Raw genomic sequence first — 56,273 nt, forward strand, 5'->3', positions numbered from 1 at the left:
ACCGGCTGCCGCGCCCCAGCCCGCCGGGCGCCATGACCACCAGGTCGGAGGAGTGCCCGAAGATCTCCAGGATGTCCTTGCGCAGCCTGCGGGCGAAAGCGAGCCCGATCTCCCGCGGACCCCTCAACAGCACCTCGAATCAACCGCAGACGCGGGTTACGGCGGGCGCGCCCACCGCCGGGAGTAGGCGTGGAAGCGGCCATCTGCACCCGCGGACGGCAACGAGACCCACGCCACCGGAAACGCACCCCGCTCCGGCGCCTGAACCCCAACCACGCACCCACCCGCACACCGCAGCGAAGCTCCGAGCCGCCACCCTCCCCTCCGCAGCCCGCCATCGTTGCGACCAAAGGGAGCGAGACGAAGCGACAGCCAAACCACCCACCCCCGCCATAACCCCCACCACCCCGGGCGGCCACGCCCCCTCACACCTACCCGCTGCCCACGCCCGCCCGGGCGCCGGAGTGCGGGAACAGCGGGGCCGGGGGCGGGAGGTGGCCGTCGGCGCCGACCGTACAGCGGTGCGCGATCAGGGCGGCGGCGCCGGGGAGGAAGGGCTCGAGTTCCCCGGCGAGGGCGCGGCAGGCGTGGACGAGGGCGGCCAGGACCGCGTCGAGGCGGCGTCCGGCGGCGGCGTTGCGGTGCCGGCGTTCGGCGCGGGCCAGTTCCCAGGGCCGGGTCTCGTCGATGCAGCGGTTGGCCTCGTCGACGATCCGCCACACCGCGGCCGCGCCCCGCCGGAAGTCCACGTCGTGCAGCGCCGCCGCTACGGCGTCCGGCGCCTCCCGGCACGCCGCCAGCAGCGTTTCCGTACCGGGCTCATCGGCCCCGCCCGCCTCCGGGACCACCCCGTCGCGGAACCGGTGGACCATGGTCACCACCCGGTGCACGAGGTTGCCGAGGCCTCCCGCCAGGTCCGCGTCGGCGCGGGCGACCAGCCGCTCGCGCGTGAAGTCGGCGTCCCCGACCCGCGGCACCTCGCGCAGCAGCCACCACCGCACGGCGTCGGTGCCGTGCTCGGCGGCCAGCTCCTCCGGGTCGACGGTCGTGCCGGAGGACTTGCTGATCTTGCGGCCCTCCACCGTCAGGTAGTCGTGGACGAGGATGTCCGTCGGCAGCGGCAGCCCGGCCGACAGCAGCATCGCGGGCCAGTAGACGGCGTGGAAGCGCAGCACGCCCTTGCCCACCAGGTGCACGCGCCGCCCGTCGCCCGCCCACCACCGGTCGTACGCCGTGCCGGGCTCCCCCTCGCCGTCCCCGTAGCCGAGGCTGGTGACGTAGTTGCCGAGGGCGTCCCACCACACGTAGATCACCTGCCCGGGGTCGCCGGGCACCGGGATGCCCCAGCCGCGGGCGCGGGTCTGCGAGCGGGAGACGGAGAAGTCGCGCAGGCCGCGACCGAGCAGGGCGAGCACCTCGTTGCGGCGCGCGGCCGGCTCGATGCGCAGCCGCCCGTCCTCGATCAGCCCGCGCAGCCGCTCGGTGTACCGGGACAGCCGGAAGAACCAGTTCTCCTCCGCGACCGTCTGCGGCTCGGTGCCGTGCTCCGCGCAGCGGCCGCCCACCAGGTCGTCGGGGGTGTAGAACTGCTCGCAGCCCACGCAGTACAGGCCCTCGTAGTGCTCGCGGTAGAGGTCGCCCGCGGCGGCGCAGCGGCGCCAGAGGCGTTCCACGCCCGCGCGGTGGCGCGGGTCGCGGCTGGTGCGGATGAAGTCGTCGAGCGAGAGCGCGAGCGGGGCGTCGAGCGCGGCGAAGGCGGCCGCGTTGCGGTCCACGAGGTCCTGGACGGGGATGCCCTCGGCCTCCGCGGCGAGCACGTTCTTCAGCGAGTTGTCGTCGGTGCCGCTGAGGAAGCGCACCGGTTCGCCGCGCCTGCGGTGGTGCCGGGCCAGGACGTCCGCCTGCACCAGTTCGAGCGCGAAGCCGAGGTGGGGCCGGGCGTTGACGTACGGGATGGTGGTGGTGACGTAGAAACGGGAAGCGCGGGGCGCGGTCATCGGAACCTCCGGGAAGGACGGTGGCGGGGCTCCGACGCGCAAAAGGATCGAGGCCCCGGTGGGGGCCTCGGAAGACGCGGACGCGTCCGGTGTCAGCGGCCCCGGGCGGGGGCCGTCATCTGCCGGTGGTACGGGTTCGCGATCATGCCTCGATGCTAGCAGCGGGGGCGCTCAGTTCGCGGAACCATTTCGCCAGGAACGCGACGAGGAAGAGCGCGTGCACGACGAACAGCACGGCGTACGCGGCGAGGAAGAGGCGCGGCGCCCCGAGGGTGAGGAAGACCAGGCAGAAGACCCCGTAGTCGACGGGCAGCAGCGCCACCGCGCGCAGCCGCGAGGGCGCGGGCGCCGGTGCCGCCTGCGCGGCGGCGGGGGGCTTCGGCTTGAGCTTGTCCGCGAGCAGTCCGCCGCTGAAGATCAGTACGGCGACGAGCTGGAAGCCCAGCGGCAGCAGCAGCCAGGCCTCGCCGGGCAGATCGAAGAAGCGGTGGAAGGAGATCAGCACACCCGCGTGGATCGCGGTCATCTTGGCGGCGTCCACCACGTGGTCGAGCCACTCCCCCGCCGGGCTGCCCCGCCCCAGCAGCCGCGCCAGCTGGCCGTCGGCGGAGTCGAAGGCGAAGCCGACGACGAGCCCGAGGTACACCGCCAGGGCCAGCGGCCAGGAGGGCCGGGCCAGCGTCAGCGCCGCCACCGCGCCCAGGCTGAAGGCGGCGCTGACCAGCGTGACCTGGTTGGGCGTCAGCCCCACCCGGTAGGCCCCGGCGGCGAGCACCCGGCCGGCCGGGCGGTTGACGTACCGCGAGTACAGCGACACGCCCTTGGCGGACTTCTGGGCCGTGCGCAGCTCGCGCAGCGCGCCACCGATGGTCAGCGTCACGTAACCCCCCAGCAATGCGTCATTCGTGCGAATCACATCATGGCAGGACGCGGCCCCCGCGTGGGGCCGGACGGCTTGCTGAAAGGGCGTCACCCGGGAGCCGCGGGCGCCCGGCCCGTCCGGCGCGGGTCCGCCCCGCGCCCGGAGCGGCGGCCGCCGGGCCGGCCGCGGTCACCCCGTCACATGGGTGAGCAGGAGGGCGATGTCGTCATTGCGCGGACCCGACCGCTGGGCGTGCCCGAGGAGGCTGTCGGCCAGGGCGTCCATCGTGGCGTCCGTGCCGGCGCGCGCGAGGTGCTCCGCCAGTTCGGCGGCGGAGACGTCCAGGTCGACGCCCGGGGTCTCCACCAGCCCGTCGGTGTACAGCGCCAGCACCGTGCCGGGCGGCAGGGCGATCTCCGTCGTCGGATAGCGCGCGTCGCGGTCGACGCCCAGCAGCGGGCCGGGCGGCAGCGGCAGCACCTCGGTGGTGCCGTCGGGATGGCGCAGCACCGGCGGCGGGTGGCCCGCGGTGGCCACGCAGGCGGTGTGGCGCTCCAGGTCCAGCTGGGCGTAGAGGCAGCTGGCGAGCAGGCCCGGGTCGAGGTCGACGAGCAGCCGGTTGGAACGGGTCAGCACCTCGCTGGGTGGCGCGCCCGCGGTGGCGCGGACGGCGGTGCGGACCTCGCCCATGAGCGCGGCGGCGTTCACGTTGTGGCCCTGCACGTCGCCGATCGCCACACCGCACGTGGTGGTGCCGAGCCGGATCACGTCGTAGAAGTCGCCGCCGATGTCGATGCCGCGGGTGGCCGGCATATAGCGGACGGCCACCTCCAGCCCGGGGACGTCGGGCAGGGCGCGGGGCAGCAGCCGGGCCTGCAGGCTGATGGCGAGGCTGTGCTCGACGTCGTAGAGGCGCGCGCGGTCCAGGGCCTGCGCGACCAGTCCGGCGATCGAGATGAGGACGCTGCGCTCGCTCGACGAGAAGGGGTGCGGGCGGTCGTAGGCGAGGGCCATGGAACCGACCGGCCGGCCCGAGGTGATCAGGGGCAGGAACGCCCAGGCGGCCTTGCGGTCCCGGACGGTCGACCCGGGGTAGATCCGCAGCAGCTCCTCGACGTTGGCGAAGAAGCCGGGGACCCCGGTCTTGAGGGCGCGCACGGCGGGGTTGTCGCAGTCCATGGGCATGGTGTCGATGGACTCCATGAAGTCCTCGTGGTAGCCCCGGTGGCCGATGATCCGCAGCCGGCCCTCCTCGGCGGTCAGCAGCGCCACGGCCTGCACGCCGAACACGGACAGCATCTGCTCGACGACCAGGTCGATGACGTCCTGCGCGCCGACGGCCTCGGTGAGCGTGGCGGCCATGTGCAGCAGGTGGTAGAGGGCGATGGCCCGGTCCGGCGTGGGCCCCGCGGGGAGCGGTGCCACGGGCGTGTCCGCGGCCTCGGGCGTGGGGACGGGTGTGACGCGGACGCTGACGCCGGTGCCGTCCGGGTAGAACTCGAAGGAGAGCCAGCGGTCCGGCGGGCGCAGCGCGGTGGCCGAGCCGGGGCGGCGGCTGATCATCGCGCTGCGGAAGCGGTCCTCGAAGACCGGGTCGTCCAGCCATGGCAGCAGTTCCCAGGGCTCGGACCCCAGGAGGTCGGGCACCTCCGCCCCGAGCAGGGCGGCGGCCGTCTCCGTGACGAAGGTGATCCTGCCGTCGAGGTCCAGGGCGAAGGAGCCCTCGGGGAGGCGTTCGGCGAGGTCGGCTGCGGCGAGGGCCTCGTCCGGGCCGTGGGTGCGGGTACGGACGGCGGGCAGGACCCGGGGCGCGGCCGGTGGCAGCATCGGCCTGCCGTCCTCCGCGGCCCGGCGCAGGAGGCGGCCCATGCGGTCGCACGCGCCGCGGTAGGCGTCGCGGGTCCGCTGGGTGATCCGGCCCGGGTGCCCGCCGGGCCACACCAGGCACAGCGCGCCCCAGGTGGTGGTGCCGGTGGTGATCGGCGCCGCGGCGAGCGGGAAGTCGTACGGCAGCACCAGGGCGAGCCGGGGATACGTCCGGGCGATGTCCTCGTGGCCGCAGAGCCACACCATGCGCCGCTCCCGCACCGCGTCGGCCACCGGGCTGGCGGCCCCGGGCACCACCCGCCCCCAGATCGAGTCGATCTTGCGCGACACGCCGATCACCACTGTCAGCCGCAGCAGGTCCCGCTCGGGCGTCAAAAGGTAGACCAGGCCCATCGAGGCGCCCGTGTCGCGCACCACCTGGCTCAGCTGGCTGTCCAGCAGCGCCGGGCCGGGATCGGCGGCGACGAGATCGGCGACGTCCGGCGGCATGCCGTCACCGCCCCCCGGCCGGTGCCGGGGCCGGTCGCGTCCTGATCTCGGGGACCATGCCTCCTGCGCCTCCGTTCCACCGCGGGGCCGACCGGCCGTGCGAGCGCCGGGATCTTCACCCCACGTCAGCCAGCCAAAATACCCGATTACCGGGCAATATTCCCCTTCTGGGCCCCGCTCTCCACTCATGTCCGACACACCTGGCGGCCCCACGGGCCCCTCGGACTCAGACCACGCCGAGCGCCCTCGCGAACCGCGTGCCCGCGGCCGCCCGGGGCGCGCTCCCGTCGCGCCAGGTGCGGCACGGGTGCACGGAGTTGGCGAGCAGCACCAGGAAGGCGTCGGTGGCGGGGTCGATCACCAGGCTGGTGCCGGTGAACCCGGTGTGGCCGACCGCGCCGCGCCCGGCGAGGGCGCCCATGAACCAGGGCCGGTCCACCTCGAAGCCGGGGTAGGGGCCGCCGCGGTCCAGCAGCGCGCGGCAGAACAGGGCGAGGTCCCAGGCGGTGGAGAAGAGCCCGGCGTGCCCCGCGACCCCACCCATGACGTGCGCGTTCTCGTCGTGGACCGTGCCGCGCAGGGGGCCGCGGTCCAGCCGTCCCCAGGGCCGGCGCTGGTCCTCGGTGGCGGCGATGCGCGGCATCCACGAGGCGGGCGGGTTGTACCGGGTGTCGTACATCCCGAACGGATCGGTGACGTCCTCCCGGACGAGGGCGTCGAGGGCCTCGCCGGTGGTCCGCTCCAGGACGTGCTGGAGGGCGATGAGGTTGAGGTCGGAGTAGATCCGTTCGCTGCCCGGCGTGACGACGGGGGCCTCTTCCCAGAGCAGCCTGGCCCGGGACTCGGCGTCGGCGTGGTCGTGGAAGGGCAGCTCCGGACGGAGCCCGGAGGTGTGGTCGAGCAACTGCCCCACGGTGATGCGCCGCTTCCCGGCGGCCGCGAACTCGGGCAGGTACCCGGCCACCTCACGGCCGAGCTCCAGCCGCCCCACCGCGACCACGGCCGTGAAGAGCTTGGTCAGCGACGCGAGGTCGAAGACGGTGTCGGGCCGCATCGGCACCCGGTGCTCCCGCGGCAGCTCCACACCGCGGTCGGCTGCCCCGTCGTACGCGGCGTACCGCACGGCCCAGCCCACCGCCTCGTGGAGAGCGACGGTGCCGCCGCGGCCCGCCAGTACCACCGCCCCCGCGCACCAGGGGTGCGCGGAGGGGGACGCGGGCTCCAGATATGGGGTGATGTCCGTGACGAGCAGGCTCAGCTCGTCGCCGCGCAGCTCCGCCTCACGGGAGGTACCTCTCGACAGCTGCGGGGCCATGCTCCTCCAGCAACTTGCGGGCCTTCTCGATGAGGGCCGGCGTCGGCTCGCGGCCGGAGGCCATGACCAGGTCCTCCGGATCGATCATGTGTTCGGACCCGGTGTGCAGGCAGCTGTCTGCGGTCTTCCAGGCCCACTTGCTCTCGTCGATCGGCTCGGACATCGCTGCCTCCTGACTCGGCGCGGCAATGACGGCACGAATCACCGTGCATCCACAGTACGCCGCCATGGTCGGCACAGCCCGGCGAAGCAGACCCAGGCCGCGAGCACGCTGCCCAGCTGCACCACGGCCATCGGCACCGCCGTGTGCTCGCCCGCGATGCCCACCAGCGGCGAGGCGATCGCGCCCACCAGGAAGGACGTCGTGCCGAGCAGGGCGGAGGCGGATCCGGCGGCGTGCCGGGTCCGCATCAGCGCGAGCGCGTTCGTGTTGGGCAGCACCAGGCTCATCGCCGCCATCAGCACGAAGAGCCCCGCGGCGACCGGCAGCAGACCGACGGGCCCGAACCACCCGGCGGTCAGCGCCAGCAGCGCGGCCGCGGCCACTGTGATCACCGCCAGCCCCACCCCCGTCACCCTGTCCATGCTGACCCGCCCGACCAGGATCTTGCCGTTGACCTGGCCCAGCGCCACCAGGCCCACGGAGTTGAGGCCGAAGAGCAGGCTGTAGGTCTGCGGGGAGGCCCCGTAGATCTCCTGGACGACGAACGAGGACGCGGAGACGTACGCGAACAGCGCGGCGAAGGTGAAGCCGCCGGTGAGCATGTAGCCGGTGAAGGCGCGGTCCGCGAGGAGGCCGCGCATCGCCCCCAGCGTCTCACCGAACCCGCCGTCGTGCCGGTCCGCGGGGCGCAGCGTCTCCGGCAGGCAGCGCCACACCACCAGCGTGAGCAGCACGCCGACCACGGTCAGCACGGCGAAGACCCCGCGCCAGTCGGTGAGCCGCAGGACCTGGCCGCCGATGAGCGGCGCGACGATCGGCGCGACGCCGGAGATCAGCATCAGGGTGGAGAAGAAGCGGGCCATGGCCACGCCGTCGTACAGGTCGCGGACGATCGCGCGGGCGATCACGATGCCGGCCGCACCGGTGAGGCCCTGCAGCAGCCGGAAGCCGATCAGCAGGTCCGTGGTGGGCGCGAAGGCGCAGACGGCGGTGGCGAGGACGTAGAGCACCATTCCGGCCAGCAGCGGCCGGCGCCGGCCCCAGCGGTCGCTCATCGGGCCGACGATCATCTGGCCGATGGCGAGGCCGAACAGGCACGCGGTGAGCGTGAGCTGCACCGTGACCGCCGGGCTGTGCAGTTCCTCGGTGACCTGCGGCAGAGCCGGCAGATACATGTCCATGGAGAGCGCCGGGAGGGCGCTGAGAGCACCGAGGAGGAAGGTCACCATCAAGCCGGCGCGAGCTCCTGGGATCTCTCCGGCGCGTCGTACCGGGGCTGACGGCCCCGGTGTGGATATCTGGTCGGGCGGGGTCGCGCCGGCTTCCGGCATGGGTCTCTCTCCGTGGTGTGTGAATCGTTCTCTATGCTCTCAGCAATCACGAGGTGGTCGAGGCCAGGTGGGGGCAGATTCATGACGGAATCGGTCGGTTCCGGTAGGAAAGTGCGCTGGGGCATCCTGGCCACCGGCGGCATCGCCGCGTCCTTCGCCGAGGACCTGCGGGAGATGAAGGACGACGCGGAGATCGTCGCGGTCGGCTCGCGCAGCCTCGCCTCCGCGCGCGCCTTCGCGGACCGCTTCGGCATCCCGCGCGCCTACGGCAGCTGGACCGAACTCGCCGACGACGACGATGTGGACGTGGTCTACGTCGCCACCCCGCACTCGGCGCACCGCGTCGCGGCCGGGCTGTGCCTGCGGGCCGGGCGGGCCGTGCTGTGCGAGAAGCCCTTCACCGTCAACGCGGTCGAGGCACGCGAGCTGGCCGACCTCGCCCGCGCCCGCGGACGCTTCCTGATGGAGGCGATGTGGACCTACTGCAACCCCGTGGTGCGGCGGCTGACCGAGCTGGTCGCGGACGGGGCGATCGGCGAGGTCCGCAGCGTGCACGCGGACTTCGGCCTGGCCGGCCCCTTCGAGCCCGGCCACCGGCTGCTCGACCCGGCACTCGGCGGCGGCGCCCTGCTGGACCTGGGCGTCTACCCGGTCTCCTTCGCCCACCTGCTGCTCGGCGAGCCCGACGAGGTGCAGGCCTGGGCGCACCTCACACCGGAGGGCGTGGACGACAACACCGGCGTGCTGCTCGGCTACGACAGCGGCGCCATGGCGGTGCTCAGCTGCTCCCTCACCGCCGACACCGCGTGCACGGCGGTGGTCACCGGCTCCGCGGGGCGGATCGAGATCCCCCGCGGCTTCTTCCACCCCGACCGCTTCGTGCTGCACCGCGAGGGGCGCGAGCCGGAGGAGTTCGGCGCCCCCGACAGCGGCCTGCGCGGTCTGCAGTACGAAGCGGCCGAGGTCATGCGCTGCCTGCGGGCGGGCGAGCGGGAGTCGCCGCTCGTGCCGCTGGAGGGCAGCCTCGCCGTGATGCGGACGCTCGACACCATCCGGGACCGCATCGGCGTGCGCTACCCCGGCGAGGCCTGAGAGGCCGCTCGGCCGGGCGGGACCGCCTCCGACCCGCTCAGGTCTCCCGCAGACCGGGGTCGCCGGCCTCCGTGACGAAGGACGCCGCGGTGGTCAGGGCGGCGCCCGGGGCCGTCACCGAGTCGACCGTCTTGAAGTCGGCCCGGGCCTCCTCGGCGTCCAGCCGCACGGTCAGATAGCCGCGGCGCCCGTCGTAGAAGCGCAGGTGCGGATTGGCGGTCATGAGCGCGCTCCAGTTGTCGGGGCGCGGGGAGCCGTCGCGGCCGCTGGAGACCGAGCTGGTGACCAGCTCGGTGCCGAGGGTGCGCGAGGTGGGGTCGTCCCAGTCGGCCTTGATGTCCATCGCGTAGTGGACGTGCACGTCGCCGGTGAGCACCAGCAGGTTCTCGATGCCGGCGGCGCTCGCCCCGGCCAGCACCCGGTCGCGCGAGACCGGGTAGCCGTCCCAGGCGTCCATGCTGAGCGCGGAGGTCCCGGTGGCGTTGTTCCGCCGCCGGGAGAACACCACCTGCTGCGGGATCACGTTCCACGTGGCGCGCGACCGGCGGAAGCCGTCCAGCAGCCAGCGCTCCTGCGTCGCGCCGGTCAGCGTGCGCGCCGGGTCCTGCGACTCCGGTCCGGGGTGGTGCCAGCGGCCCCGGTACGCCTGGGCGGTGCGGTACTGGCGGGTGTCGAGGATGTCGAACTGCGCGAGCCGCCCGTAGTGGAAGCGCCGGTAGAGCGTCATGTCCGGGCCCTGGGGGAGCTGCGGGCGGCGCAGCGGCTGGTTCTCCCAGTAGGCGCGGTAGGCGGCGGCGCGGCGGATCAGCAACTCGTCGGCGGGTACGCCGCTCGCGTCGCCGCCGCCCGCGTAGTTGTTCTCGGTCTCGTGGTCGTCCCAGGTGACGAACCAGGGGAAGGCGGCGTGCGCGGCCTGGAGATCGGGGTCGGACTTGTAGAGGGCGTACCGCAGGCGGTAGTCCTCCAGCGTCACCGTCTCCTTGGCGAACCACTCCGGCAGGGTGCGGCCGGTGTGGGCGCGGGCGCCGCCGGTGGCGCTCACGGCGTACTCATAGAGGTAGTCGCCCAGATGGAAGACGGCGTCGACGTCCTCGTTCGCCAGGTGCCCCAGCGCGGTGAAGTACCCGTCGTGGTACGCCTGGCAGCTCACCGCGGCCAGCCGCATCTCGTACGGGAGCGAGTCCGGCGCGGGGGCGGTGCGGGTGCGGCCCGGCGGACTGATCCAGGGCCCCGCGCGGAAGCGGTAGTAGTACACCCGGTCCGGCTGGAGACCGAGGACGTCGACGTGCACGGTGTGGTTGAACTCCGGATACGCCGAGGCGATCCCCCGGCGGACGACGCGTGCGAAGCGCTCGTCCCGCGCGATCTCCCACTGGACCGGCACCCAGCCCTCGGGCAGCCCGTTGCCCGGCCACGGCTCGTACGGGCGCGGCGCGAGCCGGGTCCACAGCACGACGCCCCACGGCAGGGGGTCGCCGGAGGCGACGCCGAGTGTGAAGGGGTTCTCGGCGAGTGCCCGCGGCGGCGCCTGCGCCGACCGGGCGGCACCGGCGGCGGGCAGGTTCGTGCCGAACGCGAGGGCCGCGGCGGCCCCCGTGGCGGTCAGGAACCGGCGGCGGTCGAAGAACGCGGCGGCGGCGCGCAAGGTGCGGTCGTGGGGGCCGTGGACCTGCGGGTGCGTCACGTGTCCCTCCCTGACGGTGGGATGCGTGGCCCCGGTGCAGTGGCCAGGGGGACGGTACGTTGACGCGCACACGGCATCCCGGTGGCGCGCACGCCGGGTTCCGGAACCCCCGTTCGGCTCACGGCGCCACACCCCCCGTATGTGACGTACCGTCACTTCATCGGTCCGGAACGGCCACCGTAACCGGCACGCACCGGCCCCGCGACGCGACGACCGCCGTCCGGGGGGCACCGCATCGCCCATGGGGTACGGCCGCTCCCACCCGTGTGCGACCGCCGGAACATCACCCTGACCGGCGACCCCGCCGGTCGGCGTCCCCGGCCCGAGCGCGCCATGACGCCCCGTCACGAGGACTCCGGGAAGGGGCGGGTGGCGGCGGGCGGTGACCCGCCGGAAACGCCGCGGGCGGAGGGCGCGCCACCGCGTCCCCACGCCCCGGAAGGCGCGGCTACGCCGCCCCGTGGGCCGGGGCGATGGCCTCGATGCGCTGCGCGAGACCGAAGTCCCGCTCCGTGAGCCGGCCGCCGGCCGCGTGCGTGGTGATGGAGACGGCGATCGAGTGGTAACCCAGCGTCAGATCGCTGTGATGGTTGAGCTCGTCCTGGATCTGCGCGATGTGCACCACGAAGACGGCCGCGGGAATGTGCGGCAGCCGGTACGTGCGCACGAGGCTCGTACCGTCGTCGGACAGGGACCAGCCGGGCAGCTCGGCGAGGCGGTCCTCGATCTCCTTGTGCGACAGGGGGTCGGCGTAGGGCGGCATGGTTCCATCGTGGCACCGCATACCCTGCGGAGCCATGACTGAGATCGCGGGAAATCACAAGGCCGGGACCGCGGGCGTCGCCGTGGTCACCGGCGCCGGGTCCGGCATCGGGCGCGCGGTGGCGCGCGAACTGGCCGCCGCGGGCTGGAGGGTAGCACTGGCCGGCCGCCGGGAGGAACCGCTGCGCGCGACCGCCGCCGGGCCCGCCGCCGAGGCGGCCGTCATCCCGACGGACGTCACCCGGCCGGAGGCGGTGGACGCGCTGTTCTCCGCCGTGCTCGACCGCTTCGGCCGGGTGGACCTGCTCTTCAACAACGCGGGGGCCGGGGCGCCCGCCGTCGCGCTGGACGAACTGACCTACGACCAGTGGCGGTCCGTCGTGGACGTCAACCTGACCGGCGCGTTCCTGTGCGCGCAGGCCGCCTTCCGGGTGATGCGGGCGCAGGACCCGCAGGGCGGCCGCATCATCAACAACGGCTCGATCTCCGCGCACACGCCGCGCCCGCTGAGCATCGCGTACACCGCCACCAAACACGCCGTCACCGGCCTGACGAAGTCGCTGTCGCTGGACGGCCGCCCGTACCGGATCGCCTGCGGACAGATCGACATCGGAAACGCCGCGACGGAGATGACCGAGCGGATGGCGGCCGGGACCCTGCAGGCGAACGGCCGGTTGATGACCGAACCGCTGATGGACGTCGCCGATGTGGCCCGGACGGTCCTGCACATGGCCTCGCTGCCACTGGAGGCGAACGTGCAGTTCGCGACCGTGATGGCCACGTCGATGCCGTACATCGGCCGCGGCTGAGGCGGGGGCCGGGACGACGGGCAGGGCGGCGGCCGGGAAGTCGATCGGGACGGCGGCCGGGACGGCGGCCGGGCCGACGGCCGAGGCCGCGGCCGGGTGCACGGCTGCGGACCGCCACCCGGGCGCACAGCCACCCCCGGCCGGAATCGACCACTTCACCCCCGGAAACGGTCAAGTCCGAAATACGTACCATAGGCGCGCTTGCGTCGCGTTACGTTGCGGCATGCTCTCCAAGCACCACCGCGACGTATGGTCAGAAACGCCCGCAGACGATGCCGGGTCCGAGGCCGGGCCCCCCGAGCCGGACACCGAGTTGATCGCGCTGCCCGGCCCCGTCTTCGTCGATTCCAGCGGGAGACGGGCCCGCGCGGTACGCCGGGCCGGCTGGCTGGTCGGCGCGGCATGCTCCGTCTACACGGCGGCGCTTGCGCTCAGCCTCTCCGGCGCGACGCCGATCGCGCCGAAGACGCTGCTGCCGCTGCCGGGGGTGCCGAGCACAGCGCCGGACGACGCGGGCTCCTCGGGGACGGGAGAGGTCGACGTACCGGCCGACCAGGCCGCTCCCCCGGTGACGGCGGGCTTCATCCGGGCGGGGGCGGCGGCAGCGCCGTCCCCGTCCCGGACGGCCGCCATCCAGGCCTCCCCCAGTCCCAGCACCTCCCCGTCCAAGCGCCCCGCCAAGAGCGGCGGCGGAGCCGCCGCCACCCCGCGCGCGACCGCGGGCAGCCCGGCCGCCCCGACCCCGACCCCGTCCGCGACCGAACCAGCGTCGACCGGCTCCCCGTCGGCGCAGCCCAGCGGCTCCGCCTCCCCCGGTCCGGGCGTCTCCGACGGCCCCGTCGACCAGCAGCCGCAGGGCGGCCAGTGACCGCCCTGCGCCCCCGCCTCGTCATACCCGTGCTGGCCCTCGTGATGCTCGTGTGCGTCCTGCTGCTCGGCGGCTACGTGCGCGGCGACTTCGAGGCCGACCACCGGGTCCACCCGCCGGTCTCCGCGGACAAGGTGCCGGAGTCGGTGCTGGACGGCGGCCCGGTCGTCGACGCCACCGGCGACAAGCCCCGCTCGTACCGCACTCCGGACCGCACCATCGCCCTCACCTTCGACGACGGACCGGACCCGGTCTGGACGCCGAAGGTGCTGGACGTGCTCAAGCGGCAGCACGTGCCGGCCACCTTCTTCGTCACCGGCGGCATGGCCTCCCGGCACCCCGCGCTGATCCGGCGGATGGTCGCCGAGGGCCACGAGATCGGCGTGCACACCTTCTCCCACCCCGACCTGGTGTACCAGTCGCCGGGGCGGATCGACCGGGAGCTGTCCCAGACCCAGCTGGCGCTCGCGGGGGCCGCCGGCATCCACACCTCCCTGTTCCGCCCGCCGTACTCCTCGACCTCCGACGCGCTGGACGACCTGTCCTGGCCGGTCGTCCAGCGGGTGGGCCGGCAGGGCTACGTCACCGCCTTCATCGACCGCGACGCCGAGGACTGGCGGCGCCCCGGCGTCCAGGCGATCGTGGACGCCTCCGTCCCCGAGAAGCCGGGGCAGGGCGCGATCGTGCTCCTGCACGACGCCGGCGGCGACCGCTCGCAGACCGTGGCGGCGCTGGACCGGCTGATCCCGCTGCTGAAGGAGCGCGGCTACCGCTTCGACACGGTGGGCGGCGCCGTCGGCGCCACGTCCACCAACGACAAGGTCACCGGCTCCGAACTGTGGAAGGGGCGGATCTTCGTCGCCGCGGTCGAGCTCTCCGAGACCGCCGTGCCGACGCTCGCCGTCCTCCTCGCCGGAGTCGGCCTGCTGGTGCTGGCCCGGTTCGCCGCCATGCTGGTGCTGGCGCGCCGGCACGCGCGGCAACGCAGAGCACCCGGCTTCGGCTGGGGTCCGCCGGTGATCGAGCCGGTGAGCGTGATCGTGCCCGCCTACAACGAGAAGGAGTGCATCACCCACACGGTGAACTCCCTGGCCGCGAGCGACCATCCGGTGGAGATCGTGGTGGTCGACGACGGCTCGACCGACGGCACCGCCGACATCGTCGAGGCCCTGGACCTGCCCGGCGTCACCGTCGTGCGGCAGCCCAACAGCGGCAAGCCCGCCGCGCTCAACAACGGTGTGGCGCACGCCCGGCACGACCTGATCGTGATGATGGACGGCGACACGGTATTCGAGCCGGCCACCGTACGGGAGCTGGTCCAGCCCTTCGGCGACCCGCGGGTCGGCGCCGTCGCCGGCAACGCCAAGGTCGGCAACCGTACCCGGATGATCGGGCGCTGGCAGCACATCGAGTACGTGATGGGCTTCAACCTCGACCGCCGCATGTACGACCTGCTGCGCTGCATGCCCACCATCCCGGGCGCGTGCGGCGCCTTCCGGCGGGACGCGCTGCGCGACGTCGGCGGCATGAGCGACGAGACCCTCGCCGAGGACACCGACGTCACGATGGCGATGCACCGGGCCGGCTGGCACGTGGTCTACGCCGAGCGCGCCCGTGCCTGGACCGAGGCGCCTTCGTCGGTACGGCAGTTGTGGAAGCAGCGCTACCGCTGGAGCTACGGCACCATGCAGGCGATGTGGAAGCACCGCGGCGCCGTCCTGGACCGCGGCCACTCCGGCCGCTTCGGCCGGGTCGGACTGCCGCTCGTCGTCCTCTTCCAGGTGCTGGCTCCGCTGCTGGCCCCGCTCATCGACGTGTTCGCGATCTACGGGCTGGTCTTCATGGACCCGTTTCGCACCGCGCTCGCGTGGGCGGGCGTGCTCGCTGTGCAGGCCGCGTGCGCGGCGTACGCCTTCCGGCTGGACGGCGAGCCGCTGCGCGACCTGTGGCCGCTCCCCCTCCAGCAGGTGCTGTACCGGCAGTTGATGTACCTCGTGCTGCTGCAGTCCTGCGTGACGGCCGTCAACGGCGGCCGGCTGGGCTGGCACAAGCTGCGGCGCACCGGCGAGGTCGGCGCGCCGGCCGTCGGCACCGGAACCGGAACCGGAACCGGCACCGCGTCCCGGACCTGAACGTCTCCACCTTCCCGAGGAGTTGCCCCATGCCCGAAGCACGCGAGGCGGGACCCCCGACGGCCCCGCCCCGGTCCGCGGACGGCGCCGGGACGCACCTGCCGGGTCCGCGGAGCTCCTCCGCCGCCCCCGGGGGCGGCGGAGGCGGCGGGGGCGGCGGAGGCCGGGACCGCTACCTCGACCTGCTGCGCGCCCTCGCCCTGGTGCGGGTGGTCGTCTACCACACCTTCGGCTGGGCCTGGCTGACCCTGGTCTTCCCCTCCATCGGCATCATGTTCGCCCTGGCCGGTTCCCTGGCCGCGCACTCGCTCCAGCGGCCCGCGCTGTCCGTCGTGCGCGGCCGGCTGCGCCGGCTGCTCGTCCCCTTCTGGCTGTTCTCCGCGGTCGTGACCGTGATGATGCTGCTCCACGGCTGGCGGCCGCACTCCTGGCACCGGATGCTGCTGTGGATCCTGCCGCTGGCGGACCCGCCCGGCACCGCCTGGGCCGAGCAGATCGTCGCCCCGCTCTGGTACATCCGGACCTACCTCTGGCTCGTCCTGCTCTCCCCCTGGCTGCTCAAGGCGTTCCGCGCGGCGCCGCGCTCGTGCCTGGCCGCGTGCGGCGCGCTGGTCGTCCTCGCCCAGTACGACCGGCTGCCGCTCGCCGAACCCGCCCTGACCCCGGTGATCGACCTCGTCACCTTCGCGGCGTGCTGGCTGCTCGGCTTCGCGCACCGCGACGGCCTGCTGGACGCCCTGCGGGTCCGTACGGTGGTCGTCTCGGCCGCGCTCTGCCTCGCCGCGGGCGGCTGGTTCGCCTACACCCACCCCACCGACGAGGGCATCGACCTCGGTGAGATCCCGCTGGCCCAGGCGCTGTGGTCGGCCGGCTTCGTCCTCCTGCTGCTGCGCTTCCGGCCCCGCCGGATGAGTCGTGTGCCCTTCGCCGACGGCGCGGTGGGGCTCCTCAACGCCCGCGCCGTCACCGTCTACCTGTGGCACGAGGTCGCGCTCTTCGCCAGCGTCCCCCTGATCGACCTGATGTGGAACGTCCCCTTCTTCGAGGCCCATCTTCCCCTCGACGCCACCTGGTTCCAGTTCCTGGTCGTCTGGCCGCTCATCGGCGCCGCCGTCGTGCTGGTCGGCTGGGCGGAGGACCTGGCCGCCCGGCGCCGTCCGCGTCTGTGGCCGGCGGGCGGGCGGAAACGCGGCAGACGCGCCCGCGGGCGGGCCGCACCGGCACGCTGAAGACCGGGACGCATGGCCGCCCGTCGTCACGGCGGGGTCCGGACCTCACCACCGTGATCGGGACCGGGGGCGGGCGCGGGCAGCAGGACCATTCCCGCCGCCCCACCCAGCAGCCAGAGGGCCAGCATGGCGACCGGCCGGCCGAGCACCAGCGTGGCCTGGAAGCCGATGCCCGCCACCGTGACGACGACGGTCGCGGCGCGCCGGACCCCGCCTCCTCCGTCCCACTCCTGGCGGAGCCAACCGGAAGACCGCCAGAACATCCACAGATGCACGACGCCGATGACAGCGGCGACCACGGCGAGGGGGACGGGCACCCGAGGGAACCCCTCGGGCCGCACATGCCCCCGTCCCAGCTCGAGCAGACCGCTGACCAGGGCCACCGGACCGACGAGGGCGAACGCCCCGGCCACGACGCGGACGAACCCGACGCCCACCCGCGGTGTCCCGCCCTTGTCGGAGGATTCGGACCGCGAGGACAGCGCGTGGAAGCGGCGCGCCGCGCCCCGGAAGTCCGTGACGACGATCCAGCCGACGCCGGTCGCCCACAGCCCCCATGCCACCGAGAACAGCCCGCCGGCCGAGTTGCCGTTCGCCATCCGATCCCCCTGTGCGCACCGTGGTCCCGCTCCTCACCGAGCGCGGTGCCGCGCCGCGTGGGGCGGGGGCGGTCGCCGGTGGCACGGCGAGGATGGCAGAGGTCGCCGCCCGGGCGCATTGCCGCATTCCGGCAGTCTTCCCGCGTGGCCCGCGGCCCGGTACCGGCCCGGACCGGTGCGAGGCCGTCCCCTGTGCGGTCTCCCACCGGTCCGGGGCCGCCACCGCCCCCGTCGCCGCCCCCGTCACGGGGCCCGGTGCCGGGACCGGGCCCGGCGGGACCCCCGCCCCGTCCCGGGCCTCCCCCTGGTGCCCGGCACCGGGCCCTCCTCCGTCCCCCGTGGGCTATCCGCGGTCGACGTCGAGTCGTACGCGGTGGCTGTCCCCCGTCGCCGGGTCGAAGGCCTCCACCTCGATACCGGAGCGGCCGAAGGAGAACAGCAGCCGGATCGCCCGCTCGTGCAGCGGGCGTCCCAGGGTGTCGCCGATGTCGACGGTGACGCAGCCGATCTCCTCGCAACCGGCCTCGTCGACGTAGCGCGGCGCCGCCTCGGCGGTCCGGTGGATCCGCAGCTCGATCTCGGTCTGGTCCTCCCACGTGGGGAGGATGGTGAAGGAGAACTCGTCCTCCACCGGCCCGCTGTCCGGGCGCCGTACGGCGACGGCGAAGCGGCCGCCGCACAGGACGTCGCCGTCGTCGTCGCGGAACCTGCGCTCCGGCGGGTCCACACCCTCCTCGAACGCCATCGAGGTCTCGAAGCCGTAGGCGTACCTGGCCTGGCGGAACAGGAACACCCTTGTCCCGTAGGCGAATCGGCCCGCCCCCGGCGCGGTGGAGCCTCCCATCGCCCGCCGCCCTCCCTCCGGTCGTGGGGCTCCCGGACCCGCCCCCGCACATCCCAGGCTGGCCCAATTCCGCGGTTGTCCGGAGTGCCCGGGTGTTGCCAGGGCATATTTGGCAACAGCGGCCGGGGCACCGGGCGATGGAAGACGGAGGCGGCCCTTGGAGGAGCAGCAGAACGGATTCGGGGCGGAGTTGCGCCGGAGGCGGCGGGCGGCGGGCAAGTCGCTGGGCGAACTGGCGGAGCGCGTGCCGTGCAGCCGCAGCTTTCTGAGCCGGGTCGAGAACGGCCTGCGCCGGCCGACGTACGAACTCGCCGAGAAGTGCGACGCCGTCCTCGACGCCGGGGGCGAACTGCTCGGCCTCGCCCCGGAGTCGCGACCGCCCCGCGACCCCCGCGGCGGCGCGCGACCGCAGGCGGTCCGTGGTCCGGCCCGTACCGCCTCCAAGCTGGTGGAGCGGGCCGGGGCCGGCGTCCCCGCCACGGCCTCGGGGTACGGGGAGGAGTTCGACCGGCTCGTCCGTCGCGGGGATCTGCGGCACGCGGCGGGCCGGATGCGGGAGGCGGACCACTGCTACCGGGAGGCGCACCGGCTGGCCGAGGGGCGGCCTCGGGCCCAGGCGCTGGCGGTGGTGCGGATCTGCCGCCGCTGGTCGGACCCCGGCCGGGTCGACCGGGAACTGCTCCAGTTGATCGCGGACGGCATGGCCGCCCTGCGCGACGACCCCGGTCCCGAGGCGGCCGCGCTGCGGCTGCAGCTCAACGCCCACCGGGCGAAGAAGCTCACCATGGCGGTGAGCGCGGACACGGCCGTCGCCCAGGCGGGCCCGGACAGCGGCGCCGCCCTCGCCCGCCGCACGCTGCGCGGCCTCGACCGCGCCGACGCGGCGGGCGCCGGGCCCGAGGTGCGCTGCGAGGTGCTGACGGAATGCCGCTGGGGTCTGTACGACTTCGCCCCCGCCGCCGCCTCTCTGACGCTGTCGGAGCGGCTGCGGGACGCCGCCGTACGCCACGGCTCGGCGTACTTCCGGGGCGAGGCCCTGATGGCGCTGGCCGTGGACCAGTTGCGCACGGGCAGGATCTACCCCGCGCTGTCCACGGCGCAGGAGTACCGCGGGCACGCCGCCGCGAGCCGCAGCGAACTGGCCCGCTGGCAGCAGCGCACTCTCGACACCACGCTCGACCTCTGGCGCGGCCGGTTCGCGGCGGCGGCGGACTGGATCCTGCGGGAGTCCGCCGAGTACGCCGACCGGCTCGCCGCCGACCTGGACGTCCCGGCCGGCAACTTCCGGCAGACCCGAATGGGCCAGGCGTACTGGCTGCTGCGCGAGCAGGGCCGGATGCACGAGCTGTTCGCGGGCGGCCTCGCCGACGACGTGCAGGAGCACGGCTACTTCCCGGTCTGGCGGGCGGGGCTCGTCCTCGCCCTGTGCGAGACCGGTGCCCGGGACCAGGCCGCCGACCAGCTGCAGGCCTTCGCCGACGACACCGACGGCTTCCGCGCCCTGCCCCCGCACGGCTGGGCCGTGCCCACGCTCGCGCTGCTCGCCGAGGCGTGCGCCGCCCTCGCCGGCCACGCCGAGCTGCGGCCGCTGGTCGCCCGGCTGCGCGAACGGCTGGCCCCGCACAACGGCACCGGCATCGCCCTGGCCGGCTGGCCCACGGTGCTGGTGGCGCCCACGGCCCAGGCCTGCGGTGCGCTCGCCCTGGCCGCCGGTGAAACGGACGCGGCGCTGGCCCACTTCCGCCAGGCGGCCGTGCCGGCCCGTACCTCCGCCCCGCAGCTCGCCCGCCTCCGCCTGTGGCAGGCCCGCGCCCTGCTCGCCTCCGGCCACCCGGGGGCCGCCGCGCAGGCCGCGCGGCTGCTGCGCCCGGCCGGCGCGGTCGCGGAGGAGTACGGGATGGCGCGGCTGGCCGCGGAGTGCGCGGAGCTGTCGGCGCAGACCGGCGGCGCCGGCGGGGAGTGAGGCAGACGAGTCGAGCTGTACGCCGGGTTCTGTGTCCGGTCGGCCTCGCGGCCGGCCGGGCGACGGCCATCCATCTAGGGCCGGCGTTGCCGCCGGCCTCGTGCGGTCTACCCGCGGACTCGGGCGGGCAGCCCTCGATCGTCCGCGCAGGGCCGTCTCGCGACGGCCCCTCTTGACCTTGCTCCGGGTGGGGTTTACCTAGCTGCCCAGGTCACCCTGGGCACTGGTGGTCTCTTACACCACCGTTTCACCCTTACCGGGAGCCTCGCGGCCCCCGGCGGTCTGTTTTCTGTGGCACTGTCCCGCGGGTCACCCCGGGTGGGCGTTACCCACCACCCTGCCCTGTGGAGCCCGGACGTTCCTCGGCAGGACCTGGGTCCTGACGCGGCCGCCCGCTCGGCTCGTCTGCCGTGGCGCCCATGCTACCGGGCGATCACGCCGGCGTGAAAAGCACCGTGCGGCGGCCCGGGTCGGCCTGGGTGAGGCGGACCGGGAGCGGCTCGCCGAGCGGGAGGGGGGCGGTGCCGCCGCGGACGTGGGCGACGACGGCCGGGTCGCAGAGGTGGACGGTGCCGGAGGTCGGGTCGGATTCCTTGATGTCGATGACGTAGGCGTCGAAGACCTCGCCGACGCGGTCCTTGAGGACGGCGGCCTCGACGAGGTCGAGCGAGGCGCTCTCGATCGCCCCCGCCGACTGCGCTCCGCCGCGCATGTCGCGCGGCAGGTCGCGATAGGCCGCCTCGACCCACTCCGGCGGCTCCCGCCCGGCCGTCGCGGCGAGGCAGAACTCGGCGGCGTAGCGGTCGACGAGGCGCCGCAGGGGCGCGGTGCAGTGCGTGTACGCGTCGGCGACGGCGGCGTGCACCGCGGGCTCGGCGGGGTGGCCGGGCCAGAAGGGCGTGTAGTCGGCGCCGCGGAACAGGCTGGTGGCCTCGTGCAGGAAGGCCGCGTGGGTGGTGCGCTCCGGGTCCAGGGTGCGGACGAGTTCGGCGTACGAGGTCATGTGCGGCCAGTCGATGCGCAGCGCGGCGGCGACCCGGCGCAGCCGGGCCACCTCTCCGTGCGGGGCGAGCGGCAGCGTGCGGAGGATGCCGGTGCCGGATCGGATCATGATGTCGGCGGCGACCATGCCCGTGAGCAGGGAGATCTGGGCGTTCCAGTGCTCGGCGGGGAGCGGGGCCCGGTACCGCAGGGCGTAGCCGCCGTCGTGTTCGACGACCTCCTGCTCGGGCACGTCGAGGGAGATCCCGCCGCGGGCCCGCTCCTGGTCCTCGCGCAGCCGGCCGAGGGTGCCGAGCAGGGCCACGGGCTCTTCGGCGGTGCCCGCGTCGATCGTGTGCTGCACCCCCGCGTACTCCAGCCTGGCGCGGCTGCGGACGAGGGCGCGGCGGACGTCGACGTCGGTGACCGCGCCGTCCGCGTCGAGGTCGATCCGCCACAGCACGGCGGGCCGGTCCCGCCCGGGCAGCAGGCTGGCCGCCCCCTCGCCGAGCACGTCCGGGTGCAGGGGCACCCGGACGTCGGGGAAGTAGAGGGTCTGCACGCGCCGGTGCGCCTCGGCGTCGAGCGCGCCGCCGGGGGTGACGAAGGCGGCGACGTCGGCGATCGCGTACGACACCCGGTAGCCGCGGCCGCCCTCGCGGACGGCGAGGTGCATCGCCTGGTCCAGGTCGAGGGAGCCGGGCGGGTCGACGGTGAAGAAGGGCACGTCGGTGGCGTCGTACGCGGGCGGCCGGGGGCTTCGGGCGGCCTCCTCGGCCTCCGCGAGCACGCCGGGCGGGAACTCCCGCCGGACGTGGAGGTCCGTGCGGAGCGCGTCGAGCGCGGACCGCAGCAGGGCTCCGTCCGCGGTGGTGACGCGCAGGGGACGACGGGGCATGGAGCGAGCGTAAGTCGGGCGGTCGTAGGCTGCACTGCACACGGGAAACCTGAAGGAGAACAGCTGTGCTCGTCCTGCTACCGCCGTCCGAGGGCAAGGCCGCCGACGGTACCGGCCCCGCCGTCGACCTGGGCTCCCTGTCGCTGCCCGGGCTCACCGCGGCGCGATCGACGGTGCTGGACGAGCTGGTCGGGCTCTGCGCGGGGGGCGACGAGGACAAGGCGGCGGACGTGCTCGGTCTCAGCCCCGGGCTGCGTGGCGAGATCGCCCGCAACGCGGGGCTGCGCGAGGCGCGGACCCGGCCGGCCGGGGAGATCTACACCGGCGTGCTGTACGACGCCCTCGGTCTGGACACCCTGGACGCCGCCGCCCGGCAACGGGCCGCCGAGTCGCTGCTGGTCTTCTCCGGGCTGTGGGGCGCGGTCGGCATCCGGGACGCGATCCCGGCCTACCGCTGCTCGATGGGCGTGAAGCTGCCGGCGCTGGGGGCGCTCGCCGGGTACTGGCGCACACACCTGGCCGAGGTCCTCCCCGATGCCGTCGAGGCCGCGGGCGGCGGCCTCCTGCTGGACCTGCGCTCGGCGGCGTACGGGGCGGCGTGGAAGCCGGCGCCGCGCAGCGCGCTCGCGGGGCGCACGGCGACGGTGCGGGTGGTGCAGGCGGAGACGCGGAAGGTCGTCAGCCACTTCAACAAGGCGACGAAGGGGCGGATCGTCCGGGCGCTCCTGGAGTCCGGGGCGCGTCCGGAGGATCCCGAGGAGCTGGTCGCGGCCCTGCGGGAGCTGGGCTTCACCGTGGAGGTGCAGGGGCCGGGGCGGCTCGACGTCCTCGTGACGGACGTCCACCAGGGCTGACGGCGCCCCGCGGGACGCCGCGCAGAGCCGTCGGGCCGGGCCGGAGCGCGGGCCACGGGCCGCACGCCTCGCGCGGCCCGTGCGCCCGGCCTCACGCGGTGAAGTGCGTCCAGTGCTCCACTGTCCGGAATCCCAGGGACTCGTAGACGGGCAGTCCCATCGGGGACGAGTGCAGGTAGGCCGTACGCGCGCCGCGGTCCCGCTCGGCGGAGACCGCCGCCGCGGTCACCGCCGCACCGTAGCCGCGGCCGCGGTACGCCGGCGCGACGGAGATGTTGAAGACGCCGACGCAGTCGTCCGACCGGAAGGCGAGCGCCGTTCCGACCGCGGCTCCGTCCACTTCCGCGAGGTAGGCGGCCGCGCCCGGCAGGTCCAGGAGCTCCGGGCAGCCCATCTTCCGCATGATCTCCGCCGGGGCCTCGAATCCGGCCGCCAGCGCGGCGACGTAGGCGTCGCTCTCGCGCCCGTCGACCGGGCGGAGGAGGAGTTCCCCGGGTGCCGGGCGGTCCGTCCCGCGGTCGTCCAGTTCCTTGATCATGAAGGGGTGCAGCGATGTCGCCGTGCGGCCCAGTTCGGCCGCGATGGCGGTCAGTTCGGCGCCGGGTTCGGCCCTGACCTGGATGCTCCACGGCACGGAGAGCTCCTCGGCGGCGCGTTTGGCGAGGGCGCCGATCCTTTCCGGCTGGGGAGTGGCGTTGACGTCCACGACAGCGTTCACCGAGGCGAGGGGCGCCCCGGTCACCAGCAGGGAGGTGCCCGATCCGTCCGCCTCGCACATGCCGCCGGGCAGGGCACGCGCCAGAAGCTCCATGGAGGCCAGCCAGGCGCTCGCGGCGGCCTCGGCGGGACGTGTCTGTGTCATCTCGGAATCTCTCCCCTGAACCGCGTGCATCACCGGAAGCCTATCCGGGCGCCCGGTGGGCCGCCGCGGGCCGCCGTTCCCCCTGCCCACCCGGCGCCGGACGACCTGCCGGAACACCGCGTTGCACAGGTCGCAACGCCCGTTGCGGGGGCCGCACCGGCCCGGCACGATGCACCGCATGCTGCTCGATCTCGCCCCCGTCATCCCCGTCGTCACGCTGGACGACCCCGCCGACGCGCCCCCGCTGGTCCGCGCGCTGGCCCGCGGCGGGCTGCTCGCGGTGGAGATCACGCTGCGGACGCCCGGCGCGCCGGAGGCGATCGCCGCGGCCGTCCGGGCCGTGCCGGAGGCGGTCGTGGGGGCCGGGACCGTGGTGCGCGGGGAGCTGGTGGAGACGGCGGTGCGGGCCGGGGCGCGGTTCCTGGTGAGCCCGGGGTGGACGCCGGGCCTGGTGGACGCGATGGCGGCGTCGGGGCTGCCCTTCCTGCCCGGGGTGTCGACCGCCTCCGACGTGGTCGCCCTGGCCGAACGCGGCGTGACGGAGCTGAAGTTCTTCCCCGCGGAGGCGGCCGGGGGCACGGCCTACCTCACGGCGCTGGCCGGCCCGCTCCCGCGCGTCCGGTTCTGCCCGACCGGAGGCATCGACGCGGAACGCGCGCCGGCGTATCTCGCCTTGCCCAACGTGGCCTGCGTGGGCGGCAGTTGGATGGTCCCGCAGGACGCCCTGCGGGACCGCGACTGGGACCGGGTGGAGCATCTCGCCCGCGAGGCGGCCGGGCTCCGCGCGTCAGCGCAGGTGTGAGGTGTCGTTGAGGAGCCGCAGCGACGCGTTCCCGTCCCCGTAGTACGCCACCGCCGACACCGCCGCCGGCGACAGCTCCATCCGGAACAGCGACTCCGGCGGGGCGCCCAGCGCCAGCCGGACCAGGGTCTTGATCGGGGTGACGTGGGTGACCAGCAGGACGGTGCGGCCGGGGTGGCGCGCGATGAGCTTGTCCCGGGCGAGGGAGACCCGGCGGGCGACGGCGGCGAAGCTCTCGCCCCCGGGCGGGGCGGCCTTGGCCGAGCCGAGCCAGGCGTCGAGTTCTTCCGGGTAACGCTCCTTCACCTCGGCGAAGGTGAGCCCCTCCCACGCGCCGAAGTCGGTCTCGCGCAGCCCCTCGTCGACCCGTACGTCCAGGCCCAGCCGGTCGGCGACGGCCTGCGCGGTCTGCCGGCAGCGGGCCAGCGGCGAGCTGACGACGGCCTGGACGGTGCCGCGGGCGGCGAGGGCGTCGGCGACGCGCCGGACCTGCCAGAGGCCCTTCTCCGAGAGCCCGGGGTCGTCACCGCCGCTGCCGGAGAAGCGCTTCTCCGCGGTGAGCGGGGTCTCGCCGTGCCGCACCAGGACGAAGGTGGTGGGCGTGCCGAGGTCGGCCGCCGCGGCCCAGCCGACGGGCGGGGCCTTGGGAGCCTCGTCCACGGGCTCGGGCTCGGTCGCGGTGGCGACCAGGGCGGCGGCGGAACGGCCCGGCTGCCACTGCTCGCCGCGCTTGCCCGCGTCCATCGCCTCGTTGGCCAGCCGGTCGGCGTGCTTGTTCTTCTCGCGCGGGATCCACTCGTACGTGACCTGCTCCGGCGGCAGGACCGTCTTCGCCTCGGCGGCCAGCGGCCGCATGTCCGGGTGCTTGATCTTCCAGCGGCCGGACATCTGCTCGACGACCAGCTTGGAGTCCATCCGCACCCGCACCCGGGCCTGCGGGTCGATCCCGTGCACGGCGCGCAGCCCGGCGATCAGGCCCCGGTACTCGGCGACGTTGTTGGTGTGCGTACCGATGAACTCGGCTGCCTCCGCGAGCACTTCGCCCGTGGCGGCGTCGCGGACCACGGCGCCGTACCCGGCCGGTCCCGGGTTGCCCCGGGACCCTCCGTCGGCCTCCACCACCAACGTACGGGCCATTACAGACCCGACTCGGGGGTGCGGACCAGGATGCGGCGGCAGTTCTCGCACCGCACGACCTCGTCGGCCGCGGCCGACCGCACCTCGTTGAGCTCGGTGATGTTCAGCTCCAGCCGGCAGCCCTCGCAGCGCTTCTGGTAGAGCCGTGCGGCACCGACGCCGCCGGACTGGGCGCGCAGCTTGTCGTAGAGCTTCAGCAGGTCGGCGGGGACCGAACCGGCGATGATGTCGCGCTCCTTGGTGACCGTCGCCCCCTCGGCGTCGATCTCCCGCAGCACGGTGTCGCGGCGCTCCACGGCCTCGCCGGACTTGGCCTGGACGGAATCCAGGCGCCCGGTCAGCTCCTGGACCCGCTCCTGCAGGCCCTCGCGGCGTTCCATGACCTCCAGGACGACGTCCTCGAGGTCGCTCTGCCGCTTGGCGAGCGAGGTGATCTCGCGCTGGAGGTTCTCCAGGTCCTTCGGAGAGGAGACCGCGCCGGAGTCCAGCCGCTCCTGGTCGCGGACGGCGCGCTTGCGCACCTGGTCCACGTCCTGCTCGGCCTTGGTCTGCTCGCGGGCGGTGTCGCTCTCCTCGGTCTGGGCGGCGACCAGCAGGTCGCGCAGCTGGGTCACGTCGGAGTTCAGGCGTTCGATCTCCGCGTGCTCGGGAAGGTTGGTGCGCTTGTGGTCCAGCTGCGCGAGGCGCGCGTCGAGGGCCTGGACCTCAAGCAGTCGGATCTGGTCTGCGGGCGCGGCTTTCAGCGGGGGGCTCCTGAGGTCGTGGGTTCGTCAAGGGAAAGTTCCGGTGCCGGGGCGTGGGCCGTCCACGGGTCGGTGACGGCGCGCGACACATCCGTGCGCAGCGCCCAGCCGTGCCGTTCGGAGACCTCGTCGAGCCGGCGCGCGGCCTGCTCGCACCACGGCCATTCGGTGGCCCAGTGGGCGGCGTCCACCAGCGCGGGCGGTCCGGCCTGCTGCGCCTCGGACGCCGGGTGGTGGCGCAGGTCGGCCGTGAGGTAGACGTCCACCCCGGCCTTGCGCACCTCGTCGAAGAGGCCGTCGCCGGAGCCGCCGCACACCGCGACGGTGCGCACCGGCCGCTCCGGGTCGCCGGCCACGCGCAGTCCGGTCGCGGTGGCCGGCAGGCCGGCCGCGGCCCGCCGGGCGAACTCCGCCAGGGTCATCGGCTCGGGCAGTTCGCCGATCCGGCCGAGGCCGCGGCGGCCGGCCGGGTCGGCCGGGTCGGGCACGAGGGGTCCGGTGACGCGCAGGCCGACGGCCTCGGCGAGCGCGTCGGAGACCCCGGGGTCGGCGCGGTCGGCGTTGGTGTGGGCCACGTGCAGGGCGATGTCGTGTCTGATCAGGGTGTGCACGACCCGGCCCTTGAAGCCGGTCGCCGCGACCGTCGTCGTCCCGCGCAGATAGAGCGGGTGGTGCGTGACCAGCAGATCGGCACCGGTCGTGATCGCCTCCTCGACGACCTCCCGCACCGGGTCGACCGCGAACAGCACCCGCCGGACCTCGGCGTCCGGGTCGCCGCAGACCAGACCGACGGCGTCCCACTGCTCGGCCCACGTCGGGGGCCAGAGGGCTTCGAGGGCGGCGATGACGTCGGACAGTTTCGGCACGGGTCGAGATTACCGCGCCGGTGCGGGGCGGCCGGAATCCCGGGCTGGTCATGAGCACACCGAGCATCCGAAGTCCGACGGAACGGGACGAGAGCCACCCTTACGTGTGAAGACCACCGACTCGTGTCGGACGGCCGGGCGTGCGAAAACTAGCGTCGTGGCCCGGAGGTGAGCCACACCATGACAGCCTGCGCCACCGAGACCACCACCGTGCGACGGGCCGGGTTCACGATCGCCGCGGACGGTTCGTACGCCGCCTGCCTGGCCCAGGCGCCGGACGGGGGTGACAGCTGGTACCCCGAGCGCTGGACGCTCGGCGGGCCCGAGCCGTACACCGTGCCGCTCCCCGGCGACCAGCCCGAGGAACAGTGCTCCGAGGTCCTGCCGCTGCCCGACGGCCGGGTGCTGATCCGCCGCCGGGTCGCCGACCGGTACGACCTCGCCCTGCTCTATCCGACCGGCCCCGGCACCGGCGAACTGCTCGTCGGCTCGCTGCCGGGCGGGGACGCCGAGGCGCGGCTGCTGCCGCCGGTCGCGTCGGGTGAGGCGTACGCGCTCACCTACGATCCGGCGCGCGAGGTGTCGGCGGTGTGGCTCGTACACGACGACCGGGACCTGCGTCCGCGCCGGCTGGTGGAGATCCCGGGCCGCTGCGGGGGCGGCACGTGGCTGGACCGGGCGGGCCGCATGCTCGCCCTGGACCACGAGAGGGAGGGGACGGTCAAGACGGTCGCCGTCGACCTGGACCGGGCCGGGGCGGTCAGCCCGCTGCTGCAGATCACCGAGGCCAGCAACGACCGGCTGCTGCTCGCGGAGCCCGACAGCGGGCTGCTGATAGTACGCAGCGACGCGACCGGCGAGGACCGCATCGGCTGGGGCGTGCTGGGCAGTCGCCGGCCCATGCGGTTCGCCGAGTGCCTGCGCGTCCCGGACGCGGTGCTCACCCCCTTCGCGGCGCAGCCCGGACAGGTGCTGATGCCCGAGGGCTGCGCGGTCGCGCTCCGCGCGGACGGCCCGCACGGCACCTCGCTGGCGGTCTGGCGGCCCGGGGAGCGCCGCGCCACCTGGCTGTCGGCGCCGGAGGGCTGGCTGCCCGGGGCGGGGCTGTGGTCGGCGCGGGGGGTGCTGCGGCTGCCGTACGCGTGCGCGCACTGCCCGTGCGGGACGGTGGAGTACGAGGCGCCTCCCGCGGTGCCCGCCTCGTCCGCGGCGGCGGGCATCGCCGAGGGGGGTCCGGAGGAGGTTCCGGAGGCGGCCAGGACCAGCCCCGTGCTCCCGTTGCAGAAGGCGCCGCTGGCCACGGGATCTTGAATCGGTAAACTCCTGCGGCGTTCCGCGCACCTTGCACGCTAGTCACGGGGAGTCTCCTCATGTCCGATGCCCGACACGACACCGCCGCCGAGGCCCGCCTCGAGGACGGTTCCGCCGAGGGCCCGCACGCCGGCCGCCACCGCGGTACGGCTTCCGCCCAAGACGACGACGCCCAGGCGGTCCAGGCGCCGCACGGCCGCCACCGCCGCCCCTCCGGGCCCCCCGCCATGGAGTTCTGACGGGCCCGGAGCCCGGGTTCAGCCCCCGTGCCGCAGGGCCAGCACGTCGGTGGCGGCGAAGGTGTCACCGGGGTCACGGCCCGCCCAGTACGGGGTGAGCACGTCGTCCAACTCGTCGTAGGTGAAGGCGTCCTTGGCGGTGTCGAACCGCGCCGCGACGCGCGGGCGGTCCATCACCGCCACCATCCCGCCGTGCACGACGAAGAGCTGGCCGGTGATCCGCTCGGCCGCCGGTGACGCCAAGTAGCCGACGAGCGGGGCGACATGCTCCACCGCGAGCGGGTCCGGCCCGTCGGCGGGCCGCCCGAGGCCCGCGAAGACGTCCTCGGTCATCCTCGTGCGCGCACGGGGGCAGATGGCGTTGGCCCGTACGCCGTACCTGCCGAGGGCGGCGGCCGTCGACGAGGTCAGCCCGACGATGCCGCCCTTGGCGGCGGCGTAGTTGGGCTGGCCCGCCGAACCGGCGAGGAACGCCTCCGACGAGGTGTTGACGATACGGCCGTAGACCGGGGCACCGGCCGCCTTGGAGCGCTCGCGCCAGTGGGCGGCGGCGAACCGGGTGGTGGCGAAGTGGCCCTTGAGATGGACCCGGACGACGGAGTCCCACTCGTCCTCGGTCATCGAGAACACCATCCGGTCCCGCAGGATCCCCGCGTTGTTGACCAGGATGTCGAGGGCTCCGTAGGTGTCGACCGCCAGCCGGACCAGGTCCTGTGCCTGCTCGAGGTCGGCGACGTCCCCGTGGTGCGCCACCGCGTGGCCGCCGGCCGCGGCGATCTCGGCGACGACCTCGTCCGCTGGGCTCGCCGACGCCTCCCCGGAGCCGTCGCGGCCGGGCTGCCCGTAGTCGTTGACGACCACGTTGGCGCCCAGCCGCGCCAGTTCCCGTGCCTCGGCGCGGCCCAGGCCGCGCCCGGCCCCGGTCACGATCGCCGTCCTGCCGTCCAGCACGCCCATGCCGTCTCCCGTCCCCGGTCCCCGTGTCAGACCGCGATGCAGGTGCGCAGGGCCTCGCCGCTGCGCATCTGGTCGATGGCCTCGTTGATCTGGTCGAGCCGCACCCGGTGCGTGATGAGCCCCTCCAGGTCCACGCGCCCGGCGCGCCACAGGCGGATGACCCGGTCGTAGGACCGCAGGACGTCGCCCCCGCCGTAGAGGGAGGGCAGGATGCGCTTCTCGTCGAAGAAGAGCTCGAACATGTTGATCTGCAACTGGTCGTCCATCGCCCCGGCGCCGACGACGCAGAGCGTGCCGCCACGCCGGGTGGTCTCGTAGGCGGTGCGCGCGGTCGCGCCGCGGCCGACGACCTCGAAGACGTGGTCGAAGCCCTCGCCGCCGGTGATCCGGGCCTTGGCGTCGGCCAGTTCCTCCGGGGCGACGGCGTCGGTGGCGCCGAAGCGCAGGGCCGCGCCGCGGCGGGACTCCACCGGGTCGACGGCGATGATCTCCGAGGCGCCGGAGGCGCGGGCGCCCTGGATGACACTGATGCCGACACCGCCGCAGCCGATGACGGCGACGGAGGAACCGGGGGTCACCCGCGCGGTGTTGAGGGCGGCGCCGATGCCGGTCGTGACGCCGCAGCCGATGAGGGCGGCGATCTCGTACGGCAGGTCGTCGGGGATGGGCACGGCGCAGGGGGCGGCGACCACGACCTCCTCGGCGAAGGTGCCGGTGCCCGCGAAACCGAAGACGTCCCCGGCGGGGCGGCGGAAGTTGGGCGTGCCGGCGTTCATGAAGCCGGCCAGGCACAGGTGGGACTGGCCGCGACGGCAGGCAGGGCAGGCGCCGCAGGCCGGGAGCCAGCAGACCAGGACGCGGTCGCCGGCCTTGAGCCCCTCGACGCCCTCGCCGGTCTCGACGATCTCCCCGGCGCCCTCGTGGCCGGGGACGAAAGGCGCGGGCTGCGGCAGGACGCCGCTCATGGCGGACAGGTCGGAGTGGCACAGCCCGGTCGCCCGCAGCCGGATGCGCACCTTGCCGGGGCCGAAGCCCACCGTCTCGATGTCGTCGACGACCTCGAGCTTGTCCTGGCCGATCTCCTGCAGGAGCGCTGCGCGCATGGGCTGTCCCCTCTCCCCTTCGGGCCTTACGAGTACTCGACGACGGTGTCGGCCAGGACCGGCGCGTCGTCCCGTTCGACGGCGGTCGCCGACGCCAGGACGCGGCCCTGTCCGGACCACATCCGGATGCGCAGGGTCTCGCCGGGGAAGAAGACCCCGGCGAAGCGGGTGGAGCAGGCCCGTACCCGGCCCGCGTCGTCGCCGAGCAGGGTGTCGACGACGGCCTTGAGCGTGATGCCGTAGGAGCACAGGCCGTGCAGGATGGGCCGGTCGAAGCCGGCGTGCTTGGCGAACTCGGGGTCGGCGTGCAGCGGGTTCCAGTCGCCGGAGAGCCGGTAGAGCAGGGCCTGGTCCTCGCGGGTGGCGCGCAGGACCGTGTGGTCGGGATCCCGCTCCGGCGGCGCGGTGCGGGCGGAGGGACCTCGGTCGCCGCCGAAGCCGCCCTCGCCCCGGACGAAGATCTGCGCGTCGGAGGTCCACAGCGGCCCCTGCTCGTCGGCGACCTCGCGGCGCAGCACGATGACGGCTGCCTTGCCCTTGTCGTACACGTCCGCGACGCGCGAGGTCTGGACGGCCCGGCCTCGGGCGGGAACCGGGCGGTGCACCTCGATGCGCTGGGCGCCGTGCAGGACGGCGGCGAGGTCGATCTCGATGCCGGGCAGGGACAGCCCGCCCCGCGCCTCCCCGGCGGCGACGGAACCGCCGGCCACGGTGGCGAAGCTGGGCAGGACCTGGAGACCGGGGCCCTCGAGGGCGTAGTTCAGCGCGTTCGCGCCGAGGCCCAGGTGGTAGAGGATGACGTCCCTGTGGTCCCAGACGAGTTCGGCGCTGCGGGGCTCGGCCGAGGTGGCGGCGGCGACGTCGATCGGCATGTCGGCGGCTCCTTCGCTGCACGGTGGGCCCTGGCGCGGCCGTCCGCACCGTCGGCCCCGCCAGGGCGTGCACTAGAACGTGTTCTAGCCAGCCCATGTATAACGCATCACCCGGGCACTGGGAATAGCTGACGCATCGTCAGAATAGCGCGCCGGCGGTGACATTTGTCCTGCCCGGGTCCGTACATTCCCCACTGACCCCGCCGGTGGCCCCCGCCGTAGTGTCGGTGACATGACGACGACAGTGAGTTTCGCCAGGGCGGTCAAGACGTTCGGCGCGGTACGCGCGGTGGACGGCGTCGACCTGGAGATCCACCGGGGGGAGTCCGTCGCCCTGCTCGGCCGCAACGGCGCGGGCAAGTCCACCGCGATCAGCCTGCTGCTCGGACTCAACGAGCCGGACAGCGGCGAGGTCCGGCTCTTCGGCACCACCCCGCACGCGGCGGTCCGCGCGGGCCGGATCGGCGCGATGCTGCAGGACGGCCGCCCGATCCCCCGGGTGACGGTGCGCGAGCTGCTCACCTTCGTGGCCCGCACCTACCCCGCCCCCATGCCCGTGGCCGAGGCGCTGCAACTCGCCGGGCTGACCGAGGTCGCCGGCCGGCGCGCCGACCGGCTCTCCGGCGGCCAGGCGCAGCGCGTCCGCTTCGCCGTGGCGCTGGCCGGCAACCCCGAACTCATCGTGCTGGACGAGCCGACCGCCGCCCTGGACGTCGAGGCCCGGCGCGCCTTCTGGGACTCGATGCGGGCGTACGCGGCCCGCGGCAACACCGTGTTGTTCTCCACGCACTACCTGGAGGAGGCCGACGAGAACGCGGACCGCATCGTGGTGATCGACCGCGGCCGCGTCGTCGCCGACGACAGCGGCGACCGCATCAAGCGCGCGGTCGGCGGCAACCTGGTCTCCTTCGACCTCGCCGGGGCCGCCACCGAGGGCCTGCGGCAGCTGCCGGGGGTGGTCTCGGTGGAGGTCCGCGGCGACCGCGCCCTCCTGCGCTCCGCCGACTCCGACGCCACCGTCGTCGCCCTCGCCGACCACGGCATGGTCCGCGGCCTGACCGTGACGGCCGCCAGCCTGGAGGACGCGTTCCTCTCCCTCACGTCCTCCGCCGAGGACGTCACCCCGCGCACCGAGGAGAAGGTCTGATGCTGCTCGCCTACGTCTCGCTGGAGATCCGGCGCACCCTCCGCGACGCCGGATTCGTGATCTTCGGCGTCGGCATGCCGGTCATGATGTACCTGCTCTTCACCAACCTCGGGGTCAGCGGCTCGGAGGAGGACAAGGCCGCCGCGCTGGCCGCCATGATCGGCATGGCCGCCTACGGCGCGCTGGGCTCGGCGGTGAGCACCGGATCGAGCGTCGCCGAGGACAAGGGGCTCGGCTGGCTGCGCCAGCTGCGGATCACCCCGATGTCACCGCTGCTGGTCGTCACCGGCCGCTGCATCAGCGGCTCGATCACCGTGCTGCCCTCGATCCTGGCCGTCCTGCTCGCCGGCGGTCTGGTCAACGGCGTGGACCTGGAGCCCTGGCAGTGGGCGGCCATCGGCGGACTGCTGTGGGCCGGCACCGCCCCCTTCACCCTGCTCGGCCTCGGCAACGGCTACCGGCTGTCCGGGCAGACCACGGGCGTGGTGAACATGGCCTGCAACCTCGGCCTGTCCGTCGTCGGCGGCCTGTGGATCCCCGCATCCGTCTTCCCCGGCTGGCTGCGGACGGTCTCCGAGTGGACCCCGTCCCACCGCTTCGGGCAGCTCGGCTGGAGCGTCGCGGACGGCGGCGCCCCGCAGGCCGGCACGGTCGCCCTGCTGGCAGCCTGGACGGCGCTCTTCGGCGCGTACGCGGTGTACGCCTACCGCCGCTCGGCACGCACCGCCTGACACACACCGGCACCCGCGGAAGAGGAGGAGGAACGGCCATGGCGATCACGACGGAACCCCGGCGGCCGCTGCCGGCCCGCATCTGGCACGAGTGGCGGCACCTGCGGGTGACCCGGTCCCTCTCCGAGGAGATCGAGGACCTCAGGCCCCCGAACCGCTTCACCTTCCTGCCCTGGCTGCTGATGGGCGTGGGCGCCCTGTCCCACCTCCTGCAGGGCAAGGCCGCCAACCCCTGGCTCGGCGGCCTCGGCCTGCTGGCCTTCAACTCCCTCTACATCGGGGTCGTCTTCACCGCCTTCAACCCGCGTGCGGCGGCCGGGAGGGCGCCCCGGCTCTACCTGCTCGCGCTGGCCGCCGTCACCTACGCCCTCGCCATCGGCTACGGCGGCAGCTGGCTGGTGTTCTTCCCGCTGCTGTCGCTGGCCGTGGGGATCGTGGTGCGCGGCCGCCGGATGGGTCCCGTGCTCGTCGCCCTCGCGGTGTCCGCCGGGATCGTCTCCGGGCTGCGCAGCGGCGACATCTGGGAGGGCGTGTCCATCGGATACGGCAGCCTCATCTCGGGCCTGGTGACCGCGGCCATGCTCACCCTCTTCGACGCGGTGACCCAGCTGCGCGCCACCCGCCAGGAGCTGGCCCGCAACGCCGTCGCCGAGGAGCGGCTGCGCTTCTCCCGCGACCTGCACGACCTGCTGGGGCACACCCTCTCCGTGGTCGTCGTCAAGGCCGAGGCCGCCCGCCGGCTCGCCCCGCGCGACCTCGACGCCGCCCTCGCCCAGGTCGCGGACATCGAGGCGGTGGGCCGCCAGGCCCTCACCGAGATCCGCGAGGCCGTCACCGGCTACCGCGAGGGCAGCCTCTCCACCGAGCTGGACCGCGCCCGCTCGGCCCTGGCGGCGGCCGGGATCGAGGCCGTCGTCAAGGAGTCCGGTCCACCGCTGCCCTCGCAGACCGAGGCCCTGCTCGGCTGGGTGGTGCGGGAAGGGGTCACCAACGTCGTACGGCACAGCGGTGCCGGCACCTGCCGCATCGAACTCGCCGGCACCGAAGGGCACGTACGGCTGCAGATCACCGACGACGGCCGCGGCGTAGGCTCGGCCCCGGACCTCGGTTCCCGCTTCGGCTCCGGGCTGAAGGGGCTCACCGAGCGCCTCGCCGCGGCCGGCGGCACCCTCGCCACGGGCCCGGCACCGCGGGGCGGGTTCCGGGTGGTCGCCGAACTTCCGGTGGAGGAGGAACAGGCCGCATGAGCAGCCCCATCAGAGTCCTGCTGGCCGAGGACCAGGGCATGATGCGCGGCGCGCTGTCCCTGCTGCTGAACCTGGAGGACGACATCGAGGTCGTCGCGCAGGTCGCCGCGGGCGACGAGATCGTGACCCGCGCGCTGGCGGCCCGGCCCGACGTCGCGCTGCTCGACATCGAACTCCCCGGGCGCAACGGGCTCGACGCGGCGGCGGAACTGCGGGAACGGCTCCCGGGGTGCAAGGTGCTCATCCTCACCACGTTCGGCCGCCCCGGCTACCTGCGCCGCGCCATGGAGGCCGGGGCGTCCGGCTTCCTGGTCAAGGACGGCCCCGTCGAGGACCTCGCCGCGGCGATCCGGCGCGTCCTCGCCGGGCACCGCGTCATCGACCCCGCGCTCGCCGCGGCCGCCCTCAGCACGGGGCCCAGCCCGCTGACGCCGCGCGAGCAGGACGTGCTCAACGCGGCCGCGGACGGGGCGACGGTCGCCGACATCGCGGCGCGGGTGCATCTGTCGGAGTCGACGGTGCGGAACTATTTGTCGTCGGCGATCGGGAAGACGGGCACCCGGAACCGGACGGAGGCGGTGCGCACGGCTCGCCACAACGGGTGGCTCTAGTTTGTGCCCGGGGTTCGTCTTGCGGCCGGTTGTTGTGTGCGGGTCGTTTGCGCCTGCGGCGGGCCTCCACCCACCCGCCCTCCCTCCCCCAACCTTCGGCCGGGGGTGCCCCCATCCGGCGCGGTCAGGTGCCGCCTCGCGCGTGTGCGGTGGGCCGGGGTCGGGGCCTCCGGGGCTGGGCATTCTGGACCGCATATTTATGTGCATGGCGGGCGGTCCATGTTGGTGCCGTCTGTGCCGCACAACAAATACACGTAAGTGTCCAGAACGCCCACCCTCCCCCAGCCTTCGGCCGGGGGTGCCCCCAACTCCCCCGCCCCCTCCGTCTCGTAGCGCGCCTGATCGCCGGAGGGGGGTCAAAGGGGGGAATGCCCCTCCGCCACAACAACGCGCCGGAACACCGGAACCCGGTGCGGGCACCTGCGAATGGAGGTGGATGGATGAGTTACTCGCTATGGCTCGACATCTACGAAGCGGCGTGGACCAACGCCTCCACGCTCGCACGTCGCACGTGTCCACGCTGCGAACACGCTGATCTGAACCTGGTCTTCATGGCGCCAAGGGTGCCCTCTCACGTCGTCATGGCCGCACTCTGGTGCGGTGCCTGTCTCCACGGGATCCATCTCGGGAGATGCCTATTCGGCGAAAGCGGGCCCGATCTCCCCCGGCTCGAAGATCGGGCTCTGTTCCGCCGAACATGTCGGCGAAAGCGAGCCCGATGTCCCATAGCCCCCCGCCGGCACCCCGAATCAGCCGCAGACGCCGGTTACGGCAGGCGCGCCACCCACGAAGGGTGCGCGTCGCAACCAGCCATCTCTACCCGCGGACGGCGACGAGACCGGCACCCCTCGAACAACCGGCCCCGCTCCGGAGCCTGAACCCACGCCGTCCACCGACCCGCACACCGCCGACGAGGCATGGGCCCCCACCCTCCCATCCGCAGCCCGCCGCTTTGCGACCGAAGGGAGCGAGACGGCGCGACAGCCCGACCACCCACCCGCACAAGCACCCACCCACCGGCCCGAGGGCTCCAAACCCGAGACCGCGAAGATCTGGAACCGGGACGACGCAGAACGCGAAAAGCCCGTACCCAACTACTCCCTTGTTCCACCGGAGTAGGTCCTGTGCAATCCCTTCCGCTGTACCGCCCCCCGTTGCGGCGGAGCGTTCTGGTCGGCGGAGGGGCTCTTTCCGTTTCACCCCCTCCGGGGATCAGGCGCGCTACGAGAGGGAGGGGGCGGGGTCGTAGGGGTGGGCGTTCTGGACACTGGGCGTATTTGTGTGCGGCACCCGGGACGACAAAAGAAAGTGCCCGCCACGCACGTAAATATGCGTCCAGAATGCCCAGCCCCGGAGGCCCCGCACCCGGCCCACCCACACACGCGCGAGGCCCGCACCGACCGCGCCGGGCAATCGGGCGGGCGGGCGGGGGACCCCCAACCGCAACCACAAACGGCGCCGCACACAAACACCGGCCGCAAGAGGAGCCCCCGGCCATACCGTGCCGGACACATGCGGCACGATGTGAGGCATGAGCACGCCACCCCCCGCAGCGCCCCCCGCAGGGACCGCCCCGGCACACACGAACGCCCTGGCCGCCTTCGAGGCCGCGAAGGGCTTCATGCCCGCGGACGAGGGCCTGGCCCTCTACGCCGCCGCCGCCGAGGCCACCACCCGCCTCCCCGGCCTGCCCCTGCTGGAGGTCGGCACGTACTGCGGCCGCTCCACGATCCTGCTGGCCGCCGCCGCCCGCGAAGCGGGAACCGTCGCCGTCACCGTCGACCACCACCGCGGCAGCGAGGAGCAGCAGCCGGGCTGGGAGTACCACGACGCGACGCTCGTCGACCCCGAGGTCGGCCTGATGGACACCCTCCCCACCTTCCGGCGCACCCTGCACGCCGCCGGGCTGGAGGAGCACGTCATCGCCGTGGTGGGCCGCTCCCCGCAGGCCGCCGCCGTGTGGGGGAAGCCGCTCGCCCTGGTCTTCATCGACGGCGGCCACACCGACGAGCACGCGGGCAACGACTACGAGGGCTGGGTGCCGCACCTCGCGCAGGACGGCCTCCTGGTCATCCACGACGTCTTCGCGGACCCGGCCGACGGCGGCCAGGCGCCCTGGCGGATCTACCGGCGCGCGCTGGAGTCCGGCGCCTTCACGGAACTGTCCGTGACCGGTTCGCTGCACGTGCTGCGGCGTACGGGCGCCGGGATCTGAGCCTGCGGATAGCATCGCTGACGTGTTCAAGAGGAAAGGCCGCACCACTGTGGTCGTCGTGGCCGCGCTGGTGCCGGTGTGCGCGGCCGGGTGGCTGGTGTGGGACGCGGCGATCGGCCCGGACAACCCCGGGCGGAACGGCGACCATCCCGGCAAGCGGCTCGGCGCCTCCCGTCCGCACACCTCGGCGGCGCCGTCGGCGCCGTCGGCCGCCGCCAAGCCGCTCGCCGGGAAGGTCGTGGTCCTGGACCCGGGGCACAACACGCGCAACAACCGGCACACCGCCGAGATCAACCGCAAGGTCGACATCGGCACCGCCCGCAAGGAGTGCGACACCACGGGCACCGCGACCAACGCGGGCTATGCCGAGGCCGCGTTCACGCTGGACGTGTCACGCCGCGCCCGGGCGCTGCTCGAGGCGCGCGGGGCCACCGTGAAGCTGACGCACGACGGCGGCCGCGCGTACGGGCCGTGCATCGACGAGCGCGCCCGGATCGGCAACAAGGCGAAGGCCGACGCGGTCGTGTCCGTGCACGGCGACGGCTCGGCGGCCGGGAACCGCGGCTTCCACGTCATCCTGCCCGCCGCCGTGCACCGCGGCATCGCCGACACCCGCGGGATCAGCGCGCCGTCGAAGCTGCTCGGCACCGCCGTCGGACGGCACTTCGCGGCGGAGACCGGCACGCGGCCGTCCAACTACATCGGCGGCGGCACCGGCCTGGACGTCCGCCGCGACCTGGGCGGGCTCAACCTCAGCACCGTCCCCAAGGTGTTGCTCGAGTGCGGCAACATGCGCGACCCCAAGGACGCGGCCCTGATGACCAGCGCGGCCTGGCGGCAGAGGGCCGCGGAGGGCATCGCGGACGGGATCACCGCGTTCCTGGAGGACCGCGAGTGATCGGCCGGTGAGCATTGGGTCCCGATCGTGTCACCGAGGGGCGTACCGGGCTCATCCTCCGGCAACGGCCCTCATACGATGGGGTACCGCCCGGCGACAGCGACAACGAGACGACTGACAAGGACCCCTAGTGAATAACCGCTCCCTCACCCGAGGAGACGGCGCGGTGATCGGCGCGGCGCTGCTGCTGCTGATCGCCTCGTTCCTGACGTTCTACAGTGCCAAGGGCTGCACCGGCGACGAGTGCGGGGTCAGCGCCTGGAAGAGCGAGCTGTTCCCGCTGCTGCCTTCGGTCCATCTCCTGGGCCTGATCGCCGCCGGCCTGTTCGTCGCCTCGCGCTTCCTGCCGGAGAACCGCAAGGTCCTCGGCATCGGCCTGGCCCACTGGGGCGCGGTGCTCTCCGTCGCCGCCGCCTGGGACGCCCTCTGGTCGCTCTTCAACGGCAACGAGGCCACGGAGCTGGGCGCCGGCGCCTACCTCTCCTTCGTCGCCGCCGCGGCTCTCGCCGCCGCCACGCTGCTCACCCTGCAGGGCCTGCCCGCGCTCAAGGCGCCCCTGCTGCCCGCCCCGCGCCCGCAGCAGCCGCAGGTGCAGCCGTACGGCGGCGGCCAGCCCGGTCAGCCGTACCCCGGCGCGCAGCAGCAGGGCGGCTACGGCTACCCGGGGCAGACCGGCGGCCACGGCGTACCGGCCGACCACTCTTCGGGCGGCGGCCAGTACGGCTACCCGCAGGCGCAGCAGCCCCAGCAGCCCCAGCAGCCGTCGCCGGAGTTCGCGGCCTTCTGGTTCGCGGTGCCCGTGGCGCGGCCGCTGTACGCGGAGGACGGCTCCGGGCAGCAGATCGCCGAGCTGACCCCCGGCACCTGGTACCTCGCGGTGGAGCAGCGCGGTGCCGCCCTGGTCGCGCAGACCCAGGACGGCCGGCGCGGCGTCCTGCAGGACGTCAGCGGCATCCAGCGCGGCTGATCCCGGACATCCTTCGCCCCACCGGCGCGGCCGGTGGGGCGAAGTGCTGGGGAACCCGGCGCAGAACGGCTGACGCGCGCGTTCCGCGGGAGCCGTGTCCCGGGCCGTCCGGTCCGGGACACGGCTCCGTCCCTTCCGGGGCGGGCCATGGTTGCCGTACCGTACGCCTGACGGACCGTCAGAGACGGCGGGAGGAGTGCGCATGCGGCTCGGTCTGGCCCTCGGCTACTGGGGGCGCGGCCCCTCCCCCGACCACCTCGCACTGGCCCAGGAGGCCGAGCGGCTCGGCTACGACTCGGTGTGGACGGCCGAGGCCTGGGGCTCCGACGTGTTCACCCCGCTCACCTGGATCGCCGCGCACACCAGCCGGATCCGGCTCGGGACGGGCATCGCCCAGATGGCGGCCCGCTCCCCCACCGCCACCGCGATGCACGCGCTGACCCTGGACCACCTCTCCGGCGGCCGGGTCGTGCTGGGGCTCGGCCTGTCGGGGCCGCAGGTGGTGGAGGGCTGGTACGGCAGGCCCTTCCCGCGCAGTCCGCTCACGGCCACCCGCGAATACGTGGACGTCATCCGGCAGGTGCTCCGCCGCGAGGCCCCGGTGGCGCTCGACGGGCGGTTCCATCCGCTGCCGTACGCGGGGCCGGACGCGACCGGCCTCGGCAAGCCGCTCAAGCCGATCACGCATCCGCTCCGCCCCGACCTGCCGATCCTGCTGGGCGCCGAGGGCCCGAAGAACATCGCCCAGACGACCCGCATCGCCGACGGCTGGCTGCCGCTGTACTGGTCGCCGTTCCGCACCGAGGTGTACGAGGCGTCGCTGGCGGACGCCCCCAAGGACTTCATGATCGCCCCGATGGCGCGGGCCCACCTGTGCGACGACCCGGCCGACGGGCTGCTGCCGGTGAAGGCGATGCTCGGCTTCTACATCGGCGGCATGGGCGCGGCCTCCCGCAACTTCCACGCCGACCTGATGGCCCGGATGGGGTACGGGGAGGAGGCCCGGCGCATCCAGGAGCTGTTCCTGGCCGGGCGGCGCGAGGAGGCGGTGCGGGCGGTGCCGGACGCCTTCGCGGACGAGATCTCGCTGGTCGGCCCGCGGGAGCGGATCGCGGAGCGGCTGGAGGTGTGGCGGTCGGGCCCGGTGACCGACCTGCTGGTCACCGCGCCCGACCCGGCCACCCTGCGGGTGCTGGCCGAGCTCAGCCGCCGCTGAGCTGGGACAGCGAGGGCACCTTGTCGGTGACCTTGGCGCCGGCGTCCTCGCCGGCCGACTTCACCCCGGTGATGGTGTCCTGGAAGGTGCCGACGATGTCGTCCGTACCCTCGCCGCTGCGGAGCTTGTTGGGCAGGTCCTTGAGCGATTCGATGCCCGCGGTCAGGGGGGCCATCAGTTTGGCGAGGGTCGGGTCGCCCTTGGCGTTCTCGGAGGCGGCCTTGAGCCGGTTGTAGGCGAAGGCACCGGCCAGGCCCGCCTTCACCAGGGCCAGCTTGCGGCCGTCCGCCTCCTTCTTGAACTTGCCGGCGCGGTAGGGCTTGACGATCCACTGGTAGGTCGCCCCGGCGGCCAGCCCGACGTTGGCGACGAAGCGCGTCTTGGCGAGCTTCTGCTTCTCCACCGAGGAGGTGGGACTCGCGGTGCCGCCACTGCCCGCGTCCCCGGAGTCGCCGCCGCAGGCGGGGACGAGCAGGAGCACTCCGGACAGCAGGAGGGCGGTCAGGGCGCGGCGCAAGGGCATGACGGTCTCTCCCGGGGGGATGCGGTGCGTGATCGCATCCTCGCCCGGGCTCCGCGGACCGGCCACCGCAGCGGAGCCGTACGGGGCGTCAGGCGGGCTCGGCGAGGCCGCGTTTCATTCCGCCGATCGGGGCAAGACGGCAGGTATGTCCAGACGTTATCGCGGCAATCTGGCGGCCACGATCATCATGGTGGCCGCGGACGTGGCGGCATTCATCCTGATCCTGTGGATCGTGCTGTGGATGCTCGACGCCAACCGGGCGAACGACCTCGTGGAGTGGATCCACGACATGGCCTCCTGGCTCGGTGGCTGGGCCCACGACATCTTCTCCACCTCATCCGATTGGGCGCGCACCCTGCTGAACTACGGCCTGCCGGCGGCGGTCTACCTGGTCGTCGGCCACGCCGTGGCGGGCCGCGTCAACCGGGCCTGACGCCCGCTCACCGGCCGGCGCAGCACCCCGCCGCCTCGGGCGCCAGCCCGAGCGGCAGCCGGTCGCCCCCGAAGACGGCCGTCGTCGCCTCGTCCCCGCCCAGGGCGGCGACGGCGAGCAGCAGGGCCCCGGCGGTCCAGGTCGTGCACTCCCGGGGCCACACCGCAGGGCCGGTCCCGGCCTGCGGGTCGCCCTCGAAAACGTATCCGGTCCAGTACATGCCGTCCTCGGCGCGCAGGTGCCGGATCGCGGCGAGGATCTCCACCGCGCGGTCGGACTCGCCCATCGCCCACAGGGCGAGGGCGAGTTCGGCGCTCTCGCCGCCGGTGACCCAGGGGTTCGGCACCACGCAGCGCACCCCGAGGCCCGGCACGACGAACTCGTCCCAGCGGGACTGGACGCGCTCCCGGGCGGCCTCGCCGCGCAGCACCCCGCCGAGGACCGGGTAGTACCAGTCCATGGAGTAGCGGTTCTTGTCCAGGAACCGCTCCGGGTGGTGGGCGATGGCGTGCCCGAGCGCGCCGGTGGCCAGCTCCCAGTCGGGCTGCGGGTCCTCGCGGTGCTCGGCGACGGCCAGGGCGCAGCGCAGCGCCTGGTACATCGACGAGCAGCCGGTCAGCAGCGCCTCCTGCGGGTACGTGCCGTCCTCCTCGCGCTTCCAGGCGATCTGCCCGCCGGGCAGCTGGAGTTCCAGGACGTACTCGACGGCCGCGTACAACACCGGCCACATGCGTTCCAGGAAGGCGTCGTCGCCGGTGGAGAGGTAGTGGTGCCACACGCCGACGGCGATGTAGGCGCAGAAGTTGCTCTCCCGGCCCAGGTCCGTGGGCTCGCCCTCGGCGCCGTCGGCGTAGCCGTAGGCGGCGTACCAGGAGCCGTCCGGGTTCTGGCGCCCGGCGAGCCAGGTGTAGGCGGCCTCGGCGCGCTCGTGCTCCCCGGCGGCGTCCAGCGCCATGGCGGCCTCGACGTGGTCCCACGGGTCGAGGTGCCCGCCGTCGAACCACGGTATGGCGCCGTCGGGGCGCTGTACGGCGAGGATCCCGGCGACGGTGTCCGCGGCCTGCTCGGAGGTCAGGACACCCGGCAGGACGAGGTGTTCGGTCCGCCTCACGCGTCGACGCCCGCCTTCGGGGTGTGCGGCTTGGTGGCGTAGGCGACGAAGCTCTTGCCGATCAGCGGGTTGAGCGCGTTCTCGGCGAGCCGGGTGGCCAGCGGCTTCTTCATGATGTCCCAGACCAGCAGCTTGTGGTACAGCTTCACCGGCAGGGCCTTGTCGTTGTCCACGCCGACGGCGCACTTGATCCACCAGTACGGGGAGTGCAGCGCGTGCGCGTGGTGGGTCCCGTACGGGCGCAGGCCCGCCTCGCGGATCCTGCCGAGCAGTTCGTCGGCCCGGTAGATGCGGATGTGGCCGCCCTCGACCTCGTGGTAGGCGTCGGACAGCGTCCAGCAGATCTTCTCCGGCCCGTAGCGCGGCACGGTGATGGCGATCAGCCCGCCCGGCTTGAGCACCCGCACCATCTCGGCGAGCACGCCCTTGTCGTCCGGGATGTGCTCCATGACCTCGGAGATGATGACGCGGTCGAAGCTGTCGTCGGGGAACGGCAGGCTGAGCGCGTCGCCCTCCATGGCGGTGGCCGTCGCGCCGGCCGGTGCCTCCCCGGCCTCCTTCATGGCGGCGAACCACTTGGCGACCTCGCGGATCTCGTCGCCGTTCCGGTCCAGGGCGACCACGTTCGCGCCGCGCCGGTAGCACTCGAAGGCGTGGCGGCCCGCGCCGCAGCCCAGGTCGAGGACCCGGTCGCCCGGGGCGAGCGGGAAGCGGGAGAAGTCGACGGTCAGCACGTGGAGTCTGCTTTCGTCCGGGACGGTGACTGAACGGTGGGCCGCGGATCCCCCGCGGCCGCGATCGCCGCGCGGTAGTGCTCGGCGGTGCCGATGGCGGCCTGCTCCCAGGTGAAGCGGGCCAGTACGCGTTCCCGGCCGGCCCGGCCGAGACGGCGGCGCAGCTCGGAGTCGCGCAGCAGCCGGCCCAGCGCCGCGGCCAGTGCGCCGGCGTCGCCCGGCGGCACCGCGAGGCAGGTCTCGCCGTCGGGGCCGGCGACCTCGGGAATGGCACCGCCGGTGGTGGCGACCAGCGGGGTCCCGGTGGCCATCGCCTCGGCGGCCGGCAGCGAGAAGCCCTCGTACAGCGACGGCACGCACGCGACCTGGGCGCTGCGCACCAGGTCGACCAGCTCCGCGTCGCTGATGCCCTTGACGAAGTCGATCGCGCCGCCGAGCCCGTACCGCTCGATGGCGGCGGCCACCGGGCCGTCGTCGGCCCGCTTGCCGACCACGACGAGGTGGGCGTCGGGCTGCTCGGTACGGAGCTTCGCGAGCGCCTCGACGAGGTGGACCAGGCCCTTGAGCGGCACGTCGGCACTGGAGGTGGTGACGATCCGCCCCGGCACCTCGGGCACCGACGGGTCGGGCGAGAACAGGCGCGTGTCGGCCCCGATGTGGACGACGTGCACGCGGTCGTCACGGACCCCGAGGTGGTCGACGATCTCCTGGCGGGAACTGCCGGAGACGGTGAGCACGGAGGGCAGCCGGCGCGAGACCCGCCTCTGCATCCGGGTGAAGCCGTACCAGCGGCGGACCGACGCCCGCCGCTTCCACCCGTCGGCGGCGTCCAGTTCGAGCCGCCGGTCCACGGTGATGGGGTGGTGGATGGTCGTCACCAGCGGCGCGCCGAGCGCGCGGGGACCGCCGAGGAGCCCGTAGCCGAGGGTCTGGTTGTCGTGGATGACGTCGAAGGCCCCGCGCCGCGCGGCCAGATGGCGGCGCGCGCGGAGGCTGAAGGTCAGCGGCTCCGGGAAGCCGCCGGTCCACATGGTGGCGACCTCCAGGGCGTCCACCCAGTCGCGGTACTCGTCGCGCTTCGGGGTGCGGAACGGATCCGGCTGGCGGTAGAGGTCGAGGCTCGACAGCTCGGTCAGGCGTACGCCCTCACCGACCGCGTCCAGCACGGGGTAGGGCTGGGCCCCGATCACCTCGACGCTGTGGCCGAGCCGGGCGAGTTCCCTGGACAGATGGCGGATGTAGACGCCCTGGCCCCCGCAGAACGGGTTCCCCTTGTACGTCAGCAGCGCGATCCGGAGCGGCCTGGCCTCTGCGGTCACTCACGGCCCCCTTCTCACTGCACTTCAGCCGGAGCGTAGCCGCCCGTGCCTTGCTAGAACAAGTTTCAGAATCGGTTACCCGGGAGTTGGCCCGGGAGCATGAAGATACCTGTCCCCGTGCGGCCCGCCCTGGCCGGTCCGGGTGATTCCCGCCACGCCTCGCTGCGCGGGGCGCGGTTGTCGTGTGCGGGTGCGTTGTGGTTGATGCGGGGGGTATCCCCGCCCGCCCGCCCGATTGCCCGGCGCGGTCAGGCACCGCCTCGCGCGTGTGTGGGTGGGCCGGGTGCGGGGCCTCCGGGGCTGGCCATTCTGGACGCATATTTACGTGCATGGCGGGCACTTTCTTTTGTCGTCCCGGGTGCCGCACACAAATACGCCCAGTGTCCAGAACGCCCACCCCTACGACCCCGCCCCCTACGTCTCGTAGCGCGCCTGATCCCCGGAGGAGGGGTAGGGAGGCGGTCCGGGGTCACCGCAAGCACCCAACTCACCCCCACCGGGCCGACTGGCCCCATGCGGGCACCCCCTCCAGCGGTAGCTGGGGAAGGGCGGGGTGAGGAAGCGGTTCGGGGTTGCTGCGAGTGCCCAACCGAACCCCCTCCGGCCGTCGTGCGCCCCAACCGACCGGAGGGGGTGTGGCGGGGTGCTCCCCCTGGCCGAAGGCTGGGGGAGCACGAGCGGCGGACCCAGCGCGGAATGATGTGAGGGTAAACCGCGAGCGTTGGTGGGGGTCCCCCCGGCCGAAGGCTGGGGGCGTGCGCCGGCGCGGCACCGACCCCCGGCACACGGTGCGCGGCCCGCACCGACCGCGCCGGATGGGGGCACCCCCGGCCGAAGGCTGGGGGAGGGAGGGCGGGCGGGGGACAGCCCGCCGCAGGCGCGACGAACCCGCACACGAGCACCGGGCCGAACGAACCCAGGCCCACAACCAGGCACCGCAGTACGCTGGGGGACGGTTCCGCACGGCGCACAGATTCGGATTGGGACAGATGACCGCAGCTCCTCAGCCGTCCCCGGTGCCGCTGACCGAACGTCAGGAAGCCCGCCGCCGCCGCATCCTGCGCGCCAGCGCCGAGCTCGCCGTCCGGGGCGGCTTCGACGCCGTCCAGATGCGCGAGGTCGCCGAGCAGTCGCACGTCGCGCTCGGCACGCTGTACCGCTACTTCCCCTCGAAGATCCATCTTCTCGTCGCCACGATGCGGGACCAGCTGGAGCACCTCCACGAGGCCCTCCGCAAGCGCCCGCCCTCGGCCACCGCGCCCGCGGACCGCGTGGCGGAGACGCTGATGCGCGCCTTCCGCGCGATGCAGCGCGAGCCGCACCTCGCGGACGCGATGGTTCGGGCGCTGACCTTCGCCGACCGTTCCGTCAGCCCGGAGGTGGACGCCGTGTCGCGGCTGACGACCGCGATCATCCTGGACGCGATGCGGCTGGACGGACCGCCGGGGCCCGAGCTGCTCTCGGCGGTCCGCGTCATCGAGCACACCTGGCATTCCGCCCTGGTCACCTGGCTGTCCGGGCGTGCCTCGATCGCCCAGGTGAAGATCGACATCGAGACCGTCTGCCGGCTCATCGACCTCACCGACCCCCGACGGGCCGGGGCCGCGGGGACGGCCGGGGCCGCCGGGGCCGCCGGGGCCTGAACGTCCGCCCCGCACCGCGGTCGCGGTCACTCCTCGGGCGGGAAGACCGCCTCCCCGGAGTCGGCCAGCGTGATGCTGATCGCCTCCACCGGGCAGCCCTCCGCCGCCGACAGCAACGCCTCCGCGGCGTCGGTGTCGGGGACCGCGGGATGGGACTGCCGGGCGGAGTCGAGGGTGAAGCCGCCCGGGGCGGAGTTCACGCACATGCCCGAGCCGATGCACACGCCCCGGTCGACCTCGATGTGCCACCGGTCCCCCACGGGGTCAGCCCTCCCAGCCCGCGGGCAGGTGGATCATCTTGTGCTCCAGGTACTCGCCCAGCCCCTCGGGGCCGAACTCCCGCCCGAGCCCGGAGTTCTTGTAGCCGCCGAAGGGGCCGAGCATGTCGAGGCTGAAGGTGTTGACGTTGAAGGTGCCGGTGCGCACCCGGCGCGCGATGTCGATGCCGTGCTCGACGTCGCCGGTCCACACGCTGCCGGACAGGCCGTAGTCGGAGTCGTTGGCGATGCGGACGGCCTCGGCCTCGTCCTCGTACGGCAGCAGGCAGATGACCGGGCCGAAGATCTCCTCGCGGGCGATCCGCATGGAGTTGGACACGTCGCCGAAGAGGGTGGGCTCGACGTACCAGCCGGTGGGCTGCGCCTGCGGGCGGCCGCCGCCGGTGAGGACCTTGGCCCCCTCCTGCTGGCCGAGGGCGATGTAGTCCAGGGAGCGCTGCTGCTGGCGGCGGGCGACCAGCGGGCCGACCTGCGTGGCGGGGTCGAGGGGGTCGCCGACGACGAGCGCGGAGGCGGCGGCCGCGAGGCGCTCGGAGGTCTCGTCGTAGCGCGAGCGCGGGGCGAGGATGCGGGTCTGGGCGACGCAGGCCTGGCCGTTGTTCATCCAGGCGGCCGAGACGATGCCGGGTACGGCGGTGTCCAGGTCGGCGTCGGGCAGGACCAGCGCGGCGGACTTGCCGCCGAGTTCCAGCGTCACGCGGGTGAGGTTGCGGGAGGCGACCTCCATGACGCGCTTGCCGGCCGCGACCGACCCGGTGAAGGAGACCTTGTCGACGCCGGGGTGGCCGACCAGGTACTCGCTGACCTCGCGGTCGGCGGGCAGGATCGACAGCACGCCCTCGGGCAGCCCCGCCTCGGCGGCGATCTCGCCGAGCACGTAGGCGTCGAGCGGCGACTCCGGTGACGGCTTGAGGATCACGGAGCATCCGGCGAGCAGCGCGGGGGCGAGCTTGGCGGCGGCGGTGAACTGCGGGACGTTCCACGGCACGACGGCCGCGACGACGCCGGCGGGCTCACGGCGTACGAGGATCGGGCCGAGCACTCCGGCGCGCCGTTCCTCCCAGGTGAAGTCGCGCGCGACGGTGATCGCGGCGTCCCACACCATCATCGCGCCGAGCGCCTGCGCGAGCACGCTCCAGGAGTAGGGCGAGCCGTTCTGGGAGCTGATGACGCGGGCGATCTCGTCGTGGCGCACGGCGATCGCGTCCTTGATGCGTGTGACGACCGCGATGCGCTCGTCGAGGGTGGCGCGCGGCCACGGGCCCTCGTCGAAGGCCCGGCGGGCGGCGGCCACCGCCCGGTCGACGTCCTCGCGGGAGGCGTGCGGCACCCGCGCGAAGACCTGCTCGGTGTGGGGGGAGACGACCTCGATCGTGGCGGTGCCGAGCGGGTCCACCAACTCCCCGCCGATGAAGAGCTGTCCGTGTTCGACGATCCCGTTCCCGTCCATGCCTGTCCCGTCCCGCCTCTGGCTGATGCCTCGTCAGAAAGTGACTCTGCTTCAGAACTGATACCAGTTCTAGTTATGGTGGGCAATGCATGCGACGCTGCGGAGAGGGGACCTCATGGAGCACGGCGACGGCATCTGGAGCATCCCGGTCCCGATCCCCGACAACCCCCTGGGCCACACCCTGGTCTACGTCGTCGACACCGACCGCGGCCCCGTCCTGGTCGACACCGGCTGGGACGACCCGGCCTCCTACGACGCCCTCGCCGACGGTCTCACCGCGCTCGGCACCTCCCCGACCGACATCCACGGCGTCCTCATCACCCACCACCACCCCGACCACCACGGCCTGTCCGGCCGGGTCCGCGAGGCCTCCGGCGCCTGGATCGCCATGCACGCCGCCGACACCGCGATCGTCCGCCGGGCCCGCCGCGCGGAACCGGGGCTCTGGCTGGACTACCTCGCCGCGAAACTCGCCGCCGCCGGCGCCCCCGAGGAACACCTCGCCCCGCTGCGGGCGGTGCGCGCCGAGCGCCGCGCCCGGCCCGTACCGGGCCTGCGGCCCGCCCTCCCCGACCGCGAGATCGTCCCCGGCGAGCGGGTGCCGCTGGCCGGGCGCGCCATCCGCGCGATCTGGACCCCGGGCCACACCCCCGGCCACGTCTGCCTCTTCGAGGAGGACGGACGCCGCCTCTTCTCCGGCGACCACCTGCTGCCCGGGATCTCACCCCACATCGGCCTGTACGAGGACCCCGACGACGCGACCGTCGGCGACCCCCTGGGCGACTACCTCGACTCCCTGGAACGCGTCGCCCGGCTCGACCCCGCCGAGGTGCTGCCCGCCCACAAGCACCCCTTCACCGACGCCGGCGCCCGCGTGCGCGAGCTGCTGGACCACCACGCCGACCGCCTCGCATCGCTCCGCGCCCTGATCGCCGAGGCCCCGCGCACCCCGTGGCAGCTGGCCGAGGCCATGCAGTGGAACCGCCCCTGGGAGCAGATCCCCTTCCCCTCCCGGAACATCGCCGTCGCCGAGGCCGAGGCGCACCTGCGCCGCCTGGTCAAGCTCGGGCACGCCGAGCCCGTCCCGGGATCGGACCCGGTCGCCTACACCGCGGTGTGAGCCCGCGCGGACAGGCGGGGTGGAGCAAGGAGCGGGTCGAACGCCGAGCCCGGCGAGGCGGAGAAGGGAGACGCGGCGGTGGGGACACCTCCCGGGCCCGAAGGGCCGCGGGGGACCGCGGCGACCGACGACAACGCCGCCGGGCGAGAGCCGTCGGCACACGACCGCCACCCCGCCTGTCCGCACGGCCTCGCAGGTGGCCGTGGAGCCGCCGGTGTGAGCCAGACCGCACACGGCCGGGCACGGCACGGCGCGCGGTCCCGGCTAAGGTGTGGTCGACACACCAAGTCCAATCACGTCCGAGTGGGGGAAGCCGGTGCGAATCCGGCGCTGACCCGCAACCGTGAGCCGTCCCCGTCCGGGGAGGGCCCAGCCGGAGCACCCGCGCGGACGGGAGCGGCTCTTCCGTCGAGGTACACGGAGCCGGAGCCCGGTGCCGTGACCGCGCGCCCGCATCCGTCTGCGCGACCGCTCACCCGAAAGGCACCACCCGATGCACCTGCGCCGCACCGCCGCGGCCGCCCTGGCCGCCTTCAGCACGCTCCTCATAGCCGCGTCGCCCTCGCCGTCGCCCGCGGCGGCACCCGCCGCGCTGTACGGGGACGGCGACCCCACGTACGACGGCGTCTGGCGCCAGTCGTACGCGCTGCTGGCACTCCACGCGGCCGACACGGACCCGGCCGGGGACGCGGTGGAGTGGCTCGCCAAGCAGCAGTGCGCGGACGGCGGCTTCGCCTCCTACCGTCCCGACCCGACGGTGCCGTGCGACCCGAAGACCGAGGACACCAACGCCACCGGCATCGCCGTGCAGGCGCTCGCCGCCCACGGGCAGGACTTCGCCGTCAAGCGCGCCGCCGACTGGCTGGCCAAGGTGCAGAACCGCGACGGCGGCTGGTCCTACAACCCCGGCGGCGCCTCCGACGCCGACTCCACGGCCGTCGTCATCGGCGGCCTCAAGGCCGCGAAGACCGACGTCAAGTCCGTGACCACCGACGGCCAGTCGCCCTACGACGCGCTGCGCTCCCTCCAACTGGCCTGCGGCAAGAAGGACGGCGGCGCCTTCGCCTACCAGCCCGACCCCAAGTCCGGGGCCCTCGCGGCCAACGCCAAGGCCACCGCGGACGCCGTGCGCGGCGCCGAAGGCGCGGGCTTCGTGGTCGAGGCCCCCGGCCGCGACACCCCGGTGCGCGACGAGTGCGGCGGCGGAGCCTCCGACGCGGGCGCCGCCTGGCTCGCCCGTCAGCTCACCGCGGGCGGCAGCCACTTCGACGCCGTCACCCCGGGCTCCGACCAGAAGAACCCCGACTTCGGCACCACCGCCGACGCCGTCGTCGCCCTCGCCGCCGGCGGGCACCTCGACGCCGCCAAGGGCGGCTACAAATGGCTCGCCGCCAACTCCGACGCCTGGGCCAAGGACAACCCCACCGCCCTCGCCCAGCTCGCCCTCGCCGCGTACGCCACCGGCAACCCCATGCGGGACCACATCACGCGGCTCAGCGCCCTCGGCCCGGTCGCGCAGCAGAAGCCCGAGTCCTCGGGCGGCAGTTCGGTGTGGTGGATCGTCGGCGCCTGCCTGGTCGCCGGCATCGGCATCGGGGTGCTGCTCGCCGGCCGGAAGCACCGGCTGTGAGGCGGCCGCCCCTCACGGCGGCGGCACTCCTGACAGCCCTGCTGGCCGCCCTCGTCGCGACACCCGCGCAGGCGGCCAGCTACCGGTACTGGTCGTTCTGGCAGCGTGACACGGCCACCGGCGACTGGACGTACGCCCAGACCGGCCCCGCCCTCAGCCGCCCCGCCGACGGCAGCGTCGAGGGCTGGCGCTTCGGCGTCAGCCCCGACGCCGACTCGGCCGCCCGCCCCCGGGGAGCGGCCCGCTTCGCCGCCGTCTGCGACGGGACCCCGGCCCGGCCCGGCACCAAGCGCGTCGCGCTGCTGCTCGACTTCGGCACCGCCGCCGACGCCCCGGCCGCCCGCACCGCCTGCGCCCGCGTCCCCTCCGACGCCACCTCCGCCGACGCCCTGGCCGCCGTCGCGGCCCCGCTGCGCTACAACTCCGCGGGCCTCGTCTGCGCCATCACCGGCTACCCCGCCACGGGCTGCGGCGAGCAGGTCGCCGACGACGCCGCGCCCCCCGCCCCCGCCCCCTCCTCCGGCCCGGCGCTCGGCACGTACGGCGCCGCGGCCGCCGTCCTGGCCGTCGCCGCGGCCGCCGCCTGGCAGGTCCGCCGCCGCCGGAACGACCGCCCATGACCTCCGGTGCGACCCTGGCCCGCCCCCTGCGGGCCCTCGCCCTGTTCCCGCGGCTGCGCCCGCGCACCGGGAACGGCTCGGCCACCCCCGCCGCCCGCAGTACCGGCGCCGACGCACCACCCCGGCCGCGGCGGCGGTCGGTCCTCCCGTCCGGTGACACCCCCGGCGAACCGCGCACGGCCGGCACGACCGCCGCGCAGGTACCGGACACCCCTCCCGACCGCCGGACAGCGATACGGCGCCGCGACGGATCGGCCACCGCGGCCGCCCCCACCACCGAGGGCGCGGCGCCCACCCGTCCGGCCGTCACCCCCCGCAGCGGCGACGCGGCGGACGTACGGGCAACGCCTTCGCCCGCCCCTGGCCACCTCGCCGACGCGACGGCACGCACCCGGCGGGACGACACCCCGGGCGGCACGAACGGCCTCCGCCGCGGCACCGAAGGCGGGGACGGCTCCGGCCGTTTGCGGGCGCTGCTGCGGCGGCCGGAACGCACCGGGCAGGCCGGCGCGGGCGGCCCGCGGGCGGCGGGCCGGGCGCGGGGGCCGCACGCGGGGGCGTGGTGGCTGTGGGCACTGGGGCTCGCGACGGCCGCGTCCCGGACGACGAACCCGGCACTGCTCGCACTGCTGGCCGCCGTCGCCGGGTACGTCGTGGCCGTCTGCCGCGTACCGGACGCGCCCTGGTCGCGGTCGTACGCCGCCTTCCTCCGGCTCGGCCTGCTCGTCCTCGCCATCCGGCTCGTCTTCGCCGTCGTCCTCGGCTCCCCGATCCCCGGCACGCACACCGTGCTGACCCTGCCCGAAGTACCGCTGCCCCACTGGGCGCAGGGCGTACGCCTGGGCGGCCGGGTCACCGCCGAGGGGCTGTGGTTCGCCTTCCGGGAGGGCATGCGGCTGGCCACGCTCCTGGCGTGTCTCGGTGCCGCCAACGCCCTGGCCAACCCCACCCGGCTGCTCAAGTCGCTGCCCGGCGCCCTGTACGAGGCCGGCGTCGCCGTGGTCGTGGCGATGACCTTCGCGCCGCACCTGGTCGCCGACGTCCGGCGGCTGCGGGCGGCGCGCCGGCTGCGGGGCCGCTCGGTCAAGGGCGTACGGGCGCTGCTGCAGGTCGGCCTTCCCGTCCTGGAGGGGGCGCTGGAGCGCTCCGTCGCGCTCGCCGCCGCCATGGACGCGCGCGGCTACGGCCGTACCGCCGAAGTGCCGCCCGCCGTACGCCGGACCACCGCCGCGCTCACCCTCGGCGGGCTGCTCGGGCTGTGCGCGGGCACGTACGCGCTGCTGGCCGCCCAGGGCGCCGCGTACGGACTGCCCCTGCTGCTGGCCGGGCTGGCGGCCGCCGTCGCGGGACTGCGCCTGGGCGGGCGGCGCTCCGTCCGCACCCGCTACCGCCCCGACCGCTGGGACGCGACCGCGTGGCTGGTCACCGCCTCGGGTGTGGCCGTCGCCGCGCTGACGATCTGGGCCGCCGCAGCCTCGCCCGCCGGCCTCAACCCGCCGGCGGTACCGCTGACGGCGCCGTCGCTGCCGCTGTGGCCCGCGGCCGCCGCCCTGCTGGGGCTGCTGCCCGCCCATCTGAAGGGAGCCCGCCCGTGATCCGCTTCGAGCAGGTCTCCGTCACCTACGACGGCGCCTCCGCGCCCGCCCTCGCCGGTGTCGACCTGACCGTCCCCGAGGGCGAACTCTGCCTGGTGGTCGGGCCCTCCGGCACCGGCAAGTCGACCCTCCTGGGCACCGTCTCCGGCCTCGTACCGCACTTCACCGGCGGCACCCTCACCGGCCGGGTCACCGTCGCGGGGCACGACACGCGCGGCCACAGACCGCGTGAACTCGCCCATGTCGTCGGCACCGTGGGCCAGGACCCGCTCGCGCACTTCGTCACCGACACCGTCGAGGACGAACTCGCCTACGGCATGGAGTCGATCGGCGTCGCCCCCGACGTGATGCGCCGCCGCGTCGAGGAGACCCTCGACCTGCTCGGCCTCGCCGACCTGCGCGCCCGGCCGATCGGCACCCTGTCCGGCGGGCAGCAACAGCGCGTGGCCATCGGCTCGGTCCTGACCGTCCACCCCCGGGTGCTGGTCCTGGACGAGCCGACCTCCGCCCTCGACCCCGCGGCGGCCGAGGAGGTGCTCGCCGTGCTGCAACGGCTCGTGCACGACCTGGGGACGACGGTGCTGATGGCCGAACACCGCCTGGAACGCGTCGTGCACTACGCCGACCAGGTCGTCCTGCTCCCGGGCGGCGGCGCCGCGCCCGTCGCCGGGACGCCCGCCGAGGTCATGGCCGCCTCCCCCGTGCGTCCCCCGGTCGTCGCCCTCGGCCGCCTCGCCGGCTGGTCCCCGCTGCCGCTGTCCGTACGCGACGCCCGCCGCGCCGCCGCCCCGTTGCGCGAACGCCTCGCCGGCCGCACCCCGCCCGCGCCGCCCGCCGTACCGCCCGGCGAACCCGTCGCCGCCGTCCGCGGGCTCACCGTCCGCCGCGGCCGCGTCGAGGCGCTGCGCGCGGTCGACCTGACCGTACGGCCCGGCGAGACCGTGGCCCTCATGGGCCGCAACGGCGCCGGGAAGTCGACCCTGCTGGCCACCCTCGTCGGCATGCACGCCCCCGCCTCGGGCACCGTGACCGTCGGCGGCCTGGAGCCGTCCCGCACCAGGCCCGCCGACCTCGTCCGCCGCGTCGGCCTCGTCCCCCAGGACCCGCGCGACCTGCTGTACGCGGACACCGTCGCCGCCGAGTGCGCCGCCGCCGACGCCGACGCCCGCGCGACCCCCGGCACCTGCCGCGCCCTGGTCGGCGGCCTGCTGCCCGGCGTCGACGACGACACGCACCCGCGCGACCTGTCCGAGGGCCAGCGGCTCGCGCTCGCGCTCGCCGTCGTGCTGACCGCCCGTCCCCCGCTGATCCTGCTCGACGAACCGACGCGCGGCCTGGACTACGCCGCCAAGGCCCGCCTCGCCGCGCACCTGCGCACGCTCGCCGCGGACGGCCACGCCATCGTCCTCGCCACCCACGACGTCGAACTCGCCGCCGAACTCGCCCACCGCGTCGTCATCCTCGCCGACGGGGACCTCGTCGCGGACGGCCCCACCCCCGAGGTCGTCGTCTCCTCCCCCGCCTTCGCCCCGCAGGTGGCGAAGGTGCTCGGCCCGCTGCCCTGGCTGACCGTCGGCCAGGTCGAGGCGGCCCTGGCGGGGACGGCGTGACCGCCCGTCCGCCGCGCGCCGTCCGGCTGGGCCGGCGGGCCGTCGTCGCGCTGACACTCGTCTCCGCGATCGGCGTCGCCGCCTTCGGCTGGCCGCTGCTGGCCGACCCCGGGTCGGGCCTCGCCCACAGCGAGGACGCGCCCTGGCTGTTCGCCGCGCTGCTGCCGCTGCTGATCGCCGTCGTCATGGCGACCGTCGCCGACGACGAGGACGGCCTGAGCGCCAAGTCGGTCGCCATGCTCGGCGTGCTGGCCGCCGCGGGCGCCGCCCTGCGCCCCCTCGGCGGCGGCACGGCCGGCATCGAGCCCATGTTCTTCCTCGTCGTCCTCTCCGGCCGGGTCCTCGGCCCCGGCTTCGGCTTCGCCCTCGGCGCGGTGACGATGTTCGCCTCCGCGCTGCTCACCGGCGGCGTCGGGCCGTGGATGCCGTTCCAGATGCTCTCCATGGGCTGGGTGGCGCTCGGCGCGGGCCTGCTCCCCGGTTCCGTCCGGCTGCGCGGCCGGGCCGAACTCGCGCTCGTCGCCGCGTACGGGGCCGTGTCCTCGGTCGCGTACGGGACGGTCATGAACCTGCAGGGGTGGCCCTACCTCCGGGAGATGGCCTCCAGCGTCTCCTTCGTCCCCGGCGACCCGCTCCCCGCCAACCTGGGCCGCTTCGTCGCGTACTGCCTGGCCACCTCGCTCGGCTGGGACCTGCCCCGCGCCGTGCTGACCGCGGTCCTGACCCTCACCCTCGGCCCGTTCGTGCTGCGGGCGCTGCGCCGGGCCACCCGGCGCGCCGCGTTCGGCGCGCCAGTGGCGTTCGACGACGGGGGCGCGGGCGGCGCGCCGCCTCCGCCGCGCTGACGGTCGGGCGGCGCGCCCGCGGCACGAACGCGGGGCAGCGGCGGGGCGCGGCGGGGCGCCGGGCGCTCGCTGGTGTGCCGGTGTCGCTGGTGTGCCGGGCGCCGCTGGTGCGCGGCGCTGTTGGTGTGCCCACGCCGCCGGTGTCGCCGTTGGCTGTCGGCGCCGCCCGTATGCCGTGGGTGGCGGCCGTATGCCGTGGGCGGCGGCCGGTCCGGCCCGGGCAGCGCGCCCGCTCGCGCTCGCGGCTCGCGGTGTACGGGCGTACCGGCCCGGCGGCTGCCCGGCCCGCCGGTCGCGGGTGCCGCGGCCTTGCCGCACCGCGTCGCGCATCGCCCCCGCGGGGTGCCGCGTCCGCCGCGCGAAGCGGTGGGGGCACAGCCCGTCCGACGGGCCGGGCGTCCGCGGGGACGGGCAGCCGCCGCGCGAAGCGGCCGGGGCGCAGCCCGTCCGACGGGACGGGCAGCCGCCGCGCGATGTCACCCTGCCCGGCGCCCTCGCCGCGCCCGGGAATGCGGCGGATCCCCGGGCGCATCCCGGGGGTCGTCCGCACGGGGTGGCTCACATCCGCTGGATGATCGTGCCGGTCGCCAGCGCGCCACCGGCGCACATCACGATCAGCGCGAACTCCTTGTCCGCTCGCTCCAGTTCGTGCAGAGCCGTGGTGATCAGGCGCGCCCCGGTGGCGCCCACCGGGTGGCCGAGCGCGATCGCCCCGCCGTTGACGTTGACCTTCTCCAGG

At 74.5% G+C, this 56,273-nt stretch carries 50 protein-coding genes, 1 other RNA gene, 2 pseudogenes and 1 riboswitch (1 of these 54 running past the window's edge); of the genes and pseudogenes, 26 read left to right on the forward strand and 27 right to left on the reverse strand.

The features are described from left to right. The 7 genes and pseudogenes from AB0F62_RS27495 to AB0F62_RS27525 form a co-directional block, all read right to left on the reverse strand. Positions 1 to 103 (reverse strand): annotated as a pseudogene (locus tag AB0F62_RS27495) (DNA-binding protein WhiA); the annotation flags it as partial. Positions 104 to 431: 328 nt separating this feature from the next. Then, positions 432 to 1,997 (reverse strand): methionine--tRNA ligase, encoded by a 1,566-nt coding sequence (gene metG / locus AB0F62_RS27500; RefSeq protein WP_361804623.1) that lies wholly within the window; start codon positions 1,995 to 1,997, stop codon positions 432 to 434. Positions 1,998 to 2,139: 142 nt separating this feature from the next. After that, positions 2,140 to 2,877, reverse strand: a complete 738-nt coding sequence (locus AB0F62_RS27505; RefSeq protein ID WP_361804626.1) for a CDP-alcohol phosphatidyltransferase family protein — start codon at positions 2,875 to 2,877, stop codon at positions 2,140 to 2,142. A gap of 171 nt (positions 2,878 to 3,048) precedes the next feature. Next, a complete protein-coding gene (locus AB0F62_RS27510; protein ID WP_361804629.1) occupies positions 3,049 to 5,175 on the reverse strand; it encodes a SpoIIE family protein phosphatase in 2,127 nt (708 codons plus the stop codon). Between the two features lie 238 nt (positions 5,176 to 5,413). Continuing rightward, positions 5,414 to 6,490: pseudogene (locus tag AB0F62_RS27515) on the reverse strand (serine hydrolase domain-containing protein); the annotation flags it as partial. After that, the gene (locus tag AB0F62_RS27520; RefSeq protein WP_018556880.1) at positions 6,456 to 6,653 is read right to left on the reverse strand and encodes a hypothetical protein; all 198 of its coding nucleotides are present in this window, start codon (positions 6,651 to 6,653) and stop codon (positions 6,456 to 6,458) included. The gene AB0F62_RS27520 and the pseudogene AB0F62_RS27515, both read right to left, overlap by 35 nt. A 38-nt stretch (positions 6,654 to 6,691) precedes the next feature. Further along, positions 6,692 to 7,882: a multidrug effflux MFS transporter gene (locus tag AB0F62_RS27525; protein ID WP_361804632.1), complete on the reverse strand. Its 1,191-nt coding sequence runs from the start codon at positions 7,880 to 7,882 to the stop codon at positions 6,692 to 6,694. Between the two features lie 183 nt (positions 7,883 to 8,065). Here AB0F62_RS27525 and AB0F62_RS27530 point away from each other — a divergent pair, with 183 nt between their 5' ends. Next, positions 8,066 to 9,076 (forward strand): Gfo/Idh/MocA family oxidoreductase, encoded by a 1,011-nt coding sequence (locus AB0F62_RS27530; protein ID WP_361804635.1) that lies wholly within the window; start codon positions 8,066 to 8,068, stop codon positions 9,074 to 9,076. A 37-nt stretch (positions 9,077 to 9,113) separates the two neighbouring features. Here the strand turns inward: AB0F62_RS27530 and AB0F62_RS27535 are convergent, their stop codons facing one another. Next, the gene (locus AB0F62_RS27535; RefSeq protein ID WP_361804638.1) at positions 9,114 to 10,760 is read right to left on the reverse strand and encodes an alkaline phosphatase D family protein; all 1,647 of its coding nucleotides are present in this window, start codon (positions 10,758 to 10,760) and stop codon (positions 9,114 to 9,116) included. A gap of 448 nt (positions 10,761 to 11,208) precedes the next feature. Continuing rightward, a complete protein-coding gene (locus AB0F62_RS27540; protein ID WP_361804641.1) occupies positions 11,209 to 11,523 on the reverse strand; it encodes a 4a-hydroxytetrahydrobiopterin dehydratase in 315 nt (104 codons plus the stop codon). 34 nt (positions 11,524 to 11,557) lie between these two features. On the opposite strand from AB0F62_RS27540, the gene AB0F62_RS27545 reads away from it, so the two are divergent. From AB0F62_RS27545 to AB0F62_RS27560, 4 genes are all read left to right on the forward strand, one after another. After that, entirely contained in the window at positions 11,558 to 12,331 is a 774-nt protein-coding gene (locus AB0F62_RS27545) for an SDR family oxidoreductase (RefSeq protein ID WP_361804644.1), read from the forward strand. Positions 12,332 to 12,554: 223 nt separating this feature from the next. Then, entirely contained in the window at positions 12,555 to 13,199 is a 645-nt protein-coding gene (locus tag AB0F62_RS27550; RefSeq protein ID WP_361804647.1) for a hypothetical protein, read from the forward strand. Next, positions 13,196 to 15,331 carry a bifunctional polysaccharide deacetylase/glycosyltransferase family 2 protein gene (locus tag AB0F62_RS27555; RefSeq protein ID WP_361804650.1) on the forward strand — a complete coding sequence of 712 codons (2,136 nt, stop codon included), beginning with the start codon at positions 13,196 to 13,198 and terminating at the stop codon, positions 15,329 to 15,331. The genes AB0F62_RS27550 and AB0F62_RS27555 overlap by 4 nt, the downstream gene beginning before the upstream one ends. A gap of 29 nt (positions 15,332 to 15,360) precedes the next feature. Then, on the forward strand, positions 15,361 to 16,560 hold the full coding sequence (locus AB0F62_RS27560; RefSeq protein WP_361804653.1) for an acyltransferase: 1,200 nt from the start codon (positions 15,361 to 15,363) through the stop codon (positions 16,558 to 16,560). A 26-nt stretch (positions 16,561 to 16,586) separates the two neighbouring features. Here the strand turns inward: AB0F62_RS27560 and AB0F62_RS27565 are convergent, their stop codons facing one another. Together AB0F62_RS27565 and AB0F62_RS27570 are read right to left on the reverse strand one after the other, a co-directional pair. Then, positions 16,587 to 17,159: a hypothetical protein gene (locus AB0F62_RS27565; RefSeq protein WP_361804656.1), complete on the reverse strand. Its 573-nt coding sequence runs from the start codon at positions 17,157 to 17,159 to the stop codon at positions 16,587 to 16,589. Positions 17,160 to 17,502: 343 nt separating this feature from the next. Then, positions 17,503 to 18,003, reverse strand: a complete 501-nt coding sequence (locus AB0F62_RS27570) for a hypothetical protein (RefSeq protein ID WP_361804659.1) — start codon at positions 18,001 to 18,003, stop codon at positions 17,503 to 17,505. Positions 18,004 to 18,160: 157 nt separating this feature from the next. Between AB0F62_RS27570 and AB0F62_RS27575 the strand changes: the two genes are divergently transcribed. Next, positions 18,161 to 19,966 (forward strand): helix-turn-helix transcriptional regulator, encoded by a 1,806-nt coding sequence (locus AB0F62_RS27575; protein ID WP_361804662.1) that lies wholly within the window; start codon positions 18,161 to 18,163, stop codon positions 19,964 to 19,966. Between the two features lie 2 nt (positions 19,967 to 19,968). On the opposite strand, the gene rnpB is transcribed toward AB0F62_RS27575, so the two are convergent. Both rnpB and AB0F62_RS27585 read right to left on the reverse strand, forming a co-directional pair. Further along, an RNA gene (gene rnpB, locus AB0F62_RS27580) (RNase P RNA component class A) lies at positions 19,969 to 20,370 on the reverse strand. A gap of 29 nt (positions 20,371 to 20,399) precedes the next feature. Further along, positions 20,400 to 21,845, reverse strand: coding sequence for an RNB domain-containing ribonuclease (locus AB0F62_RS27585; RefSeq protein WP_361804665.1), 1,446 nt, complete (start codon positions 21,843 to 21,845; stop codon positions 20,400 to 20,402). A 65-nt stretch (positions 21,846 to 21,910) separates the two neighbouring features. Between AB0F62_RS27585 and yaaA the strand changes: the two genes are divergently transcribed. Continuing rightward, entirely contained in the window at positions 21,911 to 22,699 is a 789-nt protein-coding gene (gene yaaA, locus AB0F62_RS27590; RefSeq protein WP_361804668.1) for a peroxide stress protein YaaA, read from the forward strand. A 91-nt stretch (positions 22,700 to 22,790) separates the two neighbouring features. Here the strand turns inward: yaaA and AB0F62_RS27595 are convergent, their stop codons facing one another. After that, entirely contained in the window at positions 22,791 to 23,561 is a 771-nt protein-coding gene (locus tag AB0F62_RS27595; RefSeq protein WP_361804671.1) for a GNAT family N-acetyltransferase, read from the reverse strand. A gap of 178 nt (positions 23,562 to 23,739) precedes the next feature. Between AB0F62_RS27595 and eda the strand changes: the two genes are divergently transcribed. Beyond that, positions 23,740 to 24,363 carry a bifunctional 4-hydroxy-2-oxoglutarate aldolase/2-dehydro-3-deoxy-phosphogluconate aldolase gene (eda, locus tag AB0F62_RS27600; RefSeq protein ID WP_361804674.1) on the forward strand — a complete coding sequence of 208 codons (624 nt, stop codon included), beginning with the start codon at positions 23,740 to 23,742 and terminating at the stop codon, positions 24,361 to 24,363. Here the strand turns inward: eda and AB0F62_RS27605 are convergent. Genes AB0F62_RS27605 through AB0F62_RS27615 form a run of 3 tightly spaced genes read right to left on the reverse strand, consistent with a single transcriptional unit; the run spans position 24,349 to position 27,109 of the window. Further along, the gene (locus AB0F62_RS27605) at positions 24,349 to 25,500 is read right to left on the reverse strand and encodes a bifunctional RNase H/acid phosphatase (protein WP_361804677.1); all 1,152 of its coding nucleotides are present in this window, start codon (positions 25,498 to 25,500) and stop codon (positions 24,349 to 24,351) included. The genes eda and AB0F62_RS27605 overlap by 15 nt on opposite strands. Beyond that, on the reverse strand, positions 25,500 to 26,243 hold the full coding sequence (locus AB0F62_RS27610) for a C4-type zinc ribbon domain-containing protein (RefSeq protein ID WP_361804798.1): 744 nt from the start codon (positions 26,241 to 26,243) through the stop codon (positions 25,500 to 25,502). The genes AB0F62_RS27605 and AB0F62_RS27610 overlap by 1 nt, the downstream gene beginning before the upstream one ends. Next, the gene (locus tag AB0F62_RS27615) at positions 26,240 to 27,109 is read right to left on the reverse strand and encodes a Nif3-like dinuclear metal center hexameric protein (RefSeq protein ID WP_361804680.1); all 870 of its coding nucleotides are present in this window, start codon (positions 27,107 to 27,109) and stop codon (positions 26,240 to 26,242) included. Before AB0F62_RS27615 ends, AB0F62_RS27610 begins: the two co-directional genes overlap by 4 nt. A gap of 180 nt (positions 27,110 to 27,289) precedes the next feature. Between AB0F62_RS27615 and AB0F62_RS27620 the strand changes: the two genes are divergently transcribed. Further along, a complete protein-coding gene (locus AB0F62_RS27620; protein WP_361804683.1) occupies positions 27,290 to 28,420 on the forward strand; it encodes a hypothetical protein in 1,131 nt (376 codons plus the stop codon). A gap of 59 nt (positions 28,421 to 28,479) precedes the next feature. Beyond that, a complete protein-coding gene (locus AB0F62_RS27625) occupies positions 28,480 to 28,659 on the forward strand; it encodes a hypothetical protein (RefSeq protein WP_361804685.1) in 180 nt (59 codons plus the stop codon). Positions 28,660 to 28,677: 18 nt separating this feature from the next. Here AB0F62_RS27625 and AB0F62_RS27630 read toward each other — a convergent pair whose 3' ends face one another. Genes AB0F62_RS27630 through AB0F62_RS27640 form a run of 3 tightly spaced genes read right to left on the reverse strand, consistent with a single transcriptional unit; the run spans position 28,678 to position 31,591 of the window. Continuing rightward, positions 28,678 to 29,616 (reverse strand): 3-oxoacyl-ACP reductase, encoded by a 939-nt coding sequence (locus tag AB0F62_RS27630; RefSeq protein ID WP_361804688.1) that lies wholly within the window; start codon positions 29,614 to 29,616, stop codon positions 28,678 to 28,680. Between the two features lie 26 nt (positions 29,617 to 29,642). Continuing rightward, entirely contained in the window at positions 29,643 to 30,719 is a 1,077-nt protein-coding gene (locus AB0F62_RS27635; RefSeq protein ID WP_361804691.1) for a Zn-dependent alcohol dehydrogenase, read from the reverse strand. Between the two features lie 26 nt (positions 30,720 to 30,745). Continuing rightward, positions 30,746 to 31,591 carry a MaoC/PaaZ C-terminal domain-containing protein gene (locus tag AB0F62_RS27640; protein ID WP_361804694.1) on the reverse strand — a complete coding sequence of 282 codons (846 nt, stop codon included), beginning with the start codon at positions 31,589 to 31,591 and terminating at the stop codon, positions 30,746 to 30,748. A 232-nt stretch (positions 31,592 to 31,823) separates the two neighbouring features. On the opposite strand from AB0F62_RS27640, the gene AB0F62_RS27645 reads away from it, so the two are divergent. From AB0F62_RS27645 to AB0F62_RS27680, 8 genes are all read left to right on the forward strand, one after another. Further along, positions 31,824 to 32,738, forward strand: a complete 915-nt coding sequence (locus tag AB0F62_RS27645; protein ID WP_361804697.1) for an ABC transporter ATP-binding protein — start codon at positions 31,824 to 31,826, stop codon at positions 32,736 to 32,738. Next, a complete protein-coding gene (locus tag AB0F62_RS27650; RefSeq protein ID WP_361804700.1) occupies positions 32,738 to 33,469 on the forward strand; it encodes an ABC transporter permease in 732 nt (243 codons plus the stop codon). Before AB0F62_RS27645 ends, AB0F62_RS27650 begins: the two co-directional genes overlap by 1 nt. A 38-nt stretch (positions 33,470 to 33,507) precedes the next feature. Continuing rightward, complete coding sequence (locus AB0F62_RS27655; protein WP_361804703.1) at positions 33,508 to 34,716, forward strand: sensor histidine kinase; 1,209 nt, start codon at positions 33,508 to 33,510, stop codon at positions 34,714 to 34,716. Beyond that, a complete protein-coding gene (locus AB0F62_RS27660; protein ID WP_361804706.1) occupies positions 34,713 to 35,327 on the forward strand; it encodes a response regulator transcription factor in 615 nt (204 codons plus the stop codon). The genes AB0F62_RS27655 and AB0F62_RS27660 overlap by 4 nt, the downstream gene beginning before the upstream one ends. Before the next feature lie 1,531 nt (positions 35,328 to 36,858). Further along, the gene (locus tag AB0F62_RS27665) at positions 36,859 to 37,542 is read left to right on the forward strand and encodes a class I SAM-dependent methyltransferase (RefSeq protein WP_361804709.1); all 684 of its coding nucleotides are present in this window, start codon (positions 36,859 to 36,861) and stop codon (positions 37,540 to 37,542) included. 22 nt (positions 37,543 to 37,564) lie between these two features. Further along, positions 37,565 to 38,440, forward strand: coding sequence for an N-acetylmuramoyl-L-alanine amidase (locus AB0F62_RS27670; protein ID WP_361804712.1), 876 nt, complete (start codon positions 37,565 to 37,567; stop codon positions 38,438 to 38,440). Positions 38,441 to 38,570: 130 nt separating this feature from the next. Then, positions 38,571 to 39,407 (forward strand): DUF5336 domain-containing protein, encoded by an 837-nt coding sequence (locus AB0F62_RS27675; protein WP_361804715.1) that lies wholly within the window; start codon positions 38,571 to 38,573, stop codon positions 39,405 to 39,407. Positions 39,408 to 39,609: 202 nt separating this feature from the next. After that, the gene (locus AB0F62_RS27680) at positions 39,610 to 40,623 is read left to right on the forward strand and encodes an LLM class F420-dependent oxidoreductase (protein ID WP_361804718.1); all 1,014 of its coding nucleotides are present in this window, start codon (positions 39,610 to 39,612) and stop codon (positions 40,621 to 40,623) included. Here AB0F62_RS27680 and AB0F62_RS27685 read toward each other — a convergent pair. Further along, positions 40,610 to 41,146 carry a hypothetical protein gene (locus AB0F62_RS27685; protein WP_361804721.1) on the reverse strand — a complete coding sequence of 179 codons (537 nt, stop codon included), beginning with the start codon at positions 41,144 to 41,146 and terminating at the stop codon, positions 40,610 to 40,612. The genes AB0F62_RS27680 and AB0F62_RS27685 overlap by 14 nt on opposite strands. A 145-nt stretch (positions 41,147 to 41,291) precedes the next feature. Here AB0F62_RS27685 and AB0F62_RS27690 point away from each other — a divergent pair, with 145 nt between their 5' ends. Continuing rightward, positions 41,292 to 41,579 carry a hypothetical protein gene (locus AB0F62_RS27690; protein WP_361804724.1) on the forward strand — a complete coding sequence of 96 codons (288 nt, stop codon included), beginning with the start codon at positions 41,292 to 41,294 and terminating at the stop codon, positions 41,577 to 41,579. A gap of 7 nt (positions 41,580 to 41,586) precedes the next feature. Here the strand turns inward: AB0F62_RS27690 and AB0F62_RS27695 are convergent, their stop codons facing one another. The 3 genes from AB0F62_RS27695 to AB0F62_RS27705 are packed head-to-tail and all read right to left on the reverse strand — an operon-like array spanning position 41,587 to position 44,743. Further along, complete coding sequence (locus AB0F62_RS27695) at positions 41,587 to 42,690, reverse strand: prenyltransferase (RefSeq protein WP_361804727.1); 1,104 nt, start codon at positions 42,688 to 42,690, stop codon at positions 41,587 to 41,589. Continuing rightward, the gene (locus tag AB0F62_RS27700) at positions 42,687 to 43,424 is read right to left on the reverse strand and encodes a methyltransferase domain-containing protein (protein ID WP_361804730.1); all 738 of its coding nucleotides are present in this window, start codon (positions 43,422 to 43,424) and stop codon (positions 42,687 to 42,689) included. Before AB0F62_RS27700 ends, AB0F62_RS27695 begins: the two co-directional genes overlap by 4 nt. Then, a complete protein-coding gene (locus tag AB0F62_RS27705) occupies positions 43,418 to 44,743 on the reverse strand; it encodes a glycosyltransferase family 4 protein (RefSeq protein WP_361804733.1) in 1,326 nt (441 codons plus the stop codon). Before AB0F62_RS27705 ends, AB0F62_RS27700 begins: the two co-directional genes overlap by 7 nt. A gap of 989 nt (positions 44,744 to 45,732) precedes the next feature. Here AB0F62_RS27705 and AB0F62_RS27710 point away from each other — a divergent pair. Next, positions 45,733 to 46,386, forward strand: a complete 654-nt coding sequence (locus tag AB0F62_RS27710; RefSeq protein ID WP_361804736.1) for a TetR family transcriptional regulator — start codon at positions 45,733 to 45,735, stop codon at positions 46,384 to 46,386. A gap of 26 nt (positions 46,387 to 46,412) precedes the next feature. Here the strand turns inward: AB0F62_RS27710 and AB0F62_RS27715 are convergent, their stop codons facing one another. Then, entirely contained in the window at positions 46,413 to 46,646 is a 234-nt protein-coding gene (locus AB0F62_RS27715) for a ferredoxin (RefSeq protein WP_361804738.1), read from the reverse strand. Between the two features lie 4 nt (positions 46,647 to 46,650). Further along, positions 46,651 to 48,114, reverse strand: a complete 1,464-nt coding sequence (locus AB0F62_RS27720; RefSeq protein WP_361804741.1) for an aldehyde dehydrogenase — start codon at positions 48,112 to 48,114, stop codon at positions 46,651 to 46,653. 115 nt (positions 48,115 to 48,229) lie between these two features. Between AB0F62_RS27720 and AB0F62_RS27725 the strand changes: the two genes are divergently transcribed. The 6 genes from AB0F62_RS27725 (at position 48,230) to AB0F62_RS27750 (ending at position 55,534) form a co-directional block, all read left to right on the forward strand. After that, entirely contained in the window at positions 48,230 to 49,234 is a 1,005-nt protein-coding gene (locus tag AB0F62_RS27725; protein ID WP_361804744.1) for an MBL fold metallo-hydrolase, read from the forward strand. 278 nt (positions 49,235 to 49,512) lie between these two features. After that, a riboswitch (cobalamin riboswitch) is annotated at positions 49,513 to 49,639 on the forward strand. 88 nt (positions 49,640 to 49,727) lie between these two features. Further along, on the forward strand, positions 49,728 to 50,864 hold the full coding sequence (locus AB0F62_RS27730; RefSeq protein WP_361804747.1) for a prenyltransferase/squalene oxidase repeat-containing protein: 1,137 nt from the start codon (positions 49,728 to 49,730) through the stop codon (positions 50,862 to 50,864). Beyond that, positions 50,861 to 51,484 (forward strand): SCO2322 family protein, encoded by a 624-nt coding sequence (locus AB0F62_RS27735; protein ID WP_361804750.1) that lies wholly within the window; start codon positions 50,861 to 50,863, stop codon positions 51,482 to 51,484. The genes AB0F62_RS27730 and AB0F62_RS27735 overlap by 4 nt, the downstream gene beginning before the upstream one ends. 566 nt (positions 51,485 to 52,050) lie before the next feature. Further along, entirely contained in the window at positions 52,051 to 53,079 is a 1,029-nt protein-coding gene (locus AB0F62_RS27740) for a CbiQ family ECF transporter T component (protein ID WP_361804801.1), read from the forward strand. Continuing rightward, entirely contained in the window at positions 53,076 to 54,689 is a 1,614-nt protein-coding gene (locus AB0F62_RS27745) for an ATP-binding cassette domain-containing protein (RefSeq protein WP_361804753.1), read from the forward strand. Before AB0F62_RS27740 ends, AB0F62_RS27745 begins: the two co-directional genes overlap by 4 nt. After that, positions 54,686 to 55,534, forward strand: coding sequence for an ECF transporter S component (locus tag AB0F62_RS27750; RefSeq protein WP_361804756.1), 849 nt, complete (start codon positions 54,686 to 54,688; stop codon positions 55,532 to 55,534). The genes AB0F62_RS27745 and AB0F62_RS27750 overlap by 4 nt, the downstream gene beginning before the upstream one ends. 558 nt (positions 55,535 to 56,092) lie before the next feature. Here AB0F62_RS27750 and AB0F62_RS27755 read toward each other — a convergent pair. After that, positions 56,093 to 56,273, reverse strand: partial view of a steroid 3-ketoacyl-CoA thiolase gene (locus AB0F62_RS27755; RefSeq protein ID WP_361804759.1) — the final stretch only. It continues 989 nt past the right edge of the window; the window shows 181 of its 1,170 coding nt (coding positions 990-1,170); the start codon falls outside the window, past its right edge; it ends in the stop codon at positions 56,093 to 56,095.

Origin of the sequence: Streptomyces sp. NPDC026673, assembly GCF_040638135.1 — a bacterium.
Taxonomy (GTDB): domain Bacteria; phylum Actinomycetota; class Actinomycetes; order Streptomycetales; family Streptomycetaceae; genus Actinacidiphila.

Coding starts and splice junctions, on each gene's coding strand:
- AB0F62_RS27650 (WP_361804700.1), top strand. CDS start 32,738: ATGCTGCTCGCCTACGTCTCGCTGGAGATCCGGCGCACCCTCCGCGAC.
- AB0F62_RS27645 (WP_361804697.1), top strand. CDS start 31,824: ATGACGACGACAGTGAGTTTCGCCAGGGCGGTCAAGACGTTCGGCGCG.
- AB0F62_RS27595 (WP_361804671.1), bottom strand. CDS start 23,561: ATGACACAGACACGTCCCGCCGAGGCCGCCGCGAGCGCCTGGCTGGCC.
- AB0F62_RS27685 (WP_361804721.1), bottom strand. CDS start 41,146: ATGCCCTTGCGCCGCGCCCTGACCGCCCTCCTGCTGTCCGGAGTGCTC.
- AB0F62_RS27585 (WP_361804665.1), bottom strand. CDS start 21,845: ATGCCCCGTCGTCCCCTGCGCGTCACCACCGCGGACGGAGCCCTGCTG.
- AB0F62_RS27630 (WP_361804688.1), bottom strand. CDS start 29,616: ATGGGCGTGCTGGACGGCAGGACGGCGATCGTGACCGGGGCCGGGCGC.
- AB0F62_RS27635 (WP_361804691.1), bottom strand. CDS start 30,719: ATGCGCGCAGCGCTCCTGCAGGAGATCGGCCAGGACAAGCTCGAGGTC.
- AB0F62_RS27680 (WP_361804718.1), top strand. CDS start 39,610: ATGCGGCTCGGTCTGGCCCTCGGCTACTGGGGGCGCGGCCCCTCCCCC.
- AB0F62_RS27620 (WP_361804683.1), top strand. CDS start 27,290: ATGACAGCCTGCGCCACCGAGACCACCACCGTGCGACGGGCCGGGTTC.
- metG (WP_361804623.1), bottom strand. CDS start 1,997: ATGACCGCGCCCCGCGCTTCCCGTTTCTACGTCACCACCACCATCCCG.
- AB0F62_RS27665 (WP_361804709.1), top strand. CDS start 36,859: ATGAGCACGCCACCCCCCGCAGCGCCCCCCGCAGGGACCGCCCCGGCA.
- AB0F62_RS27640 (WP_361804694.1), bottom strand. CDS start 31,591: ATGCCGATCGACGTCGCCGCCGCCACCTCGGCCGAGCCCCGCAGCGCC.
- AB0F62_RS27550 (WP_361804647.1), top strand. CDS start 12,555: ATGCTCTCCAAGCACCACCGCGACGTATGGTCAGAAACGCCCGCAGAC.
- AB0F62_RS27710 (WP_361804736.1), top strand. CDS start 45,733: ATGACCGCAGCTCCTCAGCCGTCCCCGGTGCCGCTGACCGAACGTCAG.
- eda (WP_361804674.1), top strand. CDS start 23,740: ATGCTGCTCGATCTCGCCCCCGTCATCCCCGTCGTCACGCTGGACGAC.
- AB0F62_RS27690 (WP_361804724.1), top strand. CDS start 41,292: ATGTCCAGACGTTATCGCGGCAATCTGGCGGCCACGATCATCATGGTG.
- AB0F62_RS27655 (WP_361804703.1), top strand. CDS start 33,508: ATGGCGATCACGACGGAACCCCGGCGGCCGCTGCCGGCCCGCATCTGG.
- AB0F62_RS27520 (WP_018556880.1), bottom strand. CDS start 6,653: ATGTCCGAGCCGATCGACGAGAGCAAGTGGGCCTGGAAGACCGCAGAC.
- AB0F62_RS27530 (WP_361804635.1), top strand. CDS start 8,066: ATGACGGAATCGGTCGGTTCCGGTAGGAAAGTGCGCTGGGGCATCCTG.
- AB0F62_RS27565 (WP_361804656.1), bottom strand. CDS start 17,159: ATGGCGAACGGCAACTCGGCCGGCGGGCTGTTCTCGGTGGCATGGGGG.
- AB0F62_RS27725 (WP_361804744.1), top strand. CDS start 48,230: ATGGAGCACGGCGACGGCATCTGGAGCATCCCGGTCCCGATCCCCGAC.
- AB0F62_RS27605 (WP_361804677.1), bottom strand. CDS start 25,500: ATGGCCCGTACGTTGGTGGTGGAGGCCGACGGAGGGTCCCGGGGCAAC.
- AB0F62_RS27545 (WP_361804644.1), top strand. CDS start 11,558: ATGACTGAGATCGCGGGAAATCACAAGGCCGGGACCGCGGGCGTCGCC.
- AB0F62_RS27570 (WP_361804659.1), bottom strand. CDS start 18,003: ATGGGAGGCTCCACCGCGCCGGGGGCGGGCCGATTCGCCTACGGGACA.
- AB0F62_RS27660 (WP_361804706.1), top strand. CDS start 34,713: ATGAGCAGCCCCATCAGAGTCCTGCTGGCCGAGGACCAGGGCATGATG.
- AB0F62_RS27720 (WP_361804741.1), bottom strand. CDS start 48,114: ATGGACGGGAACGGGATCGTCGAACACGGACAGCTCTTCATCGGCGGG.
- AB0F62_RS27540 (WP_361804641.1), bottom strand. CDS start 11,523: ATGCCGCCCTACGCCGACCCCCTGTCGCACAAGGAGATCGAGGACCGC.
- AB0F62_RS27625 (WP_361804685.1), top strand. CDS start 28,480: ATGTCCGATGCCCGACACGACACCGCCGCCGAGGCCCGCCTCGAGGAC.
- AB0F62_RS27525 (WP_361804632.1), bottom strand. CDS start 7,882: ATGGTGACCTTCCTCCTCGGTGCTCTCAGCGCCCTCCCGGCGCTCTCC.
- AB0F62_RS27560 (WP_361804653.1), top strand. CDS start 15,361: ATGCCCGAAGCACGCGAGGCGGGACCCCCGACGGCCCCGCCCCGGTCC.
- AB0F62_RS27730 (WP_361804747.1), top strand. CDS start 49,728: ATGCACCTGCGCCGCACCGCCGCGGCCGCCCTGGCCGCCTTCAGCACG.
- AB0F62_RS27510 (WP_361804629.1), bottom strand. CDS start 5,175: ATGCCGCCGGACGTCGCCGATCTCGTCGCCGCCGATCCCGGCCCGGCG.